We start from the raw sequence: 57,671 nt of genomic DNA on the forward strand, positions 1-57,671 counted from the left end.
CTTTCTATCAAAGCGATCATGGGTGTTGCTTCTTATGGTTATCTGGCAGATATGCTGGGCAAAAAAGACGTGGCTGAAAAGTACACACAGAAAGCGAAAGAAATGGCTGCCGAATGGGTGAAAATGGCGGATGATGGTGACCACTATCGTCTTACATTTGACAAACCGGGAACATGGAGCCAGAAGTATAACTTGGTGTGGGATAAACTGTTGAATCTGCAAATCTTCCCTAAAAATGTTGCAGAAACGGAAATAGCTTACTATCTTTCGAAGCAAAATAAATATGGTCTTCCGTTGGATAACCGTGAAACATACACAAAGACCGACTGGATCATGTGGACAGCTACATTGGCAAATGACAAAGCTACCTTTGAGAAATTTATCGAACCCGTATATCTGTTTATGAACGTTACACCTAACCGTGTTCCGATGTCCGACTGGGTATTTACAGACGAACCGAATCAAAGAGGCTTCCAGGCACGTTCCGTTGTAGGTGGATATTATATCAAAATGCTTGAAGGAAAACTGATTAAATAAAACAAAAATACCATGAAGAAACTAGCTCTATTCGCTTTTACGTTACTTAGTGCATGGGCTATGACTGCAAAAACAATTACCGGACCGGTGGACTATGTTAGTCCGCTGGTTGGTACGCAGTCAAAGCACGCATTATCTACCGGAAATACTTACCCTGCCATTGCGCTGCCCTGGGGAATGAACTTTTGGGTTCCGCAGACTGGTAAAATGGGCGATGGATGGGCGTATACGTATGACGCTGACAAGATCAGAGGATTCAAACAAACCCATCAGCCAAGTCCCTGGATCAATGATTACGGTCAATTTGCTATCATGCCGGTAACCGGTAAGGCAGTATTTAATCAGGATGAGCGTGCCAGTTGGTTCTCTCATAAAGCTGAAACGGCTACTCCTTATTATTATAAAGTATATCTCGCCGATCATGATGTAGTGACCGAAATTGCTCCGACAGAGAGAGCAGCTGCTTTCCGTTTCACTTTCCCCGAAAACGACCACTCTTATGTAGTGGTAGACGCCTTTGATAAGGGTTCGTTTGTGAAAGTAATCCCTTCGGAGAACAAGATTATCGGTTATACCACTAAAAACAGCGGTGGTGTTCCTGCCAACTTTAAAAACTACTTTGTACTGGTATTCGACAAACCGTTTACTTATACGGCTGCCGTAGCCAGTGGTGTGATTGACACCAACAAACTGGAAGCGACAGACAATCATGCCGGTGCACTGATCGGTTTCAAAACCCGCAAGGGCGAACAGGTAAATGTGCGTGTAGCTTCCTCTTTTATCAGCCCTGAACAGGCGGAACTGAACTTGAAAGAGCTGGGTACGGACAACATTGAACAGATTGCAGCGAAAGGCCGCAAGGTATGGAACGATGTTTTAGGACGTATTGAAGTGAAAGATGATGATATCGACCATTTGCGTACATTCTACTCCTGCCTGTATCGTTCGGTATTGTTCCCCAGAAGTTTCTATGAGATAGATGCCAAAGGAGACGTGATGCACTACAGTCCTTATAATGGCGAAGTGCTTCCGGGCTATATGTTTACCGATACCGGTTTCTGGGATACGTTCCGTTGTCTTTTCCCATTCCTTAACCTGATGTATCCATCCATGAATACGAAGATGCAGGAAGGATTGGTGAACACTTATAAAGAAAGCGGATTCCTGCCGGAATGGGCAAGTCCGGGACACAGAGGTTGTATGGTTGGAAACAACTCTGCTTCCGTAGTTGCCGATGCTTACCTGAAAGGATTGAAAGGATACGATATCGAGACATTGTGGGAAGCCGTGAAACATGGAGCGAACGCAGTGCATCCGAATGTTCGTTCTACCGGACGATTAGGACATGAGTATTATAATAAATTGGGATATGTGCCTTATAATGTAGGTATTAACGAGAATGCAGCCCGTACACTGGAATATGCATACGATGACTGGTGTATCTATCAATTGGGCAAAGCCTTGAAGAAACCGAAAAAAGAGATTGAAATCTTTGCAAAGCGTGCAATGAATTATAAGAATCTCTATGACCCTAAACATAAGTTGATGCGTGGCAAGAATGAAGACGGTACGTTCCAGTCTCCGTTCAATCCGTTGAAGTGGGGGGATGCCTTTACGGAAGGTAATAGTTGGCATTATACCTGGTCGGTATTCCATGATCCTCAAGGTCTGATTGACCTGATGGGAGGTAAAGACGGATTCAACCAGATGATGGATTCTGTATTTATCCTGCCTCCGATTTTTGATGAAAGTTATTATGGAGCCGTTATTCATGAAATCCGTGAAATGCAGATTATGAACATGGGCAACTATGCACATGGCAACCAACCGATTCAGCACATGCTCTATATGTACAACTATTCCGGCCAACCCTGGAAAGCGCAACATTGGATTCGTGAAGTGATGGACAAGCTCTATACTCCAGCTCCCGACGGTTATTGCGGTGATGAGGACAACGGCCAGACTTCTGCCTGGTATGTATTCTCGGCAATGGGATTCTATCCGGTATGTCCGGGTACGGATGAATATGTCTTGGGTACTCCTTACTTCAAGGAGATGAAGCTGCATCTGGAAAACGGAAAGACGGTGACTATCTCCGCTCCGAATAACGGAGACGATAAACGTTACATTTCGTCGATGAAATTGAACGGTAAAGAATATACCAAAAACTACCTGACTCATCAGGACCTGCTGAATGGCGCTAGCATTTCTTTCAAAATGGATGCGAAGCCCAATCAGCAACGTGGTACAAAAGAAGCCGATTTCCCTTATTCTTTCTCTAACGAATTAAAAAAGAAGAAGTAATCATGAAGAAACAACTTAAATATATCAGCGCAGGTATGCTGGCAGGCATGCTTCTCTGTGGCGGGGAGCTACAAGCCTTCAACCGTATGACGGAAATGCATGTATGTCTGGCGGATGCTATTCAGAAAGATAACCGTCCGGAAATATCCAATCGTCTGTTCCGTTCCAATGCGGTAGAGAAGGAGATTCTCCGTGTACAGAAACTATTGAAGAATGCGAAGTTGGCATGGATGTTTACCAACTGTTTCCCGAATACACTGGATACAACCGTACATTTCCGTAAAGGAAGCGATGGCAAACCGGATACGTTCGTATATACGGGTGATATTCATGCTATGTGGCTGCGCGACTCCGGTGCACAGGTATGGCCTTATGTGCAATTAGCTAATTCGGACCCTGAACTGAAAGAAATGCTGGCAGGTGTTATTCTCCGTCAGTTCAAATGTATCAATATCGATCCGTACGCGAATGCTTTTAATGACGGTGCTATTCCTAACGGTCACTGGATGAGTGATCTTACGGATATGAAACCGGAGTTGCACGAACGTAAATGGGAAATTGATTCCTTGTGCTATCCGTTGCGCTTGGCTTATCATTACTGGAAGACTACCGGAGATGCGAGCATATTCAACGAAGAATGGATTCAGGCAATCACTAATGTACTGAAAACATTCAAAGAGCAACAACGTAAAGAAGGAGTAGGCCCTTATAAATTCCAACGTAAGACGGAGCGTGCACTGGATACTGTGAGCAATGACGGTCTGGGAGCACCGGTGAAACCTGTCGGTTTGATCGTTTCCACTTTCCGCCCTTCGGACGATGCTACTACTCTTCAGTATCTGGTTCCTTCCAATTTCTTTGCTGTATCTTCCTTGCGTAAGGCTGCCGAGATTCTGGAGAAGGTAAATAAGAAGACAGCCTTGTCTAAAGAATGTAAGGACCTGGCGCAGGAGGTGGAAACTGCTTTAAAGAAATATGCTGTGTATAATCATCCTAAATATGGTAAAATCTATGCATTCGAGGTGGATGGTTTTGGAAATCATCATCTGATGGACGATGCCAATGTGCCGAGTTTACTTGCAATGCCTTATCTGGGTGATGTGAATGTGAAGGATCCGATTTATCAGAATACCCGCCGTTTTGTGTGGAGTGAAGACAATCCTTACTTCTTTAAAGGCAAGGCAGGCGAAGGAATCGGTGGACCGCATATCGGTTATGATATGGTGTGGCCGATGAGTATTATGATGAAAGCTTTCACTAGTCAGAATGATGCCGAAATCAAGACCTGTATCAAGATGTTGATGGACACAGATGCCGGTACCGGCTTTATGCACGAATCTTTCCATAAGGATAATCCGAAGAAATTTACCCGTGCATGGTTTGCCTGGCAGAATACTCTTTTCGGTGAGTTGATTTTGAAGCTGGTTAATGAAGGAAAGGTAGATTTATTGAATAGTATACAGTAATATGCTGACATAGTAAATTGAACGCGGATAACGCGGATGATGCGGCTCTTTTTCTGATGCAAAATTAGAAAAAACGCGTTATCCGCGTCGTCTGCATCTAAATATGAATAGCTGAAAACTAATATTAAAAAAACAATTGTATCATGAAAAAGTTATGTGTATGGGCAGTTGCCGCCCTTTTAATGGCAGCTTGTACTCCGAAAGCTGAAAAGGCTACAGATTCCGGTTTATTGCAGAGTAAATTCCAGACAGAAGTAGATGGAAAGAAGACTGATTTGTTCACTCTGCGTAACAAGAACAACATGGAAGTTTGTATCACGAACTTCGGTGGACGTATTGTTTCAGTGATGGTTCCCGATAAAGACGGACAGATGCGTGATGTTGTTCTCGGTTTCGATTCTATTCAGGACTATATCAGCAAGCCTTCGGATTTCGGTGCGACTATTGGACGTTATGCCAATCGTATCAATCAGGGACAGTTCACCTTGGATGGTGTAGAATATCAGCTTCCCCGCAATAACTACGGTCATTGTCTGCACGGCGGACCGCAAGGATTCCAATACCGGGTGTTTGATGCAGCATTGTTGAATCCGCAGGAATTGCAGTTGACTTACCGTGCAGAAGACGGTGAAGAAGGTTTTCCGGGAAACATCACTTGTAAAGTGTTGATGAAACTGACGGACGATAATGCCATCGATATTCAATACGAAGCGGAAACAGACAAACCGACGATTGTAAATATGACCAACCACTCTTATTTTAACCTTGAAGGTGATGCCGGCAACAACTCCGGTCATTTGTTGATGGTGGATGCGGACTATTATACTCCGGTGGACAGTACTTTCATGACGACTGGCGAGATTGTTCCGGTAGAAGGAACTCCGATGGATTTCCGCACCCCGACTCCGGTAGGCGAACGTATCAACGACTATGATTTCGTACAGCTGAAAAATGGCAATGGTTACGATCACAACTGGGTATTGAACACGAAAGGCGACGTAACCCGTAAATGCGCTTCTTTGAAATCACCGAAGACTGGTATCGTACTCGACGTTTATACTAACGAACCGGGTATTCAGGTATATGCAGGTAACTTCCTCGATGGTTCACTGACAGGAAAGAAAGGCATTACTTACAACCAACGTGCTTCCGTATGTCTCGAAACACAGAAATATCCGGATACTCCGAACAAACCGGAATGGCCGTCGGCTGTACTTCGCCCGGGCGAAAAGTATACAAGCCAATGTATCTTCAAATTCTCTGTTGATAAATAGGTTATAAAGGCAGTTCATGTCATTGAAGAACGGGTTGTCTGATTAGAGATTATCCGTTCTTTGCTTCGAATGTAATTTGTTGGTGCTCAATAGGGCTCATAGGGAAATTAGGATGATTTCTGGAATCAGTAGAATAGACGAAATGAAGAAAAATAAAACGAAAGGACTTTTTGCATCGATAGTGCTTGGAGTGGCGGTTACAGCTTGTGCGTCTGCTTCTTCTAGTGGTACGGTGACGGTGGTGGACCGACCGGACATACAGTCCGTCAATACCAATTATATCGGGTATCGCGCTCCGCTTCGACCGTTGAATTTTATAAAGTTGCCGGTAGGTAGTATTCAGCCTGAAGGCTGGGTGAAGAAGTATCTGGAGTTGCAGCGTGACGGTCTGACCGGACACTTGGGAGAAATCAGCGCTTGGCTGGAAAAGGATAATAATGCCTGGTTGACAACTGGCGGAGACCACGGCTGGGAGGAAGTCCCTTACTGGCTCAAAGGGTATGGCAATCTGGCATATATCCTGAATGACCCGAAGATGATTGAAGAAACCAAATATTGGATTGAAGGTGTATTTGCCAGTCGCCAGCCGGATGGCTATTTCGGTCCGGTCAATGAACGTAACGGCAAACGCGAACTTTGGGCACAGATGATTATGCTCTGGTGTCTGCAATCTTATTATGAGTATTCTCAAGATCAGCGTGTCATTGACCTGATGACGAATTACTTCAAGTGGCAGATGACTGTTCCCGATGACCAACTTCTGGAAGATTATTGGGAGAAAAGCCGTGGCGGTGATAACATCATCAGTATCTACTGGCTTTACAACCATACTGGGGATGCTTTCCTACTCGAATTAGCCGAGAAGATTCACCGTAACACAGCCGACTGGACGAAATCCACCTCCTTACCTAACTGGCACAATGTAAATATCGCCCAATGTTTCCGTGAACCTGCCACTTATTATATGCAGACCGGAGATTCAGCGATGCTGAAAGCCTCTTATAATGTTCATCATCTGATTCGCCGTACTTTCGGACAAGTGCCCGGTGGTATGTTCGGTGCGGATGAGAATGCCCGTTTGGGATATATCGATCCCCGTCAGGGAGTGGAAACCTGCGGACTGGTTGAACAGATGGCTTCCGATGAAATCATGCTTTGCATGACAGGAGACCCTATGTGGGCTGAACACTGTGAAGAAGTAGCATTCAACTCTTATCCTGCTGCCGTGATGCCGGACTTTAAAGCATTGCGCTATATCACCTGCCCGAACCATGCCATCAGTGATTCCAAGAATCATCATCCAGGCATTGACAATCGTGGCCCGTTCCTTTCGATGAATCCTTTCAGCAGCCGTTGTTGCCAACACAATCATGCACAGGGCTGGCCTTACTTTACCGAACATCTGGTATTGGCAACTCCCGACAACGGAGTGGCAACTGCTATTTATGCAGCTTGCAAAGCTACTGTAAAGGTGGGCGACGGAAAGGAAATCACTCTTCACGAAGAGACGAATTATCCTTTTGAGGAAAGCATTGCTTTCTCTGTTTCGACCGGTGAAAAGGTCACTTTTCCGTTCTATCTCCGCATTCCTTCATGGACAAAAGGAGCAGAAGTGCGAGTGAATGGTAAGAAGGTAAATGTAGCTCCCGTAGCGGGAAAATACCTTTGCATCCATCGGGAATGGTCGAATGGAGATCGCGTGGAACTGACGTTACCGATGTCTTTGTCTATGCGTACCTGGCAGGTTAATAAAAATAGCGTAAGCGTAGATTATGGCCCCCTCACTTTGTCTCTCAAGATTGCAGAGAAATATGTAGAGAAAGACAGCCGCGAGACTGCTATCGGTGATTCTAAATGGCAGAAAGGCGCTGATCCCCAGAAATGGCCTACTACTGAAATCTATCCGGATAGTCCCTGGAACTATTCATTGGTACTGGACAAGACAGAACCTTTGAAAAACTTCAAGGTAATCCGTAAATCCTGGCCTGCCGATAATTATCCTTTCACAGTAGCCAGTGTACCTTTAGAGGTAAAAGCTACCGGCCGCCTGGTTCCTGAATGGAAGATAGACGAAACCGGATTGTGTGGCGTACTGCCGGAAGAAGATGCAGTGAAAGGTAATAAAGAAGAAATAACGTTGATCCCTATGGGTGCGGCACGGTTGAGAATATCTGCCTTCCCGAATACAAGAGAATAAATTAATAACTAGAAAACTTAGAAAAATGAAACGTATTGTTTTTTTAGATTATGTCCGTGTGTTTGCATGCTTTCTCGTAATGGTTGTTCATGCCAGTGAGAATTTCTACGGTGCTCCCGGATCCACTGATATGGCAGGACCGCAGTCTTTTTTGGCTAATGAAGCAGACCGTTTATGGGTAGCTGTTTACGACGGTTTCTCGCGTATGGCAGTGCCGCTGTTTATGATAGTCTCCGCCTTCCTGCTTGCACCGATGAAAGAGGAACAGACGATGTGGCAATTCTATCGCCAGCGCTGTCTTCGCATCCTTCCACCGTTTTTCATATTCATGCTACTGTACAGCACTCTACCTATGTTGTGGGGACAGATAGACGGAGAAACATCTATGAAGGACTTGTCGCGGATATTCCTGAATTTTCCGACGCTAGCCGGACACTTGTGGTTTATGTATCCTCTGATAAGCCTTTATTTGTTTATCCCAATTATATCCCCATGGTTGAGAAAAGCCACGGCTAAAGAAGAGCGTTTCTTTATAGGACTGTTTGTGTTGTCAACCTGTATGCCTTATCTCAATCGTTGGTGCGGTGAAGTGTGGGGACAATGTTTCTGGAATGAATACCACATGTTGTGGTACTTCTCCGGTTATCTGGGCTATCTTGTTCTGGCACATTACATTCGTGTACACCTTACCTGGAATCGTTCCAAACGTTTCATTATAGGAACCATTTTAATGGTGATCGGTGCTGTATGGACTATTTATTCATTCTATGTGCAGGCTATACCCGGCGAACTCCATTCCACACCTGTAATAGAAATAGGATGGGCTTTCTGTACCATCAACTGTGTGCTTCTCACAACGGGTACATTCCTTATGTTTACATGTATCAAACGTCCGCAAGCTCCCAAGTTGGTGACGGAAACATCGAAACTTAGTTATGGTATGTATCTTATGCACATATTCTGGCTCGGACTGTGGGTGACTGTGTTCAAAGATACATTGGCGCTTCCCACTGTTGCCGCTATACCCTGTATCGCAGTGGTTACGTTTATCTGTTGTTTTGTAACAACTAAGATCATTTCGTTTATACCGGGCAGTAAATGGATAGTAGGATAAATATCCGGAAACAATAAGATTTTGAATAGATAATCAAGTTTTTCCTGATTTTCTATTCAAAATCTTACTGTTTATAGCTTATTTCCCTCTTAATGTCCTCTTTCTCTTTTCACCTTTTTCACTCCTATTATAAACCATTATTCCCCAGCCTCTTACGGGTGAACCCTTCCTCTGTTTGGAGCTTTATGCCGCTTTCATCGGTTTCACCAAATACACGTTCCCATATTTGGTATGTTTGCGGGTGACACCTGCCGCAAGCAAAACTTGCGCGAACGTAGCCGGATTACTTCCACGCATGGCAGCGGGGTTATACATCTTCAGTCTCCTGAATATGTCCGAAGCCGAGAGCCGTTCGCTTCCCTCTTCATCATCTTTAGCTATCCGGAAACAGGCATGAAAGACTTCCTCTGCCGGACACGGATGATAAAAAGCAGCATTGTGGCGTTGCAGTTCCCGTTCCTCTTCTTTTGTGAACCAGTAGCGGATGCCGGAGAGCAGTTCAGCTTTCAGTTGGGCATAGATCTGATCGTGCATGATACCTTCGCAATCGATCAGATGTTCTGCTTCAATGCAGATGAATCGCCGGCTACCGGTGGGATCGGTGAGCAAGTCAAAACGGTTGCTTGTACCGATGAAAGAAGCGATGCGCGGCAAGTTGCGGAAATTCTTTTGATAAGCTTTGCAGATATTCAGGTTTGCCATTTGCATCAAATTCTTCAATAATGGCATTTGCTGCGTTCCGTATTTGTCAAATTCATCCATGTTCAGAAGTCCCATTTCGGCAAGTAACCTTTCGGGTTTTCCTTGTGCAGACAGTTTCAGGTTGTCCATGTAATAACGTGACAGTGCCGGTGGCATCAGTGCCTTGCAAAATGTGGATTTTTGTCGTCCCTGCTCGCTGCTGACAAGTATGGGGGCTACGCTGTTGGCATGTATTCCCGTCATGCCTAACCATTGGGCGGTGAGTCCCAGCATCCAGGTATGGAAGCTTTTTATCCAGAGCTGATTGTCAGAGACACGCTGCGCCAAAGCTTCCAGTCTGTCTGTCCCATCCCAGCCGGGCAGTTCCTCCATGTAAAGCCGGAAAGGATGGTATTCAGGAATACAAGTGGAATAAATGTAACGGCTCAAGTCTTTATCCCAGCAGGATATGCCCTGGTCGTGTGCTTCCATGCAGAAAGTGTTCAGTTCCCGCTTACTTACAGGTTCGAAAGGAACGGCACGCTTGTTGGCAGGACGATATTCCGTTTCTTCCGTCAATAGGTTGTAACGAAAATCATACTGTTTTTGCAGGAATGTACGTACCTCTTGGGTTAATCGGACCGGTTGTTTTCGTTCTGTCTCTTTCTCCCTTTCAGTAGGCGGTGCAGCGTCCGGTAGGGGAGCAGTATATATATCTTCATGACATTTTAGCGTTTTCTGTGGCTCTTTGTCTGTTTTCTCAACTGCATCTTCTTTGTTCTCCTTCATTTGAAACAATTTTAGTTCCTTCAATACCTGTCTCCATATCAATGTTATTGCATTCATTATTTTTTCTATTTTTAAGTGATTAAAATCGGTTTATTGTTCAGCACTGATACTGCGAATGTACTATAGGATGATACCGGTTTGCAAGTGTTTCTCCGGAAAAAATATAAATTTCTACTTGACTGAAGAAGGCGGCTTCTTATCGTCCTTTTCTCTATTTTTTATCGTATCTTTGACGAAGAGTTATTGTTGATTCACTTTCGTGGTTCAATCAAATGACAAAAGTGATCTACTTGGATAACAACTGTGATTTAAATGAACCACGGTAGTGGTTTGATGATAAACTTAAAGTTTTTACATGAAATATATTCACTATCAAAACGTTAACTACTAATGGCTATACTTTACGATTGGTATGAGAATCCCGGTGAGTCCGATGATTCGGAAGAGAAAGGTTTGCATCCCCGCATTTTTTTGAATGGTAAGGTGGGAACGGATAAACTGTGCCGGATGATTCACGGACGCAGTTCGCTTTCTGTAGGTGATGTAAAAAATGCGTTCGAGATGCTTGCCCAAATTTGTGGTGAAGAACTACGTGAAGGACGCGAGGTACATATCGAGGGGCTAGGCTATTTTGCCCCTATTTTGAGGAGCACGCAAAAGGTGACCCGCAGTACTAAAAACAAATGGTCGAAGATGGAACTGAAAACAATCGGTTTCCGTCCGGATGCTCGCCTGCGGGGTGAATTGGTAGGTGTCAAAGCCAGCCGGAGTAAGTATGCGCGCCATTCGGAGTCTTTGTCGGAGGTGGAGATAGATATGCGGCTGAAGGAATATTTCGCCGATCATGACGTAATGCTTCGTTATGATTTTCAGGAAGTATGTTGCATGACACGGACTACGGCGAATCGTCATCTCCGGCGATTGCTGGAAGAAGGTAAATTGAAAAATATCGGCAAACGTATGCAGCCGATTTATGTGGCGGCAGCGGGTTATTACGGGGTATCTCGTGATGTGCTCCGGCGGTAAATGGAAACTTTGAGTAAGCGTCGATTTGAAGTGTGTCGGTGAAAGCGGGTGAAAGCGTGATAGAATGGCTTTTGCATGGTCGCTTTCACCCGCTTTCCTGCTCTGGACAGAGGTTTCGGGAAGAAGGTGGAAGCGGTGAAGGCTGTAATCATTTCGTATGATAATATAGGGCTTTTTTGTTTTTCGGTAAAAATATATAGGTCGATTAATGATGTAAATATACTTTTTTCTTATATTTGCGATTCAAGAGCACAAGATAAGGAGAATGATGAAACTGTCCGCTTATTCTTTTAAACAATTATTTTCAGGAGGCTTGCTTTGTTGTCTAATTTTGCTGGCTGCCTATTTATTTCAGGTTTTCTTCCCTGAAATGTATGTTGATGCGTTTTCATCTTCCATACATCTATTGATGTGGTTGACACTCTTTGTGGGGGCTTTACTGTGGACATTTCGTGAGAAGGGGGCACATGGTATACCTTCCGAAATAACGGACTGGCAGTGTATCGCTGCTTTTCTTTTAATTACAGCAGATCAGATATATGTCGTTATGCCAAAAGAAATACATCAGGAGGTGGCACCGGCATTGTCTACCTATACAATTCCTACTTTAGTGGTTGCTGGCATATTGATAGCCGGTATAATTAAGTATTCGATTTTATTATATCAAAAATTGCAGAATGAACGACAACAATCTATTATTCAATCTCAAAAGTTACAGCAATTGCTAGCTTCTCCTTTATCCATCCAAAGAGGCATTTCTTTAGTTCGTAAATTGATAGAGAATAAATCTATTGCTCAATTGTCTGCCCAAGATTATCTTTTGTTGGTAGAAGGATGTAGAACGATAGATCCTGATTTTTTTGGTTGGTTGAAGTCGCAAAGCCTTCAGCTTCCTCCACGAGATATTGTGTTATGCGTATTGATCCGAATGTATAAAACAAAAGAAGAGATTTTGTCAGTTCTATGTGTAAGCGACGGATCTTATCGTACTATGCGATCACGTGCCCGGAAACGTTTAGGGATTGTAGATAAAGAATTGGAGGCTTTTTTACTGGAGATTGATTAACTCTTCTCTTATCTTTATGTGTCTAATATTTCTATTAGTTTGACGAAAGACTTAATTGCTGCAAGCATTCCTGACATCGCTGCACAATAAAACCATACTCGTTTATTAGAATATGATTTTTCTGGCATACATTTGATTGCGCCTATTGTTACTATGATCCACGAAAGAAAATCGAAGAAATGGATGAGAAACAGCTGAAGAATAGAATCGATGTTGTCTATAAAAAGATCGAGATAACACATGATGATGCAAACAGCACATGTGCTGCAATAAAGTATAATATAGCGAATCATTGTTATTGATTATTTATACAATTCTCATAGTCTTTATTTGCTATTCTTATATTTGCTTTATATACTGCTGCTTCTTTCAAGTAACATGGTGAGAGAGGACCCATGCCCTTACAGTTTGTAGCTATGGCATTATCATACTCCGTTTTTGCTTGTTCGTATGCTGCTTGTCTCAATTCTTCACATTTGCTATTACCATTTCCTTCTTTGCGTGTTTTTAATATCTTTCTTTTTGCTAGCTCACGACTTTTGGCATATTGCCTGAATAATAACAACCGTTCCTCTTCACTTAATCTTAAAAATACTGTATGCTCAAGCAAGCCTTTCTTAGCCTCATCCATTTGCCGGAGTACTTCTTCCAGATTCGCTTTTTTGATGAAATCTTTCATATACTCATCATCATTCAGCTTTTCCATGAGTTTGTCGTATTCTTCGTCACTTAGTTTTGAAGTATAGGCACTGAACTTGTCCGCTAATTGCTCACTACATCTTTCAAATTCATAAAATTCGTCTGAATTGGCAACGGAATCTATCAATACATTTCCTGTATTCCAAGTTTGAGAGACCAAGTTGCGTGTTTTGGCAATTGAGTTTACTTCTGTTGTTGTCTCATTCGTACAGTTGTATTCATCGGTGCTACAACTATAAATAAGGAATGTGGTCAATAATATTCCAAACAGTGTAATTACGTATATACTACTCTGTTTTTTGTTTTCGCTTTTCATGTTTTGTTTATAATTTAAATTAGGAAAAACAAAGAAAGGGATTTTACAGCAATTAGATGGAATGTTTTGTTCAAAAAATGAAATAATTTGTTCAAATAGCTGTTTGATGACTATAATAACTCATATATCAATGTTACAATTTAGATATAAAATGACATTTTTAGGGCTCTATATGCCCGATAAATGCCTATGTGACAGGGATAGGAGTGTAACGCCCCCTTGAATAGCATTTGTTATACTCGTATCTTTGTATAAAAATAATATTATGAAAGCAATGACAAAGCTGATTCCTATTATTTGCCTTTCCATTATTATAGGAGGCTCTCTTTTTTATTCTTGTTCACAGAAGAAGAAAGAAGAGACTGTTATTGTACTTCCGTTGGAGACAGCTTTGTCACAGGCTAGAGAAAATCGTGTTGAACTTGAGAAAGTATTACATCGTTATCAATCCAATCCATCGGATAGCTTGAAATATAGGGCAGCTCGTTTCCTGATAGAGAATATGCCATCTTATACCTATTATAAAGGTAAGCTGTTGGAACAATATCTCACTTTCTTTACTCTCTTGCAAGAAGCGCGGAGTAAAAAGATATATCCACAAGCGATGATAGATTCTATCAGAAGGATGTATGGACCATTTTCTTTAGATTCTTTGCAATATTATGAAGATATTACTACGGTGGATTCTGCTTATTTGTGTAGTAATATCGATTGGGCAATCAAAGTTTGGCAAGAACAGCCTTGGGGGAAGAATGTATCTTTTGCCGATTTTTGCGAGTATATTCTTCCTTATCGTATTGGTGATGAAACATTAAGCTATTGGCGTGAGGATATTTATCGAAAGTATAATCCTTTACTTGATTCGTTGCGTGCTTCCACGGTTCTTGATATAGAAGATCCTCTTGTTGCAGCCCGTTGTTTGTGTGATTCTCTTCGTAAACGTAGCCGATTTTTTACAACTACGGTTCCGCAAGGACTTCCTCATGTAGGGCCGGAGATTGCACAAAGCGTTTCGGGCAGTTGTCGTGAACTCTCCGATTATGTTGTTTATGTTTGTCGTGCGTTGGGAATTCCTTGTGCCATAGATTTTATGCCTCTTCATGGAGGTGGGAATGATGGGCATCAGTGGGTGTCATTCGCAGATAAGTATGGTACGCTTTATTTTCAGGAATTCCCCGATAAGATAAAAGAAGTCCGTAAGGATAAGATGTGTGAAGCCTCGAAAATAAAGGTTTATCGGAATACGTTCAGTCTTAATCGTGCTATGCAGGCAGAAATGCAACGCTTGGATACGACTGTTGTTCCTTTCTTCCGAGATCCGCACATCGTTGATGTGACAGCCGATTACGCAAAGACATACAAAAAGAAACTGGAGATTCCTGCATCTATGTTTTATTCGGGAAAGCCTCGTTCGCGTATTGCTTATCTTTGTGGCAGTAGCCGTATGGATTGGGAGCCTGTGGCATGGGCGGAGTTTGATGGTAAACATCTTGCTTTTAACGATGTCCAGATAGAACCCGTCATGCGGATAGCAACTTACGAACGGGGAAGACTTCGTTACTGGACTGATCCTTTTGAAATAACTGTTTCCGGTGAATTTCATGTTTTTACTCCGTCAGATAGTGTTCAGGATGTAACGCTGTTTGCTAAATATCCTTTGTGGCAAGATGAGAAGTATCAGAAACGTATGATAGGAGGTGTTTTTGAAGGAAGTAATGATCCGGATTTTCGTCAGAAAGAGGTGCTTTTCCTGATAGAAAAGCAACCCGAACGGTTGCGGACAATGGCGTATTCCCGTTCTTTGACGCCTTGTCGGTATGTTCGCTATATAGGACCGGAAAAGGGGCATTGTAATGTGGCGGAAATAGAGTTTTATGAAGCGGGTGGACTGTTGCCATTAAGCGGTAGAGTTATAGGCACTCCCGGTTGCTATCAACAGGATGGCTCGCACGAATATACAAATGCGTTCGACGGTAATACTGAAACGTCTTTTGATTACACGGAACCCTATGGCGGCTGGACTGGGCTAGACTTAGGCACGCCCAAGGTGATAGATAAGATAATTTATACGCCTGCTAACCGGGATAATTATGTTCGTTCGTTGGATGACTATGAATTGTCTTATTGTACAAAGAGAGGGTGGAGGACGTTAGGACAGCAAACGGCGATGTTGGATTCGCTGGTTTACAAGAGGGTTCCTAAAGGGGCGTTGCTGTTGTTGCAGAATCATACACGAGGGAATCAGGAACGGATTTTTGTGTATGAGGATAGAAAGCAGGTGTGGAAGTAGTAAGTTGCTTTGCATATTTATTAATTTTAAAAGTACATTATTATGAGAGAACGATTGGTTAAGAGAAATGTAAAACATAAAAGATTGAGGCCGATTTATATGAAGAATTTTATTCAATGGTTTATTGGTGTATTCGTATTAATGGCATTTTTCATTGGCTGTCAAGCAACAAATGATGAAACAGGGAAAATTACTATCTCAGCGGAAGAAAGTAAGCTTAATCTACAGGCACCAAATGGAGAATATCTTGCAGGTGGTGATCTCGTTCAGTTGAAAAAAAAATTAGCTCCGTGTATTGGTACGCTAGAGAAGGATAGTGTAGTCTACGATTTTGAAATTTTGAGTATTCAATATGATTCTTTGCATTATGGTTTCATTGCAGATATTGAATTTGTAACGAAAAGTGGTTATCACAATCATCTCATTATGGAGCATGATGGGAAAGAGGAATAGTTGAGTAATACGGATGATTAAGATGTAGGATATTATGATAGTTCCAATAATAAGATTGCTGTTCACTTTGTTTTATAGAATGATTATGAGAAGAGATTGCGTATTAGCATTATTTTTTACTTTCATCTTAGTAGGGTGTGTTTCTGAACAGATAGAAATATTGCAGAATAGAACTTTTGCTGAAGTACAGCAAATTGCAGTGAAAAAGAAACAAAATTTTTGTATAGTATTGTTGGATACAACAGATTTGACATCTAAAATATATATGGAGCGTCTAAACCATGAGTCTTTAGAAGCTGTGTTTAATATAATAGACATGAATTTACACCAAAATGAATGGTATGCTCAATGGTTATATTCAAACTCTACACCTGTAACATGTATATTTACTCCTGTGGGTGAGTTGATTGATGTCATTCCAGGCGCATCTCGAAAATGTTTTTATTGTATGGAGCAAGTCATTAAGGACAGCAAAATGTGCATGGATTTAAACTATTATAATAGTTTTTCATTAGAAAAAGAAACACTAATACCGCTATTAAATGATGTATTTCAATGTAATCGTGAACTCCAACAAGGGAATGATATTTCTGAACAGATTGATGTTTTGTCAAATGTAATCAGTTATCCTTATGTGCTTTATTTGAAAATGGAGAACTTGGCGAAACATGATAAACTTGAGTTGGCTCAATTGGTTGCAACACAGTTATTGGGGCTTGATTTGGAAGATGTTTGGAAACAAGAAATTTGTCCGGATCTTTTGATTGCTGCTAAAAAAATGCTTGATTCGGATTATGATGTAAGGTTAGAACCTCAATTAGAGTGTGATAAAGTAATAGAATTAGATAACTGTGAAATAGGGAAGCCTAAATTGTTTGAGATTAAAGTAATGAATTCAGGTGTTACTTCTCTTGAAATTCAAGAGATACAACTAAGTTGCTCCTGTGTAGCACTTATTGGTGATGAGCATTATACTATTCTTCCTGGAGAAAGTCAGCATGTTAAATTTCAATTCACAATAGATAAGAATGAAGAAGTTGAACGGGAGATTTTGCTAAAGTCCAATGGCATTTACTCTGTGCATAGAGTAAAAATAGTAGCAAAACCTTCTTGTTGAAAAAATGTGATGGTATTTTAGATGTTAAATGTGAACATGATAATATTAAACAATTATTTTTATTAAAATGAAAAGAATAACATTTTTTTTGAATGCGAGTATGGGTATTGTAATGCTTTTACTTGCTGGTTGTTGTACATCTATTGAAGATGATTTTCGTTTAGATGTAGAAAAGGAACTCTCTATAAGAGAACGTGGGCTTAATTTGAAGGCTCCAAATGGAATGTATATTGCTGAGAATGTAGCTCTTTTGAAAAAAAAGTTAGCACCAATTGTTGAATATAGCAACTGGGAGAGTAAAGACTTTGAGATTGTGAGTATTCAATATGATTCGTTGGAGGTTGGTATTTGCGCTGAAATTGAATATGTAACAGAAGATGGAAGATCGAGCAATATAATTTTTGAGAGAAAGATGCATAATCTTCATCCCCAAATTAAAACAAGAACAGAAGGAGGAGGAACTGATGAAAGCGAAGATGCAACTTACTCATGTAGAAACTTAAATCGTAAATGTAAAAGTTGTAGAACTGTTCGCGATCGAAAAAATAAACAGACTCGTTGTGCTTGTGATGATGGACTTGTTGAGGGCTGTGCTTTGTATGAATATAGTATTTAAATTTTGAAGAATCATGAAGACGAATTTTTTAGTAATAATGGCTATTTTAGTAATAGCTTTTGGAAGTTGTGAATCTGATGAGTTTATTGAGAAAGAAAGAACGTCAATAAATTTGGTGGCTCCGAATGGGCAGAAAATAGCTACAACTATCGAAGAATTAACTACTTTGGTAGCTGAAACTGTAGAAAAAAAGTATGGTGAAAGCAAAGATGTTGAGATTGACAAAGTGGTTTATCACGATGCAGAAATAGGATTTATTGCAGAAATCAAATATGTGACATACGATGGACACTCAAGTAACTTGATAATGAGCAATGCGGCATTAGGTAGTAGTGTTAAGATGAAACGAATTAAAACACGAGGTGAAGGGGGAGGTGTGGACAAAGTGGTAGTGTATTACTGTGAAAATGGGGATAGCAAGAAGTGTCCTGATTGTGAAATTGCAAAAACTTCGAACGGAATCAGTTGTTTTTGTTCAAAAGGTGATAGGAGTGTTTGCGAGCTTAAAGAAAAAGAACAGTAAATATGCTTAGAATGTTAGGGCAATAAACGGCGATGGCAGATTCACTAGTATATCAAAAATATGCCGATAATAATATTATTGTTGTTGCGGAAGCATACACGTAGAAGGCAGGAGTGGATATTTTGTATGAGGGAGGAAAGCAGGTGCGGAAATGAGGAGTTTTTATGATTGGATGTAATATATTTAACAATTTAATATTTGATAATGAGTATAAAGAGGATTTGTACAGGAGTGGCATTGGCATGTGTATTATTTATGTCAAGTTGTGGTTCTTCTGCTAAATTAGCAAAGAATCATGATGAAATGAAGAGTGATCCAAGAATATGGGATTATCTTAACGTCAGTGAGAGAGAACATGCATTGGTTGATTCTATTGTAGCCTTGGATGAATATGCTGTATTTCTTGATTCATACAAAAAGTATCGGGCAAAAAAGAATACTATGCGTGAGGGCGAAGATGTAGAACAAGCGAAAGAGTTTGCAGAATATGCGGCAGCGTGTTCTAAAATATTCAGGATTATTGATAAGTTGAAATTAAGTAAAGATGCGTCTATCGCTGTGTTTGAGAATGTGTATAGAGTTGCTAATAATAAATAAATTGAATCGGAAGCTACTAGAGCTACGGGAGAGTGTTTAGATATAGAAGATGAATTTAAACGTATGCAATGTATAGGAGATGTGATGGTTGCTTGTAATAAAAAGAAAGCTCGGGCTGCTGAAGTGTATGAGGATTGTATAAAAGGTAAATGATTTGATAAAATCGTAATGCGCCCAAATTGATAACTAGTAATCAATAGGGGGAAATTGGTTTGTTGTTGACGTTTGTAAGAGTATCAAATAATACTCTTACAAACACAATGTGTTGATTAGATCTTTTTATATTTAGAATTAAAGTGTTGTGAACAAGAATAATGGTTATTTGCAAATAGAGATTCCTATACAGGAGTGAATGAAACAAGTGAAGCAATAAAATGTGAATAAGGAGAATATGAAAAGAAGTATTTTTTTATTCCTTCTGGGAATAATATTGTTTGTTTGCCAGACAAAAGCATCTACAATAAACGATGTGTCTGCTATAGAGACAGAAATGATTAGCTTTTTCCATTCTACATTGCAGCGTAACTACGGTAGTTCTGACGGAAAAGCAGTAAAGTTGATGATGGATGCTCTTCTACATTATAAATTTCATTATATTATTGATGTGGATAAAGAGGCATTGAAAGTTATTAATGACAAACTTTATCCGGATTTGTTCGGTAGCTATTTTGTAGAGACTAAAGAGCCTCCTATAGATTCACTTCATACGAATTGGAAACGGTACGATCCTTATCATATCATTTGCGGCTATAAGTTCAAAAAACAACAGAATGGAGAAACTTATTACCAGAAGGAACTGTCACAGGCTACATCTCCTTTATTTAAGGAAATATGTAATGCGTATGAAGCAACCGGCAGTTTACCTTTTACTGTCGCTTGGGGAAAGATCCGATCCAACGAACATCAATGTTTAGATGCTTTTGAAACGGATAGGGATGTTCAGATGTTTTTCACTTTCTTCTTTTGGCGTTATTTATGTTATTGCGTGAATATTGATTTTATGACAGGAAAGGATAAAACGGAATTGTATATCGAATCTGTACCTTGATGAATGGAGAAACACTGAAATCTTGAATAAGTAACTAAAACAATATAGGTTATGATCCGGGAAGATAAAACGCCAACTAAAAAGATATTGTCGACCAAGAATAACATTTATATAGGACTATGTATTTTCTATATATTGTTATCAATGATAAACAGGAAATATCCAATAGGAGATGTAACGCTGAATATCGTTTATCTTTCAACATGGTTTTTTCTTTTATTGTGGGAAGTTGTAGATGTACTTATAAATAAAAAGAAAGATTTTGGTTGCATAGTTATAATTTCAATTGTGCTGGTTACGTCCATCGCAAATATGTTGAGGTAGATAGAGAAGAGATAACAAAAAGTATAAATTTAATGTATGCAGAAATGAAATATACACGGACATTATTAATTATTGTATTTGCCTCTGTTGCCCAGCTATTTTACGGGCAAGAAAGATACACAATCAGCGGTGAGTTTCCAGATCGTTCTTTGGATGGTGAGTATGTGTTTCTATATGAATGGTCGGCTCTTGTTGAAGAACCTGAACGTATGAGGCAAGCATTCAAAGATACCATATTGGTAGTTGGTAATACATTCCATTACGAAGGAACGCTCAACCGGAAACCTTTTTTGGTTTCTCTCTCTTGCAGTAAAGGTAGACAGTTTCGTTATAATACCTCTTTCGTTATAGAACCGGGGGATATTCAACTTCGCATTGTTGATTGGGGAAGTGAGGGGAATGTTTCCGGTGCTCCTATTAATAATGATTATAATGCGTACATTATCGAATGTAAAAAGCAAGTAGACAAGATGCTCTATTTGATGAGAACCAGGCGGGAAGAGGAAGCGATGAAAAGTGATGCACGTCTAAATGCGTTGTTTCGAGATGCGTATATACGTTCCACAGAAGGTCGTTTGCTTTTTGGAGAAAAATATGCCCAATATCCCGATGTTATTCGATCTTGGTTGGCTATGTATATAGACCCTATTAATCAAACTGCGGGAGATGAGGCTATTTTATCGCGATTCTTGTATGTTGTCGATTTAATGCCTGAGGCAGAACGCGATATTCTTTTAGCTTGGCGGGAGTATAGAACCGAGTTGCAAGAACATATGGTAAAGGCCAGGGCCTTGAGAGACAGTCTGGATGCTAAAAGGCCTCGTTTTATTGAGGTTGTTCCTAATCATTCATTATCAACTACGGAAAATGAATAGAATGTTGAAAGGTATTGGAGGATGAGAACTTAATTTAATACTAAGATAAAAATGATAAGACTCTTTCATATTTTGTTTGCCGCAGCATGTATAGGCAGTATGTTTGTATATTCCCACCAATTTACAGACGCATATATTGTGCCCAAATGGTGCTGGGTTTTGTTTGTGCTGTTATGGATGCTGGTGTGTGCTGCATTTCTGGCATTGCAGCGTAAATCCATAGTGGCGGATATGGCGATATGGGGGAGTATCATTGTTTCCTGTTGTTGGTTGCAGGCTGTTTATGGAATATTGCAATACGTAGGTTTATTTCCTTCTCATGCAACCTTCCGTGTGACCGGTAGTTTTGATAATCCGGCAGGATTTGCCGCCTGCCTTTGTGCCGGATTGCCTTTTGTCGTTTTTCTGATCATACATAGAAATAAGTATATTCGATATGCCGGATGGCTGGCAGGGGGAGTGATGGTGTTGGCGGTATTTTTATCTCATTCGCGATCTGGTATGGTAAGTGTCATTGCGGTATGTATCATGTTTTTGTGTGGAAGATTCGTTCATGGGAGATTGTGGAGATATTTACTATCGGTATCTATGATAGGATTGTTAATAATCGGCTTCTATTGGTTGAAAAAAGATTCGGCAGATGGTCGGTTGTTGATTTGGCGGTGTGGCTTGGAAATGGTGAAAGATGCTCCTTGGACGGGGCATGGCAGCGGAAGTTTCGAGGCTAAATATATGGACTATCAGGCGGATTACTTCAAAGAATATGGTTCGCAAAATCGCTATGCAATGTTAGCGGATAATGTAAAGCAGCCTTTCAATGAATACTTGGGAATTCTGATTAATTTCGGTATTGTCGGATTGGCTTTGCTTTTGGGTATTGTGGGGGCACTTGTGTATTGTTATAGGCAAAATCCTACACAGGAAAAGAAAATAGCTCTTTATGCTTTGCTATCAATAGGCGTATTCTCTTTCTTTTCCTATCCGTTTACGTATCCTTTTACGTGGATGGTGACATTTCTTGCCGTTCTCATGTTGACTGCTGATTATTTGAAGCGGATAAAGATAGGTACATGGGGCAGGAATATAATATATTCCGCAGCGTTGATGGGCTTCTTTTGGGGACAGGTTAGGCTGGGCGCACGTACACAGTCGGAACGCAGTTGGCAGGAGGCTTCGGAGTTAGCTTTTTGCCGTTCGTATGATGAGGCGCTTCCGTACTATGTGAGTCTGAAACACCGATTCGAAGATAATCCTTATTTCCTGTATAATTATGCTGCTGTTTTCACGGAAGCCAAGGAATACGAGAAGGCTTTGAAGGTAGCGTTGGAGTGTCGCAAGTATTGGGCAGATTATGATCTTGAATTATTATTGGGTGATATTTATAGGGAAAAAAAGGATTATAAACAGGCTGAAGAATACTATATGAGTGCTTCGTATATGTGCCCTAGTCGTTTTTTGCCTCTTTATCAATTGTATGAACTGTATAAATGTATAGGTAATACAGAGAAGGCTTCGGAATTGGCAAAGATACTTCTGGAAAAGCCTGCAAAAGTAAATTCAATGTTAATCAAACGGATAAAATATCAACTCAAAAAGGAGTGTGAACCTTTAATATTATGAATATAGTATGTAATTATGCGGCATTCATAATGTTTTTCCTTAATGTATACCTTTATATTTGGAATCCTTTGGAGAAACATTATGATTTAATTAAAATAGTGTTTGATTGGGTTATTGCTTTGTTTGTATTTAATTATTTGTTTCGGCATAGCAAAATAGAAAGGATAGGATATGTTATATCTATAATGCTTCTTGCCTTAGCTTATTTTGTGATTCCAATATAGGATCTGTTTGTTTATAGTAGTTCTCCTTATGGCTCGTTTAAAGTGCTTTAGTTACTATATGTCGAGATATTTTCTATCAAGAATGAGAACAATTGAGCAGATATGTATCTCTCTGTATCCATAGCAGTCGTTATTAACTGCAAAACTGTAAATTGAAAGTTAGTTAGGACTAAGTGCCTGACAATATATTATTTGTAACAAAAAACAATTATGAGAAAGTATATCCTTTATTCGTTAGCTATCCTGTTGGCAGCCTGTTCAAAAAGTGTTCCTTATTCTGACGAAACCATTAAAAATGACCTTCGTGTGCCTGCTTATCCGCTACTGATGCTCCACCCGCATCTGCGTTTATGGTCGACAACAGATCAACTGACGGAGAAGAATATGATTTTTACTAATGGGAAAAATCTTCCTTTTGTCGGTTTCCTGCGGGTGGACGGAACGATGTATCGCTTTATGGGTAGACGTGAATTACCTATGCAAGCCATTGCACCAATGGCATACGATTATGAAAGCTGGGAAGGAAAGTTTACTTCTCTTAGACCGGATGAAGGTTGGGAACAACCGGACTTTAATGATCAATATTGGCAGGTAAGTGAAGGGGCATTCGGTACACGCGACAGACGTGAAACGAGAACGCCGTGGCTTTCTACTGATATATGGGTGCGGAGGGAAATCGTGGATATTGATCCATATTTGCTTGAGAACAAGAAAATTTATTTGCGTTATTCGTATGATGACATACTTCAATTGTATATTAACGGAAAACTAGTCGTGAGTGCGGATCGCGCAGCGGCAAATTTAAAAGTTGAGCTGCCGGATTCTATCCTGAATACAATGAAGAAAGGAAAAGCCATTATTGCAGCTCATTGTGAGAATAAAAAAGGTAGTGCATTGGTCGATTTTGGCTTATTTGCAGAGGAATCGGGAATATTAGTAGAAGACATAGCTCCTGTTGCAAAAGAGAAGGAATGGATAGGAAAATATACAACAGAACAACCTGAAGAGGGTTGGGAAATGGCTGCTTTCAATGATAGCACATGGACACAAGGAAGTGCTGCTTTTGGCACGGAAGGCGGACCGAGTGTTGCTACTCCTTGGAATACCAATAGGCTATGGATTAGGAGGGAAGTCTCATTCGATCCTTCCTTAGTGAAAAATAGACAACTTTTTGTGCGTTATTCGTATAATGACGGTATGCAACTGCTTATTAATGGAAAGGAGCTTGTTCGTACAGGAACGAAGGCACGTAACGACGTGAAAGTGCAGATTCCGGATTCTATCTTGGAAACAATGAAAGATGGAAAAGCCTTGTTTGCGGCCCGTTGCGTGAATTGGGGAGGTACTTCGTTTGCAGATTTCGGATTGTATGGTGAGCTGAAGGAAGCCGGGCAAAAATCAGTGGATGTGCAGGCTACCCAAACACATTATATTTTTGATTGTGGAGATGTGGAATTGAAACTGACATTTACGGCTCCTTATTTATTGGATGATTTGGAACTGTTAAGTCGCCCGGTCAATTATATTTCTTATCAGGCTAAGGCCTTGGACGGTAAGGAGCATGATGTCGCTATTTATTTTGAAATGGATCCTCATAAAGCCTTTCGTGCCGGGCAGTCTACGGAGATGTATGAAAAAGACGGTTGGGTGATGATGAAGACCGGTCGGGAGAATCAGAAGTTATGGGTAGATAAGCTGAAAGATGCTCCGGCCTGGGGGTATTTCTATTTAGGAGCGAAAGAGAATGCTACTTATGCACAAGGGGACGCGGCAGAGATGCGGGCACACTTTATGAAAGAAGGTGATTTGAAAGAAATGCGTCGGTCGAATGAAAAACGTTATGCGGCTATAGCACAGAAGCTGGAAATGAATAGTGAGTTTCCCCAACATCTGATTGTGGCTTTTGATGGATTGTATACAATGGCTTATTTCGGTGAGGACCTACGACCTTACTGGAATAAGGATGGAGAAAAAACGATAGAAGGGTTATATGAAGATGCGGAAAAAGTATATAAAGAAACAATGGCAAAGTGTTATGCTTTTGACAGGCATTTGATGGAAAATGCTTGCCGTGCCGGTGGCAAAGAGTACGCGGAGCTATGTGCTTCGGCATATCGTCAGGCCGTTTCGTCTTTCCAGATGTCTAAGAATTCGAGTGATGAGTTGCTCTATTTTACTACATTGGTGGGTTCGCTGGATATTTATTATGCTGCTTCACCGCTGTTTCTTTGTTACAATCCCGATCTGCTGAAAGCAATGCTGAATCCTTTCTTTTATTATAGTGAGAGCGGTAAATGGAATAAGCCTTTCCCGGCTCATGATTTGGGCGGTTATCCGTTTGTAAACGGACAAGCGAAAGGGGGAGATTTACCGGTTGAACATGCCGGAAATATGCTGATTATGGTGGCTGCTATGGCTAAAGCGGAAAAAGATGCATCTTACGCAAAGGCTCATTGGGAGACTCTCTCCAAATGGGCGGGTTATTTGATGGAGAACGGGGTTGATACCGATAAACAGATTGATACTGACAGCTTTGCCGGCCGCTACTCTCATAATGCTAATTTGTCTGCCAAAGGAATTCTAGGTATTGCATCGTATGCTCTTCTGGCAAAAATGCTAGGTAAACAGGAAGATGCTGAAAAATATTTGGCAACAGCAAAAAGAATGGCCAAGGAATGGGAGAAGCAGGCTTCTGACGGAGACCATTATCGCTTGGCTTTTGACCAGCCGGATAGCTGGGGGCAAAAGTATAACTTGATTTGGGATAAACTCCTTGACCTTCATGTTTTTCCGGATAGAGTCGTAGAATTGGAGACAGCCTTTTATAGGACTAAATTGAATACTTACGGTTGTCCGTTGCATAGTAAAACTGATTATGCGAAAGCTGATTGGACTGTATGGACGGCTGCATTGCAAAATGACCGGCTTATGTTTCGTGAGTTTATTCTTCCGCTTTACAATTATATGAATGAAAACAAATGGCGTGTACCAATGGCAGACACTTATAATGTTGTGAATCAGAAAACAAGAGGCGTATCATGGGGAAGACCGGTAACGGGTGCCTATTTCATAAAATTATTAGAGGCGGTTATTGAATGATGTTGATTTAATGTGTATCTGTGCAAAAAAATAGTGTGGTTGTCCTGATTCTATGCTTCGGATGTGCTTGATAAAGAAGAACCGATTGTAGCTATTGAAAAATTACTCTAGAGGAATATAAGAACGGATTTTTACATATGTAGATCAAATTCAAATTTGGAAATAATACTAATATATAACAGTTAATTAGATTTGTAAAATGAAGAAGACTATTGCTTTGATTTTTGTATCTTTATTTTTTCTATCTAGTTGTATAAATGATACAACAGGTAAAAAAGCTAACTTGCCAACCGAAAAATCCGTTATAGAAAATAGGAAAGCTTGCTTGGAAATTGTAAATAAGAAATATGATTTTGGAAAAATAAGCAAAAAAGAACATTCATATTTAGATGTTGAATTTGAGTTGAGGAATACGGGGAAAATTCCTTTAATAATATCAAAAGTTGACGTGTCTTGTGGGTGCTTGTCTGTCAATTACTCGAAAGAACCAATAAATCCTGGTAAGATAAGAAAACTGGTAGTGCATATTGATACTAAAAATCAATATGGTATGTTTAATAAGGTCATTTTTATAAATTCCAATGCGGAGAATAACCTAGAGCTTATAAGGATAACAGGCGAGGTGGAAAAGTAAATGACATTTAAGGTGTGTGGGTTAACTATATTGATGCCAATGTGAAGTTGAATAACAAATTAATTGTTAAAGAGTAAATAAAGTAATATTTGCTAGAACCATTTGATGATATAATAAATAAACAAAAGTGAATATGAATCCTCCATGAATTAAGATAATTGCTAGAAACAGTGGATATTGGCTACCACTATGATATTGAAGTTACATTATTGGTTGGAACATCCTAGGGTGAATATAAACTAATTTTATAGCTAAGTGCCAGATTGCACAAATAGGACGTGTACCAAGTATAATGTTAATAGAGTGTCACTTAACATTTATTATAAGATAAATGTTTATTAGAAAAAATATTGTATAACGCTTCTTTTTGTAAGAAGCATAATAATTATTTATATATGAAAAAAATATATTTTATATTAATAGCACTATCGTATTTTACAGTTTCGTGCTCTAATATTGACGATGAGTTGCGTTATAGCTGTAATGAAAAAATTGATAGTTGGGTGAAGGAGAACTTTACTGATATTCAGAAAATGGGTTATACCGAAATTCTAGAATATGATATGGGTACCCAAAAAGCAATTTATAATGCGATGTCGTTAGAACAAAGATATAATCTTTGGATAACTAAATTGAATAATGTTCTAAAATTGGAATGGAATGAGAAAGAAGAAGAACATCTGAATAATTTGTTGAAATTTGTTAAGGATAATAAGATGCTTTTTGATAATAAAAAGAACGATGATATAAATGACGAGTTTGAGTTGTTCATGTACCAATGGAAAGAATATGCAGGAAATGAATTGGGCTGGGATCAAACGAGTCTTTATAGTATTTACTGCACTTTAATGACTCCTACTAAGAAATTAGAAAATGATACTGTTCGACTCTTTGTAGAAGAAGATTTACTATCTAGTAATATTCCACAAACAAGGTCTAGTACAGAATTAATAAAAAAGCATGATACAAGTGAGGTTTGCTATTGTTCAACTAGCTCTGATTATTGTGGTAATAATAATTAGTCATCACCAGCAGGAAGTTATACATATTATTGCTCTAGTGGTTGTAGATCTACAGGTAAACCAAAAGGTTGTGGTATATTATGGCAATATGAGTGTGATGGCGGTTGTGATATGTATTATACACCTGTTGGTAATTAGAATATACTTCAATTAAATTAATTATCATTAAATGGTTCTACAGATGATAAGCTTAAGCTTTAATGACTAGATTTTGTTTTTATCTTAAATTGTGTCTGCTATAATGAAATATGTGTACGTCTTTTTTGCATCAGTTGTTCTATCTGTTATTAATTGTTTTCTAGGATCTGGATATATATATATAGGTTCCCTATATGGATTTAAATTATCAATATTGAGTGCCTTAATCTTATATTTAGTTTTTACTTTTATTGTTCTTAAAAAAAGTAAGCAATCTAATGCCTCCTGGTTATTACTTGTAATTTTACTTGGATGTTTAATATTGGATCTGCCTGTGCATATATTAGATTTTAAGAACACGCTTATGTCGTTGCTTGATTTGCCGTGTCGTTGGTTAGCAATTATTGTGGCTTATTTTTGTTACCGTTGGCAAAATTATATGATGCGGTTATTCTCTTTGGTAATTCTTTATTTGATATTTGCTTTTTGGTTAACATTTGAAGGCTTTGACTTATGGGTGCATAAATTAAACTTTGGAACATTTACTGGGAAAGTAATTGAAGATGTGGCTGAAAATGATATAATGTTTACGAATGAATTAGGGGAAAAGAAGAGTATAAATCAATTGCACGGTGAGTATATCGTTTTAGATTTTTGGTTTACTGGATGTAGAATATGTTTCGATACAATGCCCAATTTTCAAAAGTTATACAATTTGTCAAATAGTAATAAGGTCGGATTATTTTCTGTTTGTTGCTATAATGAAAAACAAGGGGAGGATTATTTAACAGGCCGTAAGGTACTTTCTGAAAGAGGATATGATTTTCCTGTGCTTTCAATAAATATCAAAGATTCTTTATTGCAAAATTTAGGTGTGAGTGCTATGCCAATGGTTTTAATCTTTAATTCAGAACGAAAACTGATTTTTAGAGGTTCTCTCGAATATGCAGAAGATTTTATGAAAGATTTTAAATGTAAGATTTGATATGAAGCATATCCTTAACAGGAACATTAAAGATATACTCTATACGGTAATCCTGAGTGTTTTTATTGTATGTGTTATGTTTATTACCTTAGATATATTTCAAGACTCTGTAATATTAACTAAGTGGTATGCTTTTTTTATTGGTTCCTCCGTGTTTGGTATTTTAATGCTATGTTCAAGAACTGTTTTTTGTATATTTAGTGATAAAATTACACTGTGCTTGTTGATTTTTTTGTCATATCTACTTATACGGAATATCAATTTATATTTAGGTATTAATTCACTTTATTCTCCACTAGCGTTCTTTGTTTTATTTTTATGTTTCCGTAACTTGTCAACGAAACTGAATAATAGAATAGTTATCGTTATAGTAGTATTATGCTTTTTTCAATCTATATATGGCATACTTCAGTATTGTGAGGTTTTTAATAATTATAGCAGATTTAAGGTTGTGGGAAGCTATGATAATCCTAGTGGATTTGCAGCTTGTCTTTCAGCTAGCTTTCCTTATTGTTTTTCTTTCTTTAATACAAAGAAGCCAATACTTTTGTTTACGGGAGTTATAATCTCTATTTTAATAATAATAGCAATAATTCTATCCGGTTCTAGGTCTGGTATACTTTCAATAATTATAGTATCCATGCTTTATTGTGGATATAAGCGTTTTTTTTGTTGCAGCAAATTGATAAAGCAAGTTTGGCTGTGTAGTGGTATGTTTGTTCTAATAGCTATTGGAATAATCTTGTTTGTAATAAAAAAAGATTCCGCAGTTGGTCGCATACTTATTTGGAGTAATACTCTTGAATTAATAAATGATAGACCGTTGTTTGGATATGGCCCTTGCGGTTTTACTGCCAATTATATGAGTGCACAAGCAGTATATTTTGAAAACAATAGTGAAAGCATTTATTCTCAATTGGCAGATAATATTATAATGCCATTTAATGACTACTTATTTATTGCTGTAAAATATGGTATTATAGGGTTGTTGATGTGTTTGGTTGTTGCGTATTTTGTGTTTAAAGAAAGTGACAAATTAGAATTAGGCCATTTTTGCATAATTTCAATAGGAGTATTCGCTTGTTTTTCATATCCGTTAAGATATCCTTATGTGCTTTTTTTATTGGCCTACTCAATTGCTATATCTTCAAAGAAAATCGGTATGCACAACTTAAATATAATGGTAAAAACGTTATTAACAGGTATTCTTATCATTGGAATGTATATGCTCTGCTTGGATATCCGTTTTGAAAGTAAATGGAATATCCTTGTTGAGATGTCTGTATTAGGAAAGACACGGACTTTAATTCCAGAGTATAATAAATTATATAAAATCTGGAATTATAATCCTTCATTTTTGTATAACTATGCAGCAGTTTTGAATAAAGCATCTGATTTCCGTACAAGTAACGCTGTTATAAAAGAATGTATAAAATATGTAAATGATTATGATATTCAAATACTATTAGCTAATAACTATTATAATCTAAACGATTTGAGTTTGGCGGAAAAGTATTATATGAATGCAAGTAATATGTGTCCAAATAGATTTATTCCCTTGTATGGATTATTTCTTGTCAACCAAAAAAGAGGAGATCAGAAAAAATGTTATGAATTAGCTAGCTTAATATTAAATAAACCTATTAAAACAATGTCAAGTACGATAAAAAATATAAAGAGAGAGGTTTATGTATTTAACAAATCTAAGAAAGCTATTAATAGATTAGACGAACGTAATGAAGAAAATTAGTTTTTTTTTGATACTCTCAAAGATCGTGCTAGGTCTTACATTCCTTTTTTCAGGATTTGTAAAGTCTGTAGATGTTTATGGAACAACATTTAAAATTGTCGATTATTTTCATGCATTTCATTTAGATATTTTCCAACCATTATCAAAACTATTGGCTTTTGGTATTGTCGGTTTTGAGTTTTTGTTAGGTATCTTAATTATAATAGGTATTTATGCTAAAGTTGTATCAAAATTAGTAATATCAATAGTCTTTTTTATGATGTTGCTCACTTTGTATATAGCTTTATTCAACAATGTTGAAGATTGTGGATGTTTTGGAGATGTATTAATTCTCTCAAATTGGGCTACATTTTTTAAAAATATAGTATTGTTGATATTTGCATTCATATTTGTGATTTACCACCGTCTGGTGATTCCATTATTTTCAATAAAAATAAGAAAGTACGTTTTAAGGTATAGTTTTATATATATTAGCGGAATTCTTTTATATAGCTATATATATGAACCATTATTTGATTTTCGTCCTTATCATGTTGGCGCAAAGCTTATGCCTTTTGACTCAATAAATAAGAAAAACAAAGATCAAGTATCTTTGATTTATAGAAAGGATGGTGAGGAAAAAGTTTTCACTCCAGAAACAGCTCCTTGGCAAAATGGTGAGTGGACATATGTTGAAACCCGTATCAATTCTTTAAACATAGAAAATACGAAATCAATTGCAGACTTTTCAATTCAAAATATTAAATTTGACAAAGAAAATAAACCAACAATAATTGATATAACTGATAAGGTTTTATTGGATTCTGAATACTCTTTCTTTTTGCTGATACCTGATTTATCAATATTGTCAGACATTCAGTATGATACAATAAATAAAATTGCATTGTATGCAGGGAATAATAAATGCAATGTTTACTGTCTGACAGCTTCTACTAGAAATGAGGTATTACAATTTAAAGAGAATTTAAATCCAGAAATAATGATATGCTTAGCTGACAATAGATTAATTAATACTATTGTGCGTACATCCCCAGGATTAATGATTATGAAAAAAGGGCTTATAGTAGCTAAATGGTCTAGATGGTCTTTCCCTTTTGATTTGCATTTGGGCTGTAATATGAATGAACTAATAACTTCATCCCCATCATCAGTGAGAATTGGTCCTATTATATTAGCTGTATTGTTACTGCTTCTGCCTATGATGGTTTTTAAAATTAAGGATAAAAGAATAAATAATCGATTTATGAAATGAAATATTGTTTACTTGCTGGCTTTGCTTTTTGTAGCCTGCACAAGCGTGAAGTAGTCGGACGAAACCATCAAAAATGATCTTCGCGCGCCCGCTACCCCATTGCTCACATTACATCCGCACGTGACATTATGGTCCGCCGCCGACAAACTCAACGAAAAGAATATATCTTTCGCTAGTGGTAAAGAACTCCCCTTTATTGGTTTCTTGCGAGTAGATGGGGGTATATCGTTTTATGGGTAGTGAGAAACTTTTTATGCAGGCTATTGCTCGTCCGGTTAATTATATCTCTTATCAGACCAAAGCTCTTGACGGCAAAGGACATGATGTGGCTATTTATTTTGAGATGGATTCGCATAAGGCATTTTGTGCCGGGCAGTCTACGCAAATGTATGAAAAGAATGGATTGGTACTGATGAAAACGGGCCGAGAGAATCAGAAGTTATGGGTCAACAAGGGGAAGAAGTATCCGGCATGGGGAAGATCGGAATGGGTGCCTATTTCATAAAATTATTAGAGGCGGTTTTGGATGAAAAAGGTAATAATATCGTTTCAAAAGATGAAATGAATTGTTCAAGATAATCTTGATAGAGTAGGCACCTGAAAGTTATAATTAAAGATGAATAGGGGATATTTCGTTTGTTCGTACTTTATGGAGGGCGTGAATAGCAACCTTATTGATTGTAATATACTATTGAATGATGTTGGTTTAATGTGTATCTTTGTAAGAAATGCGGGACAAAACATGGAATCAATATAAATCCTATAAATAAAATTAGATAATTATGAAAAACATTTTCCTTCCCAAAGTAATGATGTGTATAATTGCGCTGTTTACTTTAATTTTACCTGCTTCTGCACAAAATACAAATGCGACAAATGAGTACAAAGAAACATTGAAAAAGATTATGGACTTTTCTGGTACTTCGACCACTACGGATGACTTTTTCCAGAAATTATCTTCTATAATGAAATTAAATGTGCCGAAAGAAAATGAGGCTTATTGGAATGAGTTTGCTAAAAAATGGAAACAGAAGATGGAAAAAAAGATATTTGAAATGTATATGCCTATTTATGAGAAGCATTTAACATTGGAAGAATTGAAAGCTGTTGCTGCATTTTATGAATCTCCTGTAGGTGAAAAATATAAAGAGGCTTCGTTGATTGTTATGCGTGAGGCAATGCCGTTGTTAGTGCAGCAACTCCAGACAGAGATGTTCAAAGAAGTAATGCCGGAGAGAAGTGAACGAGTAAAAAGAGATGAACAACGGCTGAAGGAATATGAGCAAAAGAAGAAGCGTGATAAAGAGTTATATGCACAAGCTTATATGCTTCCTAGTGATAGTATAGTTGTAGTTCCTGAAGAAGTGTATGAGAAAGCGTATGAGAATGGGAGGTCTACAAGTCCTTCTTTATATTCGATTGAAAGGAGAAAGAATGATACTAAAGTGACATTCATACAACCTATTTATTGGGATTGGCAATGGTTGTATTATAGTCCGGGATTTAAGATTGTTGATAAGAAAAGTGGCGATGAATATAATGTGCGAGGATATGATGGTGGAGCTCCGATGGGTAGGCTGTTGGCTGTCAAAGGATTTAATCATAAATATATTTATATCAGTCTTTTATTCCCGAAACTGAAGAAGAGTGTGAAAGAAATAGATATTCTTGAGTTGCCGCATGAAAAGGATAAAGAACAGTTGCCTTCTAATGACGATGGAAGGTCTAAATCATATTTTGATATAAAAGTGAAAGATTATCAGGCCGTTTCCGATAAGAAAGATAAGAAGATCTATTATTAGTTTAAATGATGATCGGAATTTGAAATGATAATAGTAGGTATATGAACATGAGCGTTTACTGTTTTTGATATAAATTTATTCTATATGAGAAATCGAATTATGATTCTATGCACGTTTTGTGCTATTGCTATATTTTCTTCGGCCCAAGAGAAATACTCAATCAAAGGTATTGCTAATGAGGAATTGAATAATCAATTGTTGTATTTATGCTTGATGGGAGAGGGAGATGGAAAGAATGCTAAAGAAGTTGTTTTGGACAGCACAACAGTGGAAAAAGGAAAGTTCTCTTTTTCCGGTGTATATCAGATGCCGGATATTGCAATTATCAAGGATATGGATGGAGAAACCTATCCGTTGATTCTTGAAAAAGGAAAAATATCTGTGAATACTGCTACGAACGAGAGAGGGGGAACACCCTTAAATGATTCATTGAATATAGCTTTAAATCGTATGCAGCTTATAATGGATAATATGCTAAAAACATCAGATAGTATTTATAAGTTAATGACCGGAATGAAATCTGAAGAATTTGCTGATAAGATGGTGAATGATACTGCATTTAGAGCAAGATATGATAAGATAGAGAAGAAATTTCTTGCACAAATGGATTCTGTATCACATTGTATAAGGGATTATAAGAATAGTATAGTGGGTATATACCTTTTCTCCATTGGAGGTATGATGATGCCTTTTGAGGATATGGAGATTTTGATGAAAGAAGCTTCGCCTATATTTTCACAAAATAATTTGGTGAGAAACATTGTGGAAAAGAAGAATCAGGCACAGTTGCGTATGAAGGCGGAAGTTGAAAAGAGAATAACTCCGGAGCAGCGTGAAGAACAAAAGAAGCGGAAGGAGATGGACGCTAAGATAAAGATTGGGGAACATTTCCCGGATGCTAAAGTGAAAGACAATACTGGTAACATGAAGCTCTTGTCTGATTATGTAGGTAAGGGAAAATATGTCTTGATTGACTTCTGGGCTTCATGGTGCGGACCTTGTAGGCATGAAATGCCTAATGTGAAAGCTGCCTATGAAAAATATGTTTCTAAGGGATTTGAGGTGATTAGCATATCTACAGATCGGAAACTGAAATCTTGGAGGGCTGCTATTGAAGAACTTGGAATGAACTGGACACAATTATTGGATGTGGATGCTGGTGACGTATATGGCATTTATGCTATACCCAGAACTTTTCTTGTAGATCCTACAGGTATAGTTATAGACAAGAACTTGAGGGGGGAAAAGCTGGAAGAAGCTTTATCGAAATTGTTTGAATAATCGTTGTTTTGTTTTTATTGTATTGGTGAATTGATAGTTGAAAGTTATCAGTATGATAACAACTATCAATTCACCAATGACTTTTATTAAATAAGAAGCCCATCCAATAATTCCAGATACAGCCCGATAGCTTCTTCTATCTCTTTCAGCATAATATATTCCTCTGCCGTGTGTGAACGGGACGAGCGTCCCGGACCTATTTTCACCGATGGAAAGGACATTAATGCCTGATCGGACAAGGTTGGAGAACCGAAAGGCACACGTCCCAGCTTCACAGCTTTTTGAACAAACGGATGTTTCTCGTCGATTCGTGAAGAGTTGAGGCGGAATGAACGAGCTTGAGCTTCGCAGGAAATATGTTTCTTGATTTCCGCAAACAGTTCTTCATTTGAGTAAAGCTCGTTGCTTCGAACATCGACAACGAACGTACATTTGTCGGGAACGACATTGTGCTGTGTACCGGCATTGATGACAGTGACACTCATCTTCACAGGTCCCAATAACGGTGATTCTTTCTCGAAACGATAATCACGGAACCAGGCAATGTCGTCCAATACCTTGTAAATAGCATTGTCTCCCTCGTTGCGTGCGGCGTGTCCCGCCTTACCTGTGGCAGTAACATCCAATACCATTAATCCCTTTTCGGCAATGGCAGGTTGCATCTCCGTCGGTTCGCCCACTATGGCAAATGAAACTGGAGGAAGTCCCGGCAATACGCTCTCAATTCCGTCTTTACCAGAAACTTCTTCTTCACAGGAAGCAAGATAAATCAGATTGTATTTTTGTGAAGTACGACATAGTTGCAGGAACACCTGTAATAGGGAAACAACACTGGCACCGGCGTCGTTACTTCCTAACCCATATAACTTACCGTTCTCTTCACGTGGAGTGAACGGATCTCTCCGCCAACCATTAACAGGTTTCACTGTGTCTATGTGGGAGTTAAATAAAATAGTAGGCTTTTTCAAATCAAACATAGGGCTAAAGCACCACACATTATTTCCTTTACGTCCGGTCTGCATACCTGCCATTTCAATATAATTTTGCAGGAAATCCGCAGCCTGGGTTTCTTCCCGGCTGATTGAAGGGATACTAATCAGCGATTTAAGTAGGCTTACAGCCTCTGTCGACATATACGGAATATCATATTTCATAGTGCAAATCTTTTATCTATATCTTAATCTTTGCACAAAGATAGTCGTTTTGAGCAATAGTTTCAAATAAAACTAATACCTTTGTACCATATTTACTAATACAAAGAGTATGACTTATCATCATTTATCTGTCCTGGTCCATCGTCAGGCCGAAAAATATGGCGACAAGGTAGCCTTAAAATACCGCGACTATGAGACAGCTCAATGGATTCCTATTTCATGGAAGCAGTTCTCCGGAACAGTACGGCAAGCAGCTAATGCTTTCGTGGCATTGGGAGTGGAAGAACAAGAGAATATCGGTATATTTTCACAGAATAAACCCGAATGGTTCTATGTAGACTTTGGTGCATTTGCCAATCGGGCGGTTACCATTCCGTTCTATGCAACCAGTTCACCTGCGCAGGCGCAATATATCATTAATGATGCGCAGATTCGTTTTCTTTTTGTCGGTGAGCAATACCAGTATGATGCCGCTTTCAGCATCTTTGGTTTCTGTTCTTCTTTGCAACAACTGATAATCTTTGACCGTTCGGTGGTAAAAGACCCTCGTGACGTATCGTCTATCTATTTTGATGAGTTTATGGCGACGGGAGAGGGATTGCCTCATAATGATACGGTAGAAGAACGTACGGAGCGGGCTTCTTATGATGACTTGGCAAATATTCTCTATACTTCCGGCACAACGGGGGAACCCAAAGGGGTTATGCTTCATCATTCCTGTTATCTGGAACAGTTTCATACACATGATGATCGTTTGACGACGATGTCGGATAAGGATGTATCGATGAACTTCCTTCCATTAACACATGTGTTTGAGAAAGCATGGTGTTATCTCTGTATTCATAAAGGAGTGCAGATTTGTATCAATCTCCGTCCGGCAGATATACAGACAACCATTAAGGAAATTCGCCCGACACTGATGTGCAGTGTTCCCCGTTTTTGGGAGAAGGTGTATGCAGGGGTGCAGGAAAAAATAAACGAAACAACAGGATTGAAGAAAGCACTGATGTTGGATGCTATCCGGGTAGGTAGAATCCATAATCTGGATTATCTGCGTCTGGGAAAGACTCCTCCGGTGATGAATCAACTGAAATATAAGTTTTACGAAAAGACTATCTATTCTCTGCTGAAAAAAACAATCGGTATTGAGAATGGTAACTTTTTCCCGACTGCCGGTGCTGCCGTTCCCGATGAAATCAATGAATTCGTTCATTCGGTAGGAATCAATATGGTGGTAGGATATGGACTGACGGAATCTACGGCTACTGTATCTTGTACGCTGCCGGTTGGTTATGACATCGGTTCGGTAGGCGTCGTATTGCCGGGACTTGAAGTGAAGATTGGCGAAGACAATGAAATCCTGCTTCGGGGTAAGACGATCACAAAAGGCTATTACAAAAAAGCAGAAGCCACAGCTGCTGCTATTGAACCGGATGGTTGGTTCCATACAGGTGATGCCGGTTACTTTAAAAATGGACAGCTTTTCCTGACGGAACGTATTAAAGATTTATTCAAAACATCAAACGGCAAATACGTCGCTCCGCAAGCTTTGGAAACGAAGTTGGTCATTGACCGTTATATCGACCAGATTGCCATTATCGCCGATCAACGTAAGTTTGTCTCGGCTCTGATTGTTCCTGTATATGGATTCGTGAAAGAGTATGCCAAAGAAAAGGGTATTGAATATAAGGATATGACGGAACTGTTGCAGCATCCGAAGATTGTAGGACTGTTCCGTGCGCGGATCGATACACTTCAGCAACAATTTGCGCACTATGAACAAATCAAACGTTTCACTTTACTGCCTGAACCATTCAGCATGGAACGTGGAGAATTGACAAATACACTGAAACTGAAACGGGCGGTGGTTGCCAAGAATTATAGTGAACAGATAGAGAAGATGTACGAAGAAAGTGAGAAATAGGCGATAGGCGGTTTATCGTTAAACATGAAACGATAAAGCGTAAATGATAAATCAGAAATAAAAAAGAGTGTATTGGAGCTCTTTTTAAAAGTATTACCCCTGTTACAGTTCAATCTGTAACAGGGGTAAACTTTGTGTTTAGGGGTGCTTTGACACCTGCTTATTATTTATGGCCGGATCATTTCTTTTAATATCCGAAGATCTGTTCCTGGGTCAATTCTTCAATAGGACCTACAGCTTTCAATTTATCTAGCTCCAAATCTTTCTTATCTCCCAGGATGCAATAAACATACGTACGTCCTTTTACCCATTGCTTTTGGAAATCGACAATATCTTTTAGCGACATATTCTGTATATCATTGTAGAGCTTGATACGCGGGTCTACGTTTTGCCCTAAATCTTGTGCATTGATATAACTCCAGATAATATCACCTTTGATGATACGTTCGGTGCGCAGACGGTTGGTTAATCCGTCTTTAGCCAGTTTGAAAGCAGCTTCGGATTCCGGCATGTTATTGATGATGTCATTAAATGTAGTGACGGCATCAATCATTTTGTCGTTTTGCGTGGCAATCTGTGTACGTAGCACATAGGGATACTTCAAGTAGCTTGGCGGCATTATGCTAGCCCAGGCGGAATAAGCTAATCCACGTGTTTCACGCATTTCCTGGAAGACGATAGAGTTCATGCCCCCTCCGAAGTATTCATCATATAATGCGCGGATAGGTTCAATGGCAGGATCATACTTCTTGTCGAGATTGGATATCTGTGCCATGTATATTTGCTTGGCGTCATAAGGAGCTACTAGAACCTTAGTGACGGGAGTTTCGAGATAAGAATACTCGTTTCCGGCAGGAATATCCTTCAGGGCTGCCGGAACCTGATGATATTGGTTGATGGTAGCCAGTAAATCTTTGCTGCTGCTTGGTCCGTAGTATAAAATACGGTGCTTGTAGCTGTTCTGATTGTGAATCCGGTCTACCAGTTCCTGTGGATTCATATTTGTCAGTTCCGCTTCTGTCAGTAGATTGGTGGCAGGGGATTTGGGACCGTACATGGCAAAGCTCATCAAACGGGAGAAGTTCTGTCCCTGATTCAGTTTGGCGTCCGAACGGGCTTTCAGTATATCGCCGATCATATTAGTATAGGCTTCCTTATTGACCTGCGCATCTGCCAGTAACTTTTCGAATAATTGTACGGCAGCAGGCATGTTCTCATTCAGTCCGGAAAGTACGACATACGTGCGTTCGTTACCCGGAGAAACATAGAAAGTACAAGCCAGGCGATAGAATTCACTTTTCAGTTCTTCCGGTGTCATGTCCGAAGTACCGAGATATTCGAGATAATCGAATGCTGTTCCCAAAGCTTTGTCATGGTTGTTTCCCATATCAAAGACATAAATCAATTGGAACAGGTCATTGGCTACATTCTGCTTGTAAAGAACCGGAATATCCGATTTTGCCTTTAATTGGCTCATATCCTTTTGATAGTCGAGGAACACAGGCTCAATCGGTTTAACTGCGCTTTCCTGTACCTCCACAAGGAACGGACTGGCTACATCACGATTGGTTATGATAGGAGTAATCTCCGGTTTCGTCATCTTCTTTTCGTTCGGGTCTTTTCCTTGCTTTTTGTAGATAACGGCATAATTATCTTCTTTCAGGTATTTGTTGGCGAACGCTACGATGTCTTCTTTGGTCAGTTTGGCCATGCGGTCGATGGCAGTAACTTCATTTTTCCAGTCTGTGCCGTTAATAAATGAGTTGACAAACATATCGGCACGTCCTTCGTTGCTTTCCATGTTTTGCAGTTCACCGAGCTTGAAATTGTTGATGTTCGCTTCCAGCATTTTCTCGTCGAACTCTCCGGCACGGAGCTTCTTGATTTCGCTGAGTAGCAAGTCTTTTACCTCTTCCAGTGTTTGTCCTTGTTTAGGAAGTCCTCCTAACAGCAATGCAGAGTAATCTGCCAGTCCCATCGGGTAACCGTAACTATTCAAGACCTTCTGTTGCTGGTTCAGATCAAGGTCGATAAGTCCTGCCTTTCCATTGTATAATACTTGCGAAACGACTTGCAGGATTTCAAAGTCTTTGTCGGATACACCGGGGAATCTCCAAGCCAGTGCAACGCTTTCGGCATCCGGACCTAACACCTCTTTTACAACTGGTTGCGTGATTGGCGCCTCTTTCGGCAAGTCCAGTTTCGGAAGTTCCGGATTGGGTTTCAATCCACCAAAATATTTATCGATTAATGCAATCGTTGCATCCGGGTCTAAATCGCCGGACATACAGATTGCCATATTATTAGGCACATACCATTGTTTATAGTAATTCTTGATATTTGTGATAGAAGGATTCTTCAGGTTTTCCTGCGTGCCTAACACTGTCTGCGTTCCATAAGGATGGTTGGGGAAAAGAGAAGAAAAAATAGCTTCCTGCACTTTGCTGTTGTCACGGGTGAGTGACATATTTTTCTCTTCATATACAGCTTCCAATTCAGTATGGAAACCACGAATCACATTGTTTTCAAAACGATCTGCCTGAATCTTCGCCCAGTTTTCTATCTGGTTGGAAGGAATGTCTTCCTGATAGACCGTCTGGTCATACCAGGTATAAGCATTGCTGCCGGTAGATCCGATGGCTGCCATTAATTTGTCATATTCATTAGGGATAGCATACTTGGAAGCTTCGTAAGAAAGGCTGTCGATGGTGTGGTAGATCGCCTTACGTTCCGCTTCATCCGTAGTCTTACGATAAATTTCGAACTGTTGTTCGATTGCATCCAGCAGAGGCTTTTCGGTCGCGTAGTCTTGTGTGCCAAACTTGTCGGTGCCTTTAAACATGAGATGTTCGAAATAATGGGCAAGTCCCGTCGTTTCTGCCGGGTCATTCTTCCCGCCCACTCTTACTGCGATAAATGTTTGTATGCGCGGAGTTTCCTTGTTTACGGTGAGGTAAACCTTTAGTCCGTTGTCCAGTGTGTAGATGCGGGCTTTTAGCGGGTCATTGGGCACTGTTTCGTAGCTATACTTCTTTTGTGAGCTACAGCTGCAAATCACTAATGCCAGGAAGAGTGACAAGCAAGAAAGTTTCAATCGTTTGTTCATAATATGACAACATTTTAATAACAAAAACAAAGGTAGCAGAATTTTGCTTATCTTTGTCCCCGATATCTGAAATTTGTAAATAATAAAATTGTAAATCAAATGATTACTATTGAACAACTTAAAGACGTGAAAGAGCGCACTGATGCGCTGAGGAGGTATCTTTGACATCGACGGGAAGAAAATTCAAGTCGAAGAAGAGCAATTAAGAACACAAGCTCCGGGATTCTGGGATGACCAGAAGAGAGCCGAAGCTCAAATGAAACTGGTGAAAGACCTGCAAAAGTGGATTGAGGGTTACAACGAACTCAAAACGCTGGCAGACGAACTCGAACTGGCATTTGATTTCTATAAAGAAGAACTGGTGACTGAGGAAGATGTAGATGCTGCTTATGCAAAAGCCAGTGAGGCGGTAGAGGCACTCGAACTCAAAAATATGCTTCGTGATGAAGCCGACCAGATGGATTGTGTGCTGAAAATCAATTCAGGTGCCGGTGGTACGGAAAGTCAGGACTGGGCTTCCATGCTGATGCGTATGTATTTGCGTTATGCCGAGACGAATGGTTATAAAGCTACCATTGCCAACCTTCAGGAAGGGGATGAAGCCGGAATCAAGACCTGTACTATCAATATCGAAGGTGACTTTGCTTATGGTTATTTGAAAGGAGAGAACGGTGTGCACCGTTTGGTTCGTGTTTCTCCCTACAATGCGCAGGGTAAACGTATGACCTCTTTTGCTTCTGTGTTTGTTACTCCGTTGGTAGATGACAGTATTGAAGTTAATATTTTGCCTGCCAATATCTCTTGGGATACGTTCCGAAGCGGTGGTGCCGGTGGACAGAATGTGAATAAGGTGGAGTCCGGTGTCCGTTTGCGTTATCAGTATAAAGACCCTTATACCGGTGAGGAAGAAGAAATCTTGATCGAGAATACCGAAACCCGTGACCAACCAAAGAACCGTGAGAATGCAATGCGTCAGTTACGTTCTATCTTATATGATAAGGAACTGCAGCACCGTATGGCAGAACAGGCGAAGGTGGAAGCTGGTAAGAAGAAAATCGAATGGGGTTCTCAAATCCGAAGCTACGTATTTGATGACCGTCGTGTGAAAGACCACCGTACCAACTATCAAACCTCGGATGTGAACGGCGTGATGGATGGCAAAATAGATGGTTTTATCAAAGCTTATTTGATGGAGTTTTCTTCACAAGAATCATAAAAAATAAAATTAGCAAGAGTTATTTTTGGAAAGTTAATAGATTTGTACTTACTTTGTTAGCGTTGAACTTTAAAGCTAACTATTATGGGTAAGGTGAAGAAAAAAGTAGCAATTAGTAAGAAAGAAGAAGAACAAGCCCAGAAGGTTGTCAAAATAGTGTTCGTCTCATTAATTATTTTGGCATTGATTATGCTGATCGCATTTTCCTTTTTCGGCTGATAAGTTCGCCACAAATTACACGGTTAACCCAGATTGTTTGGTTATTGATAGGATGAATATCAAATCCGATCTGTGTTAATCTGCATAATTTGTGGCGAACTCTTTGTTTTGTAATGCATTTGTGTTCTCTGTAATATAAATGTAACTTTTCTGTCATTTTCCCGTAGTTAATTTGTCATCTCCGTGTATCCTCACAGTTGTACTTTTGCCGTGAATTTAGTAGCAGACAACTGAAATGAGTAGAATCACAACAACCGTCGTTATGCTTTTGCTGGCGACAATGGCCTTTGGACAGGCAAAAGAAGATGCAGGGGATGGTAAGATGCTGGATAAGCAGACCATGGAGTTTAAGGATTATCTGCCGGAGATTCACGGAACAATCCGGGGAAAGTACGAATACCAGACAGAAACAAGTGAAAGCCGTTTTGAAGTACGTAATGCACGCTTCAGTGTTTCGGGAAATGTGCATCCGATAGTTGCTTATAAAGCGGAAATCGACCTTTCCGATGAAGGCTCTATCAAGATGCTCGATGCGTATGCACGTGTTTTTCCGGTGAAAGACCTGAATTTTACGATTGGTCAGATGCGCGTTCCTTTCACAATAGACGCTCACCGTTCACCACATCAACAGTATTTTGCAAATCGCTCATTCATAGCTAAACAAGTAGGAAATGTGCGTGACGTTGGTTTTACGGCTGGCTATACGAATAAAGGTGGCTTCCCTTTTATCCTTGAAGGAGGATTATTCAACGGCTCCGGTTTGACCAATCAAAAGGAATGGCACAAAACGCTGAATTATTCCATAAAAGCACAGCTATTACCTAATAAGAACTGGAATCTGACACTCAGCACCCAAATGATAAAACCGGAAAATGTGCGTATTAATATGTATGATGCCGGTATTTATTATCAGAATGATCGTTTTCATATTGAAGCGGAATATTTATATAAAATGTACGGGCATGAAACATTCAAAGATGTTCATGCAGTGAATAGCTTTATTAATTACGATTTGCCATTGAAAAAGGTATTCAATAAAATTTCTTTCCTGGCTCGCTATGATATGATGACCGACCATAGTGATGGCAAAATGGATGAAACGACAAAAGCCCTGATTATAAATGATTATGCTCGCCATCGTGTGACAGGTGGAATTACATTAAGTCTTTCCAAAGCCTTCATTGCCGACCTCCGGCTGAATTTCGAAAAATATTTCTATAAGAACTCCGGAATCCCTAAAGAATCGGAACGGGATAAAATCGTGATTGAATTCATGACGAGATTCTGATATAAATTGAGAATTGAAAATTGAGAATTAAAAAATGATAGTTTGATACCTCACACCGTGTATCAGAAAACTACAGCGTTTTGATTCTCAATTTTCAATTTTTAATTTATCTTTGTGTCATGGCACAAGAAATAGAACGTAAATTTTTGGTTACCGGTGAATTCAAATCTTTGGCTTTTGCGCAGAGTCGCATTGTACAAGGGTATATCAGTAGTGCTCGTGGGCGTACTGTTCGGGTTCGTATTCGGGATGATAAGGGGTATTTGACGATAAAGGGAGCCTCTAATGCTTCCGGTACGAGCCGTTATGAGTGGGAAAAGGAACTGCCTTTATCAGAAGCGGAAGAATTGATGAAACTTTGCGAACCGGGGATCATTGACAAGACCCGTTATTTGGTGCGCAGTGGCAAGCATATATTTGAAGTCGACGAATTTTATGGTGAGAATGAAGGTCTTATCGTGGCTGAAGTAGAGCTTGAGTCAGAAGATGAGGTCTTTGTGAAACCCGGTTTTATTGGTAAGGAGGTAACCGGAGATATACGCTATTATAACTCACAGCTAATGAAAAAACCGTATAAAACGTGGTGAACGTTAACAAATAAACCGTATATTTGTTCTTAGTATAAAAAAGAGAGCAGTGTATGGATATGGAACAGTTATACGGTTATGTGCCGCGTGAATTGGTTACTTTTGTTTTAGTTACTTTGTTTTCATTATTAATCGGACTTTCGCAGCGTCGAATCAGTCTGAAACGTGAGGGTGAGACTACTCTTTTCGGAACCGACCGCACTTTTACCTTTATCGGTATACTGGGTTATTTGCTTTATATACTCGACCCTACGGATATGCGTTTATTTATGGGAGGCGGAGCCGTGTTGGGATTGCTATTGGGATTAAACTATTATGTAAAGCAATCACAATTTCACGTCTTTGGCGTGACTACCATTATTATAGCTCTGATTACTTATTGTATGGCGCCTATCGTAGCTACCCAACCTTCCTGGTTTTATGTCATGGTGGTCGTGACAGTGCTTCTGCTGACCGAGCTCAAACATACTTTTACGGAATTTGCGCAACGAATGAAGAATGATGAAATGATTACGTTGGCAAAGTTCCTGGCTATCAGTGGTATTATCTTGCCGATGCTTCCACATAAGAATTTGATCCCGGATGTAAATCTCACTCCTTACTCTATCTGGCTGGCAACGGTGGTGGTATCCGGTATTTCTTATCTTTCTTATTTATTAAAGCGATATGTATTCCATGAATCCGGAACATTAGTCTCCGGTATTATCGGCGGATTGTATAGCAGTACGGCTACTATCTCGGTACTTGCCCGTAAAAGCCGGAAAGCCTCGGAGCAAGAAGCCACTGATTATGTTGCTGCCATGTTATTGGCTATCAGCATGATGTTTCTGCGCTTTATGATATTGATACTTATTTTCAGTAGAGAAATCTTCTTGTCTATTTATCCGTATCTGTTGACTATGGCAGTGGTGGCAGCTATTGTGGCCTGGTTTATTCATTCCCGTCAAAAGCGTTCCAACGACCAGCCTGTTGAAGAGGAAGAGGATGATAGCAGCAATCCGTTGGAATTTAAAGTTGCTTTGATTTTTGCCGTACTCTTTGTTATATTTACTTTCTTAACTCATTATACACTTGTTTATGCAGGTACAGGCGGATTGAATCTTCTTTCTTTTGTATCCGGTTTTAGTGATATCACTCCTTTCATATTAAACTTATTGCAAAATACGGGTAGTGTTGCTGCATTGATAATTACTGCTTGTAGTATGCAGGCTATCATCAGTAATATAATGGTAAACATGTTCTATGCTTTATTCTTTGCTGGGAAAGGAAGTAAACTTCGTCCTTGGATTCTGGGAGGATTCGGTGTAGTGATTGCTTGTAATCTCGTGTTGTTGCTGTTCTTCTATATTTAAAGAGGCTTTTAGGTATAAAACAACTGTTATTTGTATGGACGAGATAGATTCTTAGATTTATTTTAGAATAAAATGCTCATGTATATAATTCCATAAAAATATCCCTATCTATTTTTACTTGATATTAATAGATAGGGATATTTGTAGAAAGAGCCTTTACCAAGACCAGTCGCTCTCTTTGTAATTTGCTTCTACTGCTGTCTCGATCTCATCAGGTAGATTATGATAGAAATCAAGCCCGGTTATGGATTCTAACTCATCGATAGATTTTGCACATGCTTTAATATTTTTTGATTTGTCGCTTTTGTGCTCTATATAAAATCCAATAGCTTTGTACTGTCCATTCTTGTAAGATAAGATTGTACTGAAGTAATATTTAGGTATCTTGACACCATACGTACCTGTTTCCAGTATTGCATAATCTATGGATGTTCCTTTCACAATGTAAGTTGTATCTTGAGGATTTGACACCTTTGCCCACTCCTGTACTTTGTTCTCTATCGCATCCCAAGTACTTCCACCTTGGTTGAATCCGGTTATTAGTTGCGGACTGATATTAGAATAATAGAATGTCTGACTATTTGCCTCACGGCTATATAATCTGTCACTTGAAGCTACCATGTGTCCTCTATTATACGGTGAATAGTAGTCTTGTTTGTCAGTCCTGTATTGTGCCGGAATATTAGTATCTGGTTTATAATCGTCTTTACGATCCACATTCTTTTGAGAAGTCACATTGTCAAAAGTCAATGCTACCCAACGTACATGTTTTTTCGTACAATCGTATTCATAACTGTAAGTGACAGTCTTTTTTCCATTCTCTGTAGTTGTCCAGGTATGAAAAATGTTCATGCTTCCACCTTTCAGTTTAGGAATTTCGATTCTTCCTGCATACCCTGATGGATTAGGGTCCGGATCAGGATCTGGATCTGGATTTGAACCATTGCCTGCTAATTGTTTGAGTGTGAATTTGGCCTCCTCTTTTCCGGCTGTGATTGTAATAATGACACTTCGTTCAGCTCCGGTATTTGCTTTCATATATCCGCTGATTGAGCCGTTTCCATTGCCGGATGTTCTACTCAACGTGCACCAAGTCTCACTACTTGAAGCCTGCCATGTGCCGTCAGCTTTTACACGAATGATAAATCCGCCTCCGTTTCCATTGATTTGCGTTTGGTCTATAGAGGCGATTCCTTGATTCGTATTGCCCGGATTATCAGGGAGTTCGGGAGAATCCTGTTCACTACATGAGATTGCTGTGTTACAGGTTATGAACAGGATGAATAGTTTAAATAATGCTTTTGTCATTTCATTTCTTTGATTAAATAAATAATAGTAGGCAAGTGATCGCTATATCCGTTTAGCCATACACCACCTGCTTGTGTCCGTTTAGGATATCCTTTGTATTTCCCTTCTTTTTGGAACATAAAATCACGGCGGAAAATTTCATGTTTATAAAACTTCAGTGTGCTGCGGTCAGTACCTAGTAGATTTCCGGTAAATACGATTTGATCGAACAGATTCCATTTACCTTTGTACATCAGAGTTCCGTATCCTTTCTTCAAAGTATCCCACCACGGATTGTACAAGTCTGTAGGACCTACATCAGCAGGTTTCCGCTTAGCTCCAAGTGCTACAGCCATACTTTTATCCATCGGGTCATCGTTCATATCCCCCATGATAACAATTTTGGCTGCGGAGTCTTCCCTTAACAGTGAGTCTTTGATAGCTCTTACCTGTTCTCCTGCACGTTCACGTGCTGGAGAAGCCGCTGCTCTCGAAGGCCAGTGATTGACGATAAAGTGCATCTTCTCTCCTGCAATATTACCGCTGGCAATCAGGAAACCGCGCGTCTTATGTATCGTGTCATTGATATATACATAAGGTACGAGCTTGCTATTCGTCAGTTCAAATAGTTTGGGATTATAGAAAAAAGCACAGTCCACACCACGTTGGTCTTCTCCTTCGTAGTGAACATACTGGTAACCTCTGTCCGCTAAAGCAGGTTGTTTCAGTATGTCTTCCAATACTCTGTAATTTTCGATTTCAGAAACGCCGATAATGGCGGGACCCATTGGCAACTTGTCGGTACTTAACAGGCTTAATATTTCCGACATGTTTTTCAGCTTAGCCTTATACTTCATCGTATTCCACTGATTAGTACCGTTAGGAAGATACTCGTAGTCATTCTTACCTTCATCGTGAATGGTATCAAACAAATTCTCCATATTGTAGAACGCTACACTGTAGAGGGCAAATTTCTTTTCCTGTCCATAGGCCATGAGGACGAAAAGAGCGAGTACACCTAAAGTCATTAAGCTTTTTTTCATCTTTGAAATTGATTTTAAAAGTGGGTAATTTGTCATTTGTATGACAAATATCTAAAAAGAAAACGAAAAACCCACCCTTACGAGTTACTTTTTTTGTAAAAAACATTGTTATTTATAAAATTCTTTGTTATTTTGCGTAACAGCTTATTTCATTTGTATTGCAAAACGAAAGACCAATTAACATTAATATAAATTAAATTATGAAACAACGACTAGGGTTAGCGATCGTGCTATTTTGCTTAATGCCAGCACTTTTTGCTCAGCAAAAGGCAAAGCAAAACGCCCGTGAGGACAATGCTTCTTTCATGTTTACAGAATCACAATTGAATGAGGATGATGATGCAGCACAGAGCACATCTGCATTGGTCACTTCTAACAATGATGTTTATCTGTCAAATGTAGGTTATCTGTTTAGCCCAATGAGATTTCGTGTGAGGGGATATGATTCCCAGTATAGTGACATGTATATCAATGGGGTACAGTTTAATGATGCAGAAACAGGACGTTTCAGTTACGGATTAATAGGAGGATTAAACGATGCTACCCGTAATAAGGAGGGGATCGGTCCTTTTGAAATTAACAACTTTACTTTCGGAGCCATAGGGGGAGCTTCCAATATCAATTTACGTGCCAGCCAATATGCGGCCGGTTCAAAACTAACCTTATCAGGTAGTAACCGCAACTATATCTTGCGTGGAATGTATACTTATTCTACAGGTCTGATGAATAATGGATGGGCCTTTACCGGTTCATTGGGATATCGTTGGGGTAACGAGGGAAATATTGAAGGAATCAAGTACAACTCTTTTTCTTACTTTCTCGGTGCAGAGAAAGTATTCAATGATCGCCATAGTCTTTCTTTGGCAACTTGGGGAACACCTACAGAGAGAGGGCAGCAAATGGCGGCAACTGAAGAAGCCTATTATTTAGCAAACAGTCATTATTATAATCCGAACTGGGGATATCAGAATGGAGAAAAACGAAATGCGCGTATTGTACGCCAGTTCGAGCCATCAGCCATTGCTTCATGGAATTTCACCATTGATGATAATAAGAAACTGGTGACGAGTGCCGGATTCAAATATTCCAATTATGGCAAAAGTGCTTTAGGCTGGAATGGTAATGCAGCCGATCCGCGCCCGGATTATTATAAAAAGTTGCCTAGCTCTATCTTCGACGTGTGGGAATCCGTTCCTACTGCCGATGAACTGCAGCAGTTTAATGAGGTTACTGATAATTGGAAGAATAATAAAGCTTATCGTCAGTTGGATTGGGATGCTCTTTATTTTGCCAATAAACAAGCGAATGCATTAGGTAAAGAGACGCTTTATTATGTGGAAGAACGTCACGACGACCAGTTAGCTTTCAACTTGAGTTCTGTATTCAATCATCAATGGAATGAGCGCAATAGCTATGTTGCTGGAATTGCAGTGAATACAACCAAAGGTATGCATTATAAGAAAATGAAAGACTTGCTGGGTGGACAGCTTTATACGGATGTCGACAAGTTTGCAGTACGTGACCATGGCGCTAGTTCCAGCATGGTGCAGAATGACCTCGATAATCCTAACCGTCGTATTGGTGAAGGTGATAAATTTGGTTATGACTATAACATCTATGTGAATAAGCAGAGCGCATGGGTACGTTACCAGGGTAATAATGGTGGATCATTAAATTATTTTGCTTCCGGTAAAATCGGATCTACACAAATGTTCCGTGATGGATTGATGAGAAACGGACGTGCGCCATTGAAATCACTTGGTAGTAGCGGTACGGCGAAGTTCCTGGAAGGCGGTATAAAAGCTGGTCTGAATTGGGCTATCAATGGCAATCATTCCTTTACGTTGAATGCCGGATATGAAGAACGTGCACCGTTGGCTTACAACTCTTTCATCGCTCCGCGTATTAAGAACGACTTTGTGAGAGATTTGAAAACAGAGCGTATCATTGGTGGTGATTTGACTTACAACTTCAATACTCCTTGGGTGATGGGACGTTTGACGGGTTATTACACTCGTTTCCAGAATCAAGTAGAAATGGATGCTTTCTATAACGATAGCGAAGCACGTTTCACTTATCTTTCTATGAACGGTATTGAAAAGGAATATTGGGGAATAGAAGCTGCTGCTACCTTTAAATTGACAAGTGAGCTGTCATTAACAGCTATCGGTACTTGGAGCGAAGCTAAGTATACCAATAACCCGGATGCTGTATTGACGTATGAAAGTGAGAATGAGTCAAACCTCGACCGTGTTTATGCTAAAGGTATGCGTGCCAATGGCACTCCGCTTTCTGCTTATAGTCTTGCTTTGGATTATAACGTAAAAGGTTGGTTCTTCAATTTGACAGGAAATTATTATGATCGTGTATATATCGATTTCTCAAGCTATCGTCGTCTTGGCAGTGTATTGGATAAGAATGGTGCCGGTGTAGATGCTAACGGAAATCCGGTTCTTAATGTACCGGGTCAGGAGAAACTGGATGGCGGATTTATGTTGGATGCTTCTATTGGAAAATATATCCGTTTGCGCAATGGAAAGAGCATTAGTCTCAATTTAAGTTTGACTAATATCTTGAACAATACAGATTTGCGTACAGGTGGTTTCGAACAAAACCGTGATGATAATTACAAAGACGGTGACGCACGTGTTTACAAGTTTTCCAAGAATTCTAAGTATTTCTACGCATTCCCGTTCAATGCTTTCTTGAACATTGGTTATAGATTTTAAGAATGTGTAGTTATCAATCCAAAACAAAAAGAAAGGAAGAAACAATTATGAAGAAATTACTATCTATATTATGTACCGGATTGCTGCTATGTGGCGCAGGTCTCACTTCCTGTGAGAACTATGATGATCCGGTGACGGGAAATGCTTATGGCAATAATTCAATCCCGGAAGGACGTACGATTTCAATAGCGGCATTGAAAGAGAAATACAATGATTTCATCGATACAAGCAAAGACACTTATACGACTATCGAAGGTGAAACGCGTATTGAAGGGGTAATTACCTGCGATGATGAAAGTGGGAACTTGTATAAGAAGCTCGTGGTGGCAGATGAAACAGGAGCTATCGTTATTGGTGTTAATGCAACTGGATTGTATGCATTCTGCCCGGTAGGTCAGAAAGTAGTGATTGACTGTAAGGGTTTGCAGATAGGTAGCTATCGTAAACAGGCACAGATCGGAACTGTTTATAATAATTCTGTAGGACGTATGCCAGAGTATGTTTGGAAACAACACGTACGTTTGATAAACGAACCTAAGTTATACTATTCGGAATTGACACCGATTGAAATTACTACTCCTGCCGAACTTGCTGCTATAAACTTGAAAGAAGCTCCGGTATTGGTTACCTTCAAAAATGTGAAACTTACCGAAGCAGATGGAACTGCGACTTACGCTCCGGGTGATGAAGGATCGGTAAAACGTTATTTTACTTATGCCGATGGTACGGAGAGTGGAAGCAACTTATTCCTTTATACCAGCGCTTATGCTAATTTTTCAATGGAAGTGATGCCGCAGGGAAGTGTAAATATTACAGGTATTTTATTGCGTTACAATAACCAATGGGAGGTTGTTGTTCGTACTTTAAACGATATCAAACGAAATAATTAATTCAATTAACACATATAATTATGAAAAAGATTCTAAATGCTTTATTCTTGACGCTGCTTACAGTGTTCACATTTAGTTCATGTAGTGATGTACCGGCTCCTTATGATATATTGGGAGAAGGTGATGTTCCGGGGCTGACGGGTGATGGTACGAAAGAGAATCCATATAATATAGAAGCCGCACAACAGAAACAAGACGGCTCCATAGCTTGGGTGCAAGGATATATTGTGGGTGCTATAGAAAATGTATATGATGATAAAGGGGAATTTGCAGGCAATAAGGCTAGCTTTACAGCTCCTTTTAATATAACATCTAATGTACTGATTGCTGAAAGTCCAGATGAAACTAATGAAAGTAAATGCTTACCGGTTAAAATAAAAAATGGTAGTGATCTAGCCAATGCTTTAAATTTGAAAGACCATCCTGAAAATAAGGGAGGAGTCTTATTGATTCAAGGTGAGTTGAGTGCTGGTTTCGGTAAGGCAGCATTGATTAATACGACAGCTGCAGTATTTAATAATAAGGAGATCGGTGAAGAACAAGGTGGAGAAGATTTAGATCCTGATAATCCTTTGGGATTGGATATTTCTGTTGCTCCATTAGCAGATTTGTCCAATGATTTTAACGATGTTCAACATCAAGCAGATTATTCAAAAGTTGGTTGGATTAATAAGGCTGTTAAAGGAAATAGAATTTGGCAAGGTGCTATTTATGATCCTCAAAAATATTTGGCAGCTTCAACTTATGGGGTAAATAGTGGTGAGACGGCAGAGTATTGGTTTGTGACTCCTTATTTTACAGTTAGTGCAGATAAGCAATTTACTTTTAAAGCTACTGTAAATAAGTATTCTGAAACGATGTCTCTGAAGGTATTCTTCTTACAACTGAAGGATGGTAAAATGGAACGACATGAGATATCTGTTAATGGTATTCCTACTACTGGTACATATCAATGGACTAGCGATTTAAAGGTGGATTTAAGTACTTATGCTGGGCAGAATGGCTTTGTTGGTTTTCAGTATGTGGCAACACGAGGTGAAGAGGTACAGACTTATGGAATTGATGATATTTTGTATGGTGAAGGAGGCGGAGAAGTTCCTGGACCGGGAGAAGGTACCGAACTATTAACTAATGGAGGGTTTGAGAGCTGGGCGGATGGATATCCGACAGGTTGGAAGTCTGCATCTACAGCAAGTAATGCGACTCTTGAACAGTCTGTAGATAAGCGTAGTGGCACATATTCTGTTTTGGTAAAAGGAGCGTCAAGCAATAAGCGGCTTGGTAGTACGGAAATGACTTTGAAAGCTGGTACTTATGTGTTCTCTGCTTATTTAAAAGCTGCTACAACTGATAAAGCTAGTGCTTGTTTAGGCTATGCTCCAGTTGATGAGACAGGCAAAGTAGGAACTTATGTTTATGATGATTATGTAAATAATATAACAAATGAAGATTGGGTTACGAAAAGTTTTACTTTTACTTTGGATGCAGAACAAACGATATGTTTGGTTGTTATGAACCCCAAAAGTTCAGGAAAAGATTTGTTAATAGATGATGCTAGCTTAATGACAAAAGATGGAGGTCTTGTAGGTGGAATAGAGGAACCAGAGCCAAGTTCAGAAGAACTATTCATTTCAGAATATGTGGAAGGTTCATCAAATAATAAATATATAGAAATATATAATCCTGCAGGACAAACTGTCGATTTATCCGGGTACCGTTTGGACATTGCAGCCAATGGGAAAGAGTGGTCTTATGGAGATGCAAAGTATGACAATAGCATGGACTTATCAGGAAAGACATTAGCACCACATGCTACTTTGGTGTTTAAACATAAACAGGCTACGTTATATATGGGAGAGGCTCTTGAAGCCAACTTTGTAAATTTTAATGGTGACGATGCTATAGGTTTATTTAAGAATGGATCGTTGATCGATATTGTTGGGGAGAAAGGAAGTACTAATAAATATGGAGAAAATAAGACTTTGCGTAGAAAGCCCTCTGTAAAGACTCCTAATCCCGTCTTTACTCTTGATGAGTGGGAGGAGTTGGAGGTTGACGAGATTTCAGGTTTAGGTTCTCATATAATGGAATAATTACAATGTGAGTAATAAAAGGAAGTCTGTAAAACAGACTTCCTTTTTGTGCTTTTTAATATAGATCCGACTGTATTATGATAAACCATAGATTTATGCATCTGCTGAATATCATATTATGTGTTTCAGTATGTGCTTCTTGCGGTAATGATGATGAGCGACATGATTCCAATAATTTTGCCACCGGTATCGTAGAACTCCCTGCACTTCGCAATGGTGCAAACGATGTGTTTGTAACACACTACACCACATTTAATGGGCAGAAAGTAACCTCTTTCAGTATGGAATACGATAAGAGTAAGAAACATTCCCGTTGGATTGCCTTTCGGTTTGACAATCAATCAAAGCAACAAAATGTGTCACGTAGCGATGAGCCTTTTGATGCTGATCCTGCTATCGGTTCACAATACCAGCGTGTGCAAGCTGATTTTGGAAAACAAGGTTATGATAGAGGGCATCTTTGTGCTTCTGCCGACAGACTTTATTCACGTGAGGTGAATGAACAGACCTTCTATTACACGAATATGAGTCCTCAACGGAATAAATTTAATACAGGTATATGGTTGACTTTGGAGGGACAGGTGCAATCATGGGGACGTAGCTGTACATCTTCAGATACTTTATATGTGGTAAAAGGAGGAACGATTGATAAGGAAGATCAGATCAGAGGATATATCAGTAACGACCTTAGCAAACCCATTCCTAAATATTATTATATGGCTTTGCTGTTTAAAAAAGGAGATTCATTCAAAGCGATCGCTTTTTGGATGGAGCATACCGACACTCCGAAATCAACAAAGTTAGTTGACTATGCATTGTCAATAGACGAACTGGAAGAAAAAACAGGAATCGATTTCTTTCCGAGTCTAAATGATAATCTGGAAAATGCACTTGAAGCTACATATTCAACAAAAGCGTGGCCGGGATTGGAATAGATCCTCCATTAATAATAACAGTTTTCTCAAGGCGGGGTATACTTCAGGATTCTACCACCCATTTTTCGATATTACGGGTTTTCTCACTGAAGTTAATCCCTATCTTGAATAGTTTCCGCCTATCCGCTTCGAAAGGCAGCGCATAGCATTTGTCGTTAATCTGCTGCAAAGCCTCTTCTGCTGTTCCGTTTAGCTTGAATTCCATAATATAAATGAATTTGTCTGTCTGCAGAACGAGATCTATGCGCCCGTTATTGGTGTGGTATTCCACCTTGGTGTAGAAACCAACCAATTTGAAAACAATGAAAAGCACGTTCTCATAATGTAATTCCTGATCTCGGATAACTTCGTAAGTCGTGTCGGCGAAGAAACTCTGAAGGCGGCGGAAGAAAGAATCATAATCACCCGTTTCTATTTCATGGACAAACTTTTGAATCTCAAACGGGGATTCTGTCTTATTCACATTCGCATAAAAAGGAAGCAGAAAACGAATAAAGCCTTCTTCTACTTCACGATTGGGGAAACCTAAACGATATATGCCAAAACGTTCATCATACCCTTTTATAGTGAGATATCCGCTTTGGTAAATCACTGGGATCGGGTTGGTTGATTCGGAGTCGATGCTGTTCAATACTTGCGCATCGGTTTCTTCGTGTGCCATCCGTTCCAGATCATAATGATGCTTTTTCAGTAATTTCACCAGATAGGTAGGTGTACCCGTCTCAAACCAATAACTACCGAATTCTTTATATTTGAAAGCATTAAGCAGACTAAACGGATTATATATGCCGATAGAATTATGTGTAAAATGATAGCCGTCATAATATTCTTTTAGTTTTGTACAGAGCTTGTCATACGACAAACCTTGCGTCTCTGCAAACTCATGAAGTTCGACATCTAAGTTCTCATGGAGCTCCTGATCGCTGACACCACAGATTTCAACATAATCTTTTCTCATCGATATGTCATCCAAATTATTCAAGTCGCTAAACACACTGACTTTGCCGAATTTGGTAACACCGGTCAAGAATGCAAACTTAATATAGCCATCCATTGTTTTGAGCGCCCCGTAGAAAGGTTTTAAGGTATCCCGGAATTGCTTTTGCAATTCTTCATTTCCGATGGCTTGTAACATGGGCTTGTCATATTCATCTACCAAAATAACTACACGCTGCCCTGCCTGTTTGCAGGCGCGTTCTATGATGCCGGCAAAACGCAGGGAAAATGAGCGCTCGGATGGCTCGGCACCATAGAGCTTTTCCCACGCAGTCAACGATTTTTCGAGTATATTATCCAGACTTTCCGGTACATCATATTTTTCGATATTAAGGTCCAGATGTAATATCGGATATTTAATCCAGTCTTTTTCCAGCTTTTCTACAGCCAGCCCTGCAAACAGTTCTTTTTTTCCTTGAAAATAGGCTTCCATAGTAGAGATGAGCAGGCTTTTCCCGAAGCGGCGTGGGCGGCTTAAGAAATAGTAACTACCGGTTTTTATCATTTGATACATTAATGCCGTTTTATCAATATAGAAATAACCGTCATTACGAATCTTTTCGAAATTCTGTATGCCAATGGGATAAATTTTAGTGCTCATATACTCCGGTTTTATAAATCAATTACACAAAGGTAATAAATTTCCGGGTACTTCATCGCTTTTAAAAAGAGGAAAGTATAAGTATGATTGCTTTTAACTGAATGAAGTGTAGAAAACAGTACGTACTGTTTGAAGTCTATATTTTAATGCCTATATTTGTCTACATTTCATTTATATAGGATAGACATTATGGATACTACTTTCAGAATATACCCGATAGGGATACAGAATTTTGAAGACTTACGCAATAATAACAACGTCTATGTGGATAAGACGGAGTTGATTTATCGTTTGGCTAATACCAATAAGGTTTATTTTTTGAGTCGTCCCCGTCGTTTCGGAAAAAGTTTGCTGGTATCCACTCTTGATGCTTATTTTCGGGGGAAGAAGGAGTTGTTTCAAGGTTTGGCAATGGAGTGTTTGGAGAAAGAGTGGAATGTCTATCCGGTGTTGCATCTTGATTTCAGCATGACGAAGTATACGGCACTTTCTGACCTTGTGGGGCAGTTGAACTTGAATCTGTATGATTGGGAAAAACTCTATGGGAAGGAAGAAGTGGAAGATACACCGGCAGAACGTTTCCGGGGAGTGATTCGTCGTGCTTATGAACGGACGGGCAAACCGGTAGTAGTACTTATTGACGAATACGATGCTCCCTTATTAGACAGTAACCATGTGCCGGAACTACAAAATGAACTTCGTGAAGAAATGCGGAAATTCTTCAGTCCCTTGAAAGCGCAAGGAGAATATCTTCGGTTTCTTTTCCTGACAGGTATCAGTAAGTTCAGTCAAATGAGTATTTTCAGTGAATTGAATAATTTGCAGAATATCAGTATGAGAGACGACTATAGTGCTATCTGTGGTATAACCGAACGGGAATTGCGTACACAATTGAAGACTGATATTGAAATGATGGCGCAGGCTAATAATGAAACCTACGAGGAGGCTTGTACGCATCTAAAACAACAATATGACGGATATCATTTTAGTAAAAACTGTGAAGATATTTACAATCCATTCAGTTTGTTCAATGCATTTGCTCAAAAGAATTATGCCAATTTCTGGTTTTCTACCGGGACGCCTACTTTCCTGATAAATATATTGCAGCAGAGTAATTTCGACATTCGCGAAT

The 57,671-nt window shown here is 39.3% G+C and carries 45 protein-coding genes (2 of these 45 cut by a window edge); 38 read left to right on the forward strand and 7 right to left on the reverse strand.

What is annotated here, in order from left to right; all coding sequences use genetic code 11:
• From H8796_RS07930 to H8796_RS07955, 6 genes are all read left to right on the forward strand, one after another.
• Window positions 1–537, forward strand: partial view of a glutaminase domain-containing protein gene (locus tag H8796_RS07930; RefSeq protein ID WP_117932306.1) — the final stretch only. Its footprint begins 1,941 nt before the window's first position; 537 of the gene's 2,478 nt are visible here — the last part of the coding sequence; its start codon lies beyond the left edge, outside the window; its stop codon occupies window positions 535–537.
• Window positions 538–549: 12 nt separating this feature from the next.
• Window positions 550–2,841: a GH92 family glycosyl hydrolase gene (locus H8796_RS07935; protein WP_117932304.1), complete on the forward strand. Its 2,292-nt coding sequence runs from the start codon at window positions 550–552 to the stop codon at window positions 2,839–2,841.
• 47 nt (window positions 2,842–2,888) lie between these two features.
• A complete protein-coding gene (locus tag H8796_RS07940) occupies window positions 2,889–4,307 on the forward strand; it encodes a glycoside hydrolase family 125 protein (protein ID WP_233530849.1) in 1,419 nt (472 codons plus the stop codon).
• 143 nt (window positions 4,308–4,450) lie between these two features.
• Complete coding sequence (locus H8796_RS07945) at window positions 4,451–5,581, forward strand: aldose epimerase family protein (protein WP_117932300.1); 1,131 nt, start codon at window positions 4,451–4,453, stop codon at window positions 5,579–5,581.
• A 142-nt stretch (window positions 5,582–5,723) separates the two neighbouring features.
• Window positions 5,724–7,778 (forward strand): beta-L-arabinofuranosidase domain-containing protein, encoded by a 2,055-nt coding sequence (locus H8796_RS07950; RefSeq protein WP_117932524.1) that lies wholly within the window; start codon window positions 5,724–5,726, stop codon window positions 7,776–7,778.
• Between the two features lie 25 nt (window positions 7,779–7,803).
• On the forward strand, window positions 7,804–8,892 hold the full coding sequence (locus tag H8796_RS07955) for an acyltransferase (protein WP_117932298.1): 1,089 nt from the start codon (window positions 7,804–7,806) through the stop codon (window positions 8,890–8,892).
• A gap of 183 nt (window positions 8,893–9,075) precedes the next feature.
• Here H8796_RS07955 and H8796_RS07960 read toward each other — a convergent pair whose 3' ends face one another.
• Window positions 9,076–10,419 (reverse strand): VapE domain-containing protein, encoded by a 1,344-nt coding sequence (locus tag H8796_RS07960; protein WP_117932296.1) that lies wholly within the window; start codon window positions 10,417–10,419, stop codon window positions 9,076–9,078.
• Window positions 10,420–10,752: 333 nt separating this feature from the next.
• Here H8796_RS07960 and H8796_RS07965 point away from each other — a divergent pair, with 333 nt between their 5' ends.
• A complete protein-coding gene (locus H8796_RS07965) occupies window positions 10,753–11,388 on the forward strand; it encodes an HU family DNA-binding protein (RefSeq protein ID WP_004309558.1) in 636 nt (211 codons plus the stop codon).
• A 265-nt stretch (window positions 11,389–11,653) separates the two neighbouring features.
• On the forward strand, window positions 11,654–12,454 hold the full coding sequence (locus H8796_RS07970) for a hypothetical protein (RefSeq protein ID WP_233530847.1): 801 nt from the start codon (window positions 11,654–11,656) through the stop codon (window positions 12,452–12,454).
• Window positions 12,455–12,749: 295 nt separating this feature from the next.
• On the opposite strand, the gene H8796_RS07975 is transcribed toward H8796_RS07970, so the two are convergent.
• Window positions 12,750–13,469: a hypothetical protein gene (locus H8796_RS07975; protein WP_117932292.1), complete on the reverse strand. Its 720-nt coding sequence runs from the start codon at window positions 13,467–13,469 to the stop codon at window positions 12,750–12,752.
• Window positions 13,470–13,734: 265 nt separating this feature from the next.
• On the opposite strand from H8796_RS07975, the gene H8796_RS07980 reads away from it, so the two are divergent.
• The 19 genes from H8796_RS07980 to H8796_RS08065 all read left to right on the forward strand — a co-directional run bounded on the left by H8796_RS07980 (window position 13,735) and on the right by H8796_RS08065 (window position 35,119).
• Window positions 13,735–15,759 carry a discoidin domain-containing protein gene (locus H8796_RS07980; RefSeq protein ID WP_117932290.1) on the forward strand — a complete coding sequence of 675 codons (2,025 nt, stop codon included), beginning with the start codon at window positions 13,735–13,737 and terminating at the stop codon, window positions 15,757–15,759.
• A 42-nt stretch (window positions 15,760–15,801) separates the two neighbouring features.
• Window positions 15,802–16,212 carry a hypothetical protein gene (locus H8796_RS07985; protein WP_117932288.1) on the forward strand — a complete coding sequence of 137 codons (411 nt, stop codon included), beginning with the start codon at window positions 15,802–15,804 and terminating at the stop codon, window positions 16,210–16,212.
• 85 nt (window positions 16,213–16,297) lie between these two features.
• Window positions 16,298–17,329, forward strand: a complete 1,032-nt coding sequence (locus H8796_RS07990; protein ID WP_187343955.1) for a DUF1573 domain-containing protein — start codon at window positions 16,298–16,300, stop codon at window positions 17,327–17,329.
• 67 nt (window positions 17,330–17,396) lie between these two features.
• Window positions 17,397–17,945: a hypothetical protein gene (locus H8796_RS07995; RefSeq protein ID WP_117932284.1), complete on the forward strand. Its 549-nt coding sequence runs from the start codon at window positions 17,397–17,399 to the stop codon at window positions 17,943–17,945.
• 13 nt (window positions 17,946–17,958) lie between these two features.
• Complete coding sequence (locus tag H8796_RS08000) at window positions 17,959–18,468, forward strand: hypothetical protein (protein WP_117932282.1); 510 nt, start codon at window positions 17,959–17,961, stop codon at window positions 18,466–18,468.
• A gap of 204 nt (window positions 18,469–18,672) precedes the next feature.
• The gene (locus tag H8796_RS08005; RefSeq protein ID WP_117932280.1) at window positions 18,673–19,065 is read left to right on the forward strand and encodes a hypothetical protein; all 393 of its coding nucleotides are present in this window, start codon (window positions 18,673–18,675) and stop codon (window positions 19,063–19,065) included.
• A 391-nt stretch (window positions 19,066–19,456) separates the two neighbouring features.
• On the forward strand, window positions 19,457–20,113 hold the full coding sequence (locus tag H8796_RS25375; protein WP_233530846.1) for a hypothetical protein: 657 nt from the start codon (window positions 19,457–19,459) through the stop codon (window positions 20,111–20,113).
• 356 nt (window positions 20,114–20,469) lie between these two features.
• A complete protein-coding gene (locus H8796_RS08015) occupies window positions 20,470–21,312 on the forward strand; it encodes a DUF4369 domain-containing protein (RefSeq protein ID WP_233530845.1) in 843 nt (280 codons plus the stop codon).
• A gap of 51 nt (window positions 21,313–21,363) precedes the next feature.
• A complete protein-coding gene (locus H8796_RS08020) occupies window positions 21,364–22,932 on the forward strand; it encodes an O-antigen ligase family protein (RefSeq protein ID WP_117932276.1) in 1,569 nt (522 codons plus the stop codon).
• A gap of 434 nt (window positions 22,933–23,366) precedes the next feature.
• On the forward strand, window positions 23,367–26,255 hold the full coding sequence (locus tag H8796_RS08025) for a glutaminase family protein (protein ID WP_117932272.1): 2,889 nt from the start codon (window positions 23,367–23,369) through the stop codon (window positions 26,253–26,255).
• A gap of 199 nt (window positions 26,256–26,454) precedes the next feature.
• The gene (locus tag H8796_RS08030; RefSeq protein ID WP_117932270.1) at window positions 26,455–26,889 is read left to right on the forward strand and encodes a DUF1573 domain-containing protein; all 435 of its coding nucleotides are present in this window, start codon (window positions 26,455–26,457) and stop codon (window positions 26,887–26,889) included.
• Window positions 26,890–27,284: 395 nt separating this feature from the next.
• Window positions 27,285–27,911 (forward strand): bacteriocin fulvocin C-related protein, encoded by a 627-nt coding sequence (locus H8796_RS08035; protein ID WP_117932268.1) that lies wholly within the window; start codon window positions 27,285–27,287, stop codon window positions 27,909–27,911.
• A gap of 352 nt (window positions 27,912–28,263) precedes the next feature.
• On the forward strand, window positions 28,264–29,034 hold the full coding sequence (locus H8796_RS08040) for a redoxin domain-containing protein (protein WP_158577274.1): 771 nt from the start codon (window positions 28,264–28,266) through the stop codon (window positions 29,032–29,034).
• Between the two features lie 451 nt (window positions 29,035–29,485).
• Complete coding sequence (locus H8796_RS08045; protein ID WP_187343956.1) at window positions 29,486–30,784, forward strand: O-antigen ligase family protein; 1,299 nt, start codon at window positions 29,486–29,488, stop codon at window positions 30,782–30,784.
• Complete coding sequence (locus tag H8796_RS08050) at window positions 30,771–32,036, forward strand: BT_3928 family protein (RefSeq protein ID WP_117932262.1); 1,266 nt, start codon at window positions 30,771–30,773, stop codon at window positions 32,034–32,036. The genes H8796_RS08045 and H8796_RS08050 overlap by 14 nt, the downstream gene beginning before the upstream one ends.
• Window positions 32,037–32,102: 66 nt before the next feature.
• On the forward strand, window positions 32,103–32,276 hold the full coding sequence (locus H8796_RS25380; protein WP_083852299.1) for a DUF4964 domain-containing protein: 174 nt from the start codon (window positions 32,103–32,105) through the stop codon (window positions 32,274–32,276).
• Complete coding sequence (locus H8796_RS25385; RefSeq protein WP_158577272.1) at window positions 32,269–32,541, forward strand: DUF5127 domain-containing protein; 273 nt, start codon at window positions 32,269–32,271, stop codon at window positions 32,539–32,541. Before H8796_RS25380 ends, H8796_RS25385 begins: the two co-directional genes overlap by 8 nt.
• Window positions 32,542–32,818: 277 nt before the next feature.
• Window positions 32,819–33,838: a DUF2059 domain-containing protein gene (locus H8796_RS08060; protein ID WP_008998046.1), complete on the forward strand. Its 1,020-nt coding sequence runs from the start codon at window positions 32,819–32,821 to the stop codon at window positions 33,836–33,838.
• Between the two features lie 84 nt (window positions 33,839–33,922).
• Window positions 33,923–35,119, forward strand: a complete 1,197-nt coding sequence (locus H8796_RS08065) for a TlpA disulfide reductase family protein (protein ID WP_233527371.1) — start codon at window positions 33,923–33,925, stop codon at window positions 35,117–35,119.
• A gap of 86 nt (window positions 35,120–35,205) precedes the next feature.
• Here the strand turns inward: H8796_RS08065 and H8796_RS08070 are convergent, their stop codons facing one another.
• A complete protein-coding gene (locus H8796_RS08070) occupies window positions 35,206–36,273 on the reverse strand; it encodes a M20 family metallo-hydrolase (RefSeq protein WP_117932255.1) in 1,068 nt (355 codons plus the stop codon).
• Window positions 36,274–36,382: 109 nt separating this feature from the next.
• On the opposite strand from H8796_RS08070, the gene H8796_RS08075 reads away from it, so the two are divergent.
• Window positions 36,383–38,197, forward strand: coding sequence for a long-chain fatty acid--CoA ligase (locus H8796_RS08075; RefSeq protein WP_117932253.1), 1,815 nt, complete (start codon window positions 36,383–36,385; stop codon window positions 38,195–38,197).
• A gap of 187 nt (window positions 38,198–38,384) precedes the next feature.
• Here H8796_RS08075 and H8796_RS08080 read toward each other — a convergent pair whose 3' ends face one another.
• Complete coding sequence (locus H8796_RS08080) at window positions 38,385–41,303, reverse strand: pitrilysin family protein (protein WP_187343957.1); 2,919 nt, start codon at window positions 41,301–41,303, stop codon at window positions 38,385–38,387.
• 99 nt (window positions 41,304–41,402) lie between these two features.
• Here H8796_RS08080 and prfB point away from each other — a divergent pair.
• The 5 genes from prfB to H8796_RS08100 all read left to right on the forward strand — a co-directional run bounded on the left by prfB (window position 41,403) and on the right by H8796_RS08100 (window position 45,965).
• A protein-coding gene (gene prfB, locus H8796_RS08085) for a peptide chain release factor 2 (RefSeq protein ID WP_143256892.1) occupies window positions 41,403–42,519 on the forward strand; the annotation gives its coding sequence in 2 pieces (ribosomal slippage) (window positions 41,403–41,465 and window positions 41,467–42,519; 1,116 coding nt in all).
• A gap of 84 nt (window positions 42,520–42,603) precedes the next feature.
• On the forward strand, window positions 42,604–42,738 hold the full coding sequence (locus tag H8796_RS25390; protein WP_004299554.1) for a hypothetical protein: 135 nt from the start codon (window positions 42,604–42,606) through the stop codon (window positions 42,736–42,738).
• A 235-nt stretch (window positions 42,739–42,973) separates the two neighbouring features.
• Window positions 42,974–44,026, forward strand: coding sequence for a porin (locus tag H8796_RS08090; protein ID WP_032853241.1), 1,053 nt, complete (start codon window positions 42,974–42,976; stop codon window positions 44,024–44,026).
• Between the two features lie 119 nt (window positions 44,027–44,145).
• Complete coding sequence (locus tag H8796_RS08095; protein ID WP_117932516.1) at window positions 44,146–44,613, forward strand: CYTH domain-containing protein; 468 nt, start codon at window positions 44,146–44,148, stop codon at window positions 44,611–44,613.
• Between the two features lie 59 nt (window positions 44,614–44,672).
• Window positions 44,673–45,965, forward strand: coding sequence for a DUF4010 domain-containing protein (locus tag H8796_RS08100; protein ID WP_032853303.1), 1,293 nt, complete (start codon window positions 44,673–44,675; stop codon window positions 45,963–45,965).
• A 156-nt stretch (window positions 45,966–46,121) separates the two neighbouring features.
• Here H8796_RS08100 and H8796_RS08105 read toward each other — a convergent pair whose 3' ends face one another.
• Window positions 46,122–47,273 (reverse strand): DNA/RNA non-specific endonuclease, encoded by a 1,152-nt coding sequence (locus H8796_RS08105; RefSeq protein ID WP_117932249.1) that lies wholly within the window; start codon window positions 47,271–47,273, stop codon window positions 46,122–46,124.
• On the reverse strand, window positions 47,270–48,295 hold the full coding sequence (locus H8796_RS08110; protein WP_032853240.1) for an endonuclease: 1,026 nt from the start codon (window positions 48,293–48,295) through the stop codon (window positions 47,270–47,272). Before H8796_RS08110 ends, H8796_RS08105 begins: the two co-directional genes overlap by 4 nt.
• 200 nt (window positions 48,296–48,495) lie before the next feature.
• On the opposite strand from H8796_RS08110, the gene H8796_RS08115 reads away from it, so the two are divergent.
• From H8796_RS08115 to H8796_RS08130, 4 genes are all read left to right on the forward strand, one after another.
• The gene (locus tag H8796_RS08115) at window positions 48,496–51,024 is read left to right on the forward strand and encodes a TonB-dependent receptor (RefSeq protein WP_117932247.1); all 2,529 of its coding nucleotides are present in this window, start codon (window positions 48,496–48,498) and stop codon (window positions 51,022–51,024) included.
• Between the two features lie 47 nt (window positions 51,025–51,071).
• Window positions 51,072–51,914 carry a DUF5689 domain-containing protein gene (locus tag H8796_RS08120; RefSeq protein ID WP_117932514.1) on the forward strand — a complete coding sequence of 281 codons (843 nt, stop codon included), beginning with the start codon at window positions 51,072–51,074 and terminating at the stop codon, window positions 51,912–51,914.
• Between the two features lie 20 nt (window positions 51,915–51,934).
• Window positions 51,935–54,007, forward strand: a complete 2,073-nt coding sequence (locus tag H8796_RS08125; protein ID WP_117932245.1) for a DUF6359 domain-containing protein — start codon at window positions 51,935–51,937, stop codon at window positions 54,005–54,007.
• A 95-nt stretch (window positions 54,008–54,102) separates the two neighbouring features.
• On the forward strand, window positions 54,103–54,942 hold the full coding sequence (locus H8796_RS08130; protein ID WP_233530337.1) for a DNA/RNA non-specific endonuclease: 840 nt from the start codon (window positions 54,103–54,105) through the stop codon (window positions 54,940–54,942).
• Window positions 54,943–54,985: 43 nt separating this feature from the next.
• Here the strand turns inward: H8796_RS08130 and H8796_RS08135 are convergent, their stop codons facing one another.
• The gene (locus tag H8796_RS08135; RefSeq protein WP_117932243.1) at window positions 54,986–56,539 is read right to left on the reverse strand and encodes an ATP-binding protein; all 1,554 of its coding nucleotides are present in this window, start codon (window positions 56,537–56,539) and stop codon (window positions 54,986–54,988) included.
• Between the two features lie 189 nt (window positions 56,540–56,728).
• On the opposite strand from H8796_RS08135, the gene H8796_RS08140 reads away from it, so the two are divergent.
• On the forward strand, window positions 56,729–57,671 hold the 5' portion of the coding sequence (locus H8796_RS08140; RefSeq protein WP_117932241.1) for an ATP-binding protein. Its footprint extends 623 nt past the window's final position; the window shows 943 of its 1,566 coding nt (coding positions 1–943); the start codon lies at window positions 56,729–56,731; its stop codon lies off the right edge, out of view.

The organism is Bacteroides sp. M10 (genome assembly GCF_014334015.1).
In the GTDB taxonomy this organism is placed as follows: Bacteria; Bacteroidota; Bacteroidia; order Bacteroidales; family Bacteroidaceae; genus Bacteroides; species Bacteroides intestinigallinarum.

Bases quoted from the DNA above. Each gene is read 5' to 3' on its own strand.
- H8796_RS07935 (WP_117932304.1), top strand. From the start codon at position 550: ATGAAGAAACTAGCTCTATTCGCTTTTACGTTACTTAGTGCATGGGCT.
- H8796_RS07940 (WP_233530849.1), top strand. From the start codon at position 2,889: ATGCTTCTCTGTGGCGGGGAGCTACAAGCCTTCAACCGTATGACGGAA.
- H8796_RS07945 (WP_117932300.1), top strand. From the start codon at position 4,451: ATGAAAAAGTTATGTGTATGGGCAGTTGCCGCCCTTTTAATGGCAGCT.
- H8796_RS07950 (WP_117932524.1), top strand. From the start codon at position 5,724: ATGAAGAAAAATAAAACGAAAGGACTTTTTGCATCGATAGTGCTTGGA.
- H8796_RS07955 (WP_117932298.1), top strand. From the start codon at position 7,804: ATGAAACGTATTGTTTTTTTAGATTATGTCCGTGTGTTTGCATGCTTT.
- H8796_RS07960 (WP_117932296.1), bottom strand. From the start codon at position 10,419: ATGAATGCAATAACATTGATATGGAGACAGGTATTGAAGGAACTAAAA.
- H8796_RS07965 (WP_004309558.1), top strand. From the start codon at position 10,753: ATGGCTATACTTTACGATTGGTATGAGAATCCCGGTGAGTCCGATGAT.
- H8796_RS07970 (WP_233530847.1), top strand. From the start codon at position 11,654: ATGATGAAACTGTCCGCTTATTCTTTTAAACAATTATTTTCAGGAGGC.
- H8796_RS07975 (WP_117932292.1), bottom strand. From the start codon at position 13,469: ATGAAAAGCGAAAACAAAAAACAGAGTAGTATATACGTAATTACACTG.
- H8796_RS07980 (WP_117932290.1), top strand. From the start codon at position 13,735: ATGAAAGCAATGACAAAGCTGATTCCTATTATTTGCCTTTCCATTATT.
- H8796_RS07985 (WP_117932288.1), top strand. From the start codon at position 15,802: ATGAGAGAACGATTGGTTAAGAGAAATGTAAAACATAAAAGATTGAGG.
- H8796_RS07990 (WP_187343955.1), top strand. From the start codon at position 16,298: ATGAGAAGAGATTGCGTATTAGCATTATTTTTTACTTTCATCTTAGTA.
- H8796_RS07995 (WP_117932284.1), top strand. From the start codon at position 17,397: ATGAAAAGAATAACATTTTTTTTGAATGCGAGTATGGGTATTGTAATG.
- H8796_RS08000 (WP_117932282.1), top strand. From the start codon at position 17,959: ATGAAGACGAATTTTTTAGTAATAATGGCTATTTTAGTAATAGCTTTT.
- H8796_RS08005 (WP_117932280.1), top strand. From the start codon at position 18,673: ATGAGTATAAAGAGGATTTGTACAGGAGTGGCATTGGCATGTGTATTA.
- H8796_RS25375 (WP_233530846.1), top strand. From the start codon at position 19,457: ATGAAAAGAAGTATTTTTTTATTCCTTCTGGGAATAATATTGTTTGTT.
- H8796_RS08015 (WP_233530845.1), top strand. From the start codon at position 20,470: ATGTATGCAGAAATGAAATATACACGGACATTATTAATTATTGTATTT.
- H8796_RS08020 (WP_117932276.1), top strand. From the start codon at position 21,364: ATGATAAGACTCTTTCATATTTTGTTTGCCGCAGCATGTATAGGCAGT.
- H8796_RS08025 (WP_117932272.1), top strand. From the start codon at position 23,367: ATGAGAAAGTATATCCTTTATTCGTTAGCTATCCTGTTGGCAGCCTGT.
- H8796_RS08030 (WP_117932270.1), top strand. From the start codon at position 26,455: ATGAAGAAGACTATTGCTTTGATTTTTGTATCTTTATTTTTTCTATCT.
- H8796_RS08035 (WP_117932268.1), top strand. From the start codon at position 27,285: ATGAAAAAAATATATTTTATATTAATAGCACTATCGTATTTTACAGTT.
- H8796_RS08050 (WP_117932262.1), top strand. From the start codon at position 30,771: ATGAAGAAAATTAGTTTTTTTTTGATACTCTCAAAGATCGTGCTAGGT.
- H8796_RS25385 (WP_158577272.1), top strand. From the start codon at position 32,269: ATGGGTAGTGAGAAACTTTTTATGCAGGCTATTGCTCGTCCGGTTAAT.
- H8796_RS08060 (WP_008998046.1), top strand. From the start codon at position 32,819: ATGAAAAACATTTTCCTTCCCAAAGTAATGATGTGTATAATTGCGCTG.
- H8796_RS08065 (WP_233527371.1), top strand. From the start codon at position 33,923: ATGAGAAATCGAATTATGATTCTATGCACGTTTTGTGCTATTGCTATA.
- H8796_RS08070 (WP_117932255.1), bottom strand. From the start codon at position 36,273: ATGAAATATGATATTCCGTATATGTCGACAGAGGCTGTAAGCCTACTT.
- H8796_RS08075 (WP_117932253.1), top strand. From the start codon at position 36,383: ATGACTTATCATCATTTATCTGTCCTGGTCCATCGTCAGGCCGAAAAA.
- H8796_RS08080 (WP_187343957.1), bottom strand. From the start codon at position 41,303: ATGAACAAACGATTGAAACTTTCTTGCTTGTCACTCTTCCTGGCATTA.
- H8796_RS25390 (WP_004299554.1), top strand. From the start codon at position 42,604: ATGGGTAAGGTGAAGAAAAAAGTAGCAATTAGTAAGAAAGAAGAAGAA.
- H8796_RS08090 (WP_032853241.1), top strand. From the start codon at position 42,974: ATGAGTAGAATCACAACAACCGTCGTTATGCTTTTGCTGGCGACAATG.
- H8796_RS08095 (WP_117932516.1), top strand. From the start codon at position 44,146: ATGGCACAAGAAATAGAACGTAAATTTTTGGTTACCGGTGAATTCAAA.
- H8796_RS08100 (WP_032853303.1), top strand. From the start codon at position 44,673: ATGGAACAGTTATACGGTTATGTGCCGCGTGAATTGGTTACTTTTGTT.
- H8796_RS08105 (WP_117932249.1), bottom strand. From the start codon at position 47,273: ATGACAAAAGCATTATTTAAACTATTCATCCTGTTCATAACCTGTAAC.
- H8796_RS08110 (WP_032853240.1), bottom strand. From the start codon at position 48,295: ATGAAAAAAAGCTTAATGACTTTAGGTGTACTCGCTCTTTTCGTCCTC.
- H8796_RS08115 (WP_117932247.1), top strand. From the start codon at position 48,496: ATGAAACAACGACTAGGGTTAGCGATCGTGCTATTTTGCTTAATGCCA.
- H8796_RS08120 (WP_117932514.1), top strand. From the start codon at position 51,072: ATGAAGAAATTACTATCTATATTATGTACCGGATTGCTGCTATGTGGC.
- H8796_RS08125 (WP_117932245.1), top strand. From the start codon at position 51,935: ATGAAAAAGATTCTAAATGCTTTATTCTTGACGCTGCTTACAGTGTTC.
- H8796_RS08130 (WP_233530337.1), top strand. From the start codon at position 54,103: ATGCATCTGCTGAATATCATATTATGTGTTTCAGTATGTGCTTCTTGC.
- H8796_RS08135 (WP_117932243.1), bottom strand. From the start codon at position 56,539: ATGAGCACTAAAATTTATCCCATTGGCATACAGAATTTCGAAAAGATT.